This is a genomic window from Chitinivibrionales bacterium (genome assembly GCA_014728215.1).
Taxonomy (GTDB): Bacteria; Fibrobacterota; Chitinivibrionia; order Chitinivibrionales; family WJKA01; genus WJKA01.
In genome coordinates this window covers 1-41,870 of record WJLZ01000054.1, presented here as the reverse complement: position 1 = coordinate 41,870, position 41,870 = coordinate 1, and the positions used below count along the sequence as shown (strand labels likewise).

The following is a 41,870-nucleotide window of genomic DNA, read 5'->3' as shown; positions in this document are numbered from 1 at the left end:
GTATAACCAAAATCGGAAAAAAGGGAAAATTTATTGCCGATTCGTTTTACGCTCAGCTGAACATCCTGATACGCATTCAGCTTTGATACGGTTGTATCAATACGGTTCTCTCGTCCGTAGAGCGAGTTACCCCAGGAAAAATCAAGCTCGGCAGCAAAGGTACAGGACCATATAATTATTGGTAATACAATTTTTATGGTATAATTGGTCATGCTCGTATTATTCCGTTGGTATGTTCTGTTTTTCATTTCGAGTTTCCAATAACATGGACCGCACAGGCGATACAGGGATCAAAAGATCTCACGATCCTCGCCGGTTCGATCGGGTTGTCGGGATCGGCAACCGGAGTGCCGATAAGCGATTGCTCCATCGGACCGGCAATCCCGTTGTCGTCACGGGGAGCGCCGTTCCATGTTGTCGGCACAACGCACTGGTAATTATCGATTGTGCCGTTTTTAATTGCAATCCAGTGTCCCAGCGCACCACGGGGGGCTTCACCCAACCCCATGCCTTCACTCTCCTGTGGTATTTCATAGGTAGACCGGGCCATGGCACCGATTTGGATTTCATCCAGCCACTGATAAGCTTTTGTGCAAAGAATTTTACATTCCAGAGCCCGTGATGCATGCCTTCCCAGTGAGGAAAAAAGCGCATCAACTCCGAGTCCGGTCGATTGCAGCAATGAATCGATCTCGTTTTTAATGACCGGATTTCCTGAGGTGTAACCCACAACCATTCGGGCAAGGGGACCGACTTCCAGAGGTTTCCCACCGTATCGTGGGGATTTCATCCAGGAATAAGCGCCTTCCTTCTCCGGTTGCGGATCTGTAGCGCCCTTTGAAGGGTGTAAACCGGTTGACGATTTATACCGGGAGTGTTTAACATGCTCTGCAATCAGAGAGGCGTCAAAGGATTCCCCGGTTTCTCCGGCATAAATCCCTTGAGGAAACAAAAAGGACCCGTCTTGTTCATCAAATTCTCCATAGGTAAGAAAATCGGTAAATTTACCATAGGAAAAATAATCCGAATAGGCATTTGCCACCGCGAGGACATCGGGAATATAGGCGTTTTTAACAAAATCTTCTATTTCCGAAATAAGCGCTCGATACTCTTTAACCTGCTCTGTCGACGGGACCTGAGCAAGGCCGCCGGGGACAAAGGAAATGGCATGTGGTACCCGTCCGCCGAACATGGCAACCATTTTATGGGTTTTCATGCGGATTTCGAGTGCTTTGAGATAATGAGTAATTGCGGCGATATTGAGATCGAGATCCTGGATGTAAAACTCTTTACCCTCATACCGGGGCAAAAAGGGTGCAGCGGCCGTGATCGCATCTTTTCTGCCCTTCTTGGCCTCCAGCTCAGACTGGACCCATTGCTTCACATAATTGATTTTTTCATCATTGCCCGAGTATTTCAGTACGGCGGTGATATCGACATAGTCGGGCGCGGCAAGATGATAAAAGTGAAGGATATGCGACTGAAGATAGTTGGCGCAGAGGGCCAGATTACGCAGAAGTCTGCCGTTTGAATTGGTCGTGATTCCCAGCGCCGAATCGACGGCACGGGTGGAGACAATCCCGTGAGATATGGGGCAAACACCACAGATCCGCTGGGTAATCTGAATCGCATCCGCGGGATTTCTGCCCCGGAGGATCATTTCGAATCCACGAAACATGTCGCCCCGTACGTGGGCCGCAGCTACCTTGCCACCCTCAACTTCCAATTCTACTGAAAGGTGGCCCTCAATGCGGGTAATCGGATCTATTAATACTTTTTTCATAATCGGAGTTGGAGTAAAGTACTGGAGTAATGGGAAGAAACCATGCCCTCGCTTTCGGGCCTGCCCGGAACTCCACTATTCCATTACTTCATCACTTTTCTATCCTTTCTTGTGTTCATACAATCCCCGTTTCCCGGTGTCCGGGAATGCCGGTTCGGTACATCCAATACACCCGGAGCCCGATCCGGTGCAGGAATTGACACCGCCAAGCCATTTCCTTTTGGGGATATCGCAGTTTGTATCTATTCCAAGACAGCCAAGTTTATATAAACAGCCTTCATCGCCCCATTTTTCTGCAAATACTTCCTGCTTGTAGTATTGAAGGCGTTCGCAATTATCATGAACCGTGTCTTTGAAATAGAGCAGTGGACGGCCGTATTCATCCAGTCTGGGCCTTCGTTTCAGAACAACCTGTACCAGCGTACCAACCATCCAGTCGGGATGGGGAGGGCAGCCCGGAACATTGATGACGGTTTTTTGAGGAAGTATTTCTGCGACTGATTGCGCTCCGGTCGGATTTCCCCCGGTTGCGCGCAATTCGGCTGCAGGTATACCGCCATAGGTAGCGCAGGTTCCAACAGCTACCACCGCTCTGGCCCGGGACCCAAGCTCTTCTACCCATTCCCGTATTCCTTTATGATGACCGTCGATTTCACCAAGAGTACAGTAAAGATCGGACTTTGAAGGAATAGACCCTTCAACAACCAGAATATAGTCGTCGCGTTTATTCTCCACAGCCTGCCTGATAATATTAATAGCTGTATCACCTGTTGCAAAACTGATTGTCTGGTGAAAATTCAAACTGATATGGGCTGTAATGACACTGGCAATATCAGGGTCGATACTATTGAGAAGCGAAACAGAGCAGCCGGAGCAGGATTGTCCTTGAAGCCATATCACCGGTGTCTGCTTTCCCGCCTTATATAATGCCTTTTTACATCCTTGCAAAAGCACATTGGGGAAAGCAAGCGCAGCGCCAAAGCCTCCCATGAGATGAATAAATTCTCGACGTTTCAGGAATCTCCGTCCTTTCACAAACAGAAATCTGGGTTTATTTGTATTTGCTCATGCTATCACGATTGCATAAACAAGTCAAAAATATAATTATCTACACCAGCCAACCTCAATGCTAATTCGGCAGCTTTTGGAATAGCCTTGCGCACTGAGGGGGATAATGATAAAGAACATGTCGTTATATTTTTTACACTTACGGCAACTATGTCCAGTAGGGGAGTGAATCCTATCATCGTAAGCGTCGTAATGATTTCTTTTATGCCTGCCTGATGTAGTGAAATATCTGTACTGCCCGATGATATCGCATCTACCGATAGGTGCTGTACTGTTCCCGGAGAGGCGGAAGAAAGCATGGCATCGATAAGTATAACTCTTTTTTTGCCCTCGAACAAAGGAAGAAGGTCGAATCCGGCTGTTCCGCCATCTTCAATTTCAATATGATCGGGCAGCGGTGCCGATCTGTTCTTGATATAGTTAACAGCATGTACCCCCACACCATCATCCGATTGTAAAAGATTGCCGATTCCCAGGATAAGAATTTTCTCCATTCAGCTCCTTTCGAAGAACTGGCAGCTTTTCGCCTTTTCCTCCGCCAAATCCTCCAATAAATTAAAATAATATAACGGAATTCAAAAAAAAGGATTAAAATCCAGGTAGGCATTAAAGATTTATGTTAACATAAAAAAAAAAAGAGTTCAATTGTTAATGAAACCGAAAGAAATCACTCATATAGATGGTATATTATAATTTAACAAGCCAAAGATGCTATATTTATAAAAGGAGGCGTATATATGAGGAGAAATCAAACGATGAGTGCAACTATTTCATTTGTCGTGTTTTTCTGGGTCTTTTGTCCCGGCTTTGCACAAACAAGTGTCGTTGTCGATTATGCACCGAATGCAGGTGATCTCAAGCATTTCTGGAATGAGACCGGCATTTTATATACCGCACGATTTTATGAACCGAGATTGCGTCAACAACTCGATTTTATGGGTGCAATACCTCATGATAGATATTATGTCCGTCCGCTCTGGCTTTTAGACCTTGTTGAAGGTGATATCAACAGCGATAATCCATCTTATGATTTCACGAAACTGGATAGTGTCCTCAATCCTATTGTCCATAATGATTTGGGCGTTACGTTCCCCCTTATGGGCCCTAAAGACAATGTATGGAATTATGATATTTTCGCCACCGATGAAGGGGAGCGTACCAGGTATAAGCAGTTCATAACGGATGTTGCTTCCCATGTAATTGAAAAATACGGGGCTGAGGAAGTTCGGACCTGGATGTTTGAGACCAATAATGAGCCGGATGTTTCGGCTTTCGGCATGTCGACTATTGGTGCTGAAGATTTTTATGCCTATTACGATGCCTGTTCCGAAGGGTTGAAAGCCGCGGATACCGAATTGAAATTCGGGGGGGCCGCCATTGCGCGAGGTATCAGCTCTTTCAACCGGTTCAATATTTATGACCATTGCGCCAATGGAACGAATATTTTCACCGGGGAACAGGGGGTCCGACTCGATCATATTACCTATCATAAAAAAGAGTCTCCTACCGAACAGGTCAATCAGGAAATCGAATTTATCGATTGGATCCATACAAATTACCCTTCCCTTGTTGATATTCCAATTATTAATAATGAAGGAGATGCACAAGGGGGGTGGGCAAATTATTATGGGTGGCGTGCCAAACCGAACATGGCGTCCTTTACCGCGAATTCTGTTAATCAGCACATTGTCCGTATTATCGACAGTATGGGAGTTAATTACGGCGGACTTGCCCGTGATAATATTCATCTGGGCGAATTCGGTCAGCGGGTGCTTATGGTACCCTTCGGCAGCGCAACCCGATTCAGCCTGGTGAAACTTCCTTCATACACTATCCTTGTCGCCATGGCGTTGCTGGGAAAAAAACGTATTACGGTCACTGAGGCGCCACCGGTTACCGATAATATCGGTGTGATAGCAACCAGAACGGCGCAGGATGATATCGCGCTTCTTCTCTATCACGACAGCGTAAAAACTCCGGAACAGGGACCGGTCCATGAAATATCGGTGACGATCAACAATATTCCCTTTTCATCGGCCATGTATACCCATTACCGTATCGATGAGACCCACAGCAATCCGTACAACTATGTGGACCCCAATGACGGCGATAATATGGATGCGCAGCGTCTTGCGGATATGCGGCTTCATGATGAACTGGAATATCTTGAAGAGCCGGTTCAGGTGGATATCGGCGGCGGTACGTTTACGAAAAATATCGATTTGCCTTATAACACCGTCAGTCTTCTTGTAGTGACACAACAACCCGATTCACCACCCGCCGCGGTCGGTAACGTCAATGTCAAGCAGTACGGGGGGATGTATCAGACACGGGAGTTCCTTGTTGAGTGGGATGAAGTGCCGTCAAAGAATATCAAAACCTACGAAATTCTTTATTCCGCCACAGAGGATGGCCAGTATTCCCGGGTTAATGAACAGGATGTCGTTTCCGCGGCCTATCTCCATTCCGGACCGGCCACAAAGGGCTATTATCGGGTTCGGGCGGTCGATTACTGGGGACAAACCGGACCGGCGACAGCTGAAACTGGAGTTTTGTCAAATTGGCGAGTAAAATCCACACCAGAGATATATGCCGGTAATACAATATTTTATGATGGAAAATCTGTTCGGTTAGTTAGAAAACAAACTGTTCCCGTGCATATAAGTCTCTATAATGCTCAAGGAAAAAAAATGTTCTCGATTACGGATAATGATAAGGCACGTATGACAATCGGTACGGGCGGATTAACTCCAGGAATTTATACGCTGAAAATTTCCGGCGCCGAATTCAATTCTGTCGGTTCATACAAGGTTTTTGTTTACTGATTACCGGTCGAAAAGGTGGAGGGAAATATGGGAAATTTTACAATAATGAAAAAAAACCTTTGGGGCCTCATTTCTCCAGCAATTGCGCTATTTATTGTAAGTGCCGTCGGTGCTCTTTATGCACAGGTCCGGATTCAATGGGTTTATCCCGGTGTCCAGGATGTCCCCATGCAGGCGACGTCCCCTTGTACAGTTGAGTTTGATACCGAAATATCGGGGCTGACCGACAGTGATACCATGTATTACTATTTTATTTTCAGAATGATCGATCCCGACTGGAATGAAATTGTCAGTGAAGCTGTTGTTACCGAAATGCCCTATGAGACTACTTTCGTGAATCCCTATAGCGAACCGGTTGAAATCTGGTATGAACTCTACGGCAAGGTTAATGATGAGGGGAACCAAATTTTTCCGGTTGGAGAACCTAATCCCTCGGCCTGGTTTGTTACTCTCGCCCCCTCATCAAACAGCATCAAAAAGGGAACACTCCGATTCGGACATGCGATTCCTGCGAACAGCTCCCGGGCCGTCTTTACCCTCGATGGCCGAAAAGTAACATCGTCTCAATCGCTCCCGGGCAGGAATGCTTTCCCGGTTCCTGCATGCCTGCACATCATACGAAATAGAAATATCGGGGGATTAAAAAGACTGAGGTTTCAGGATAGGCCCTGAGTCTGTAGCCGAGACGTTCGTTCTCCAGCCCTCTTTGAAGCGCTTCCATGTCGGTTTTTGGCGAACAGCTCCTTGTATCGCTCTTTTCTGTTTGTACATGCTCGGTGCATTAAGTGTATTTTCAAATCTTTTGAAACAGAACATACACTAGCATATTATTATTACATGAGCAATATATTTCACCGGTGCCGTATACGTAGTCGGAGGCTGCTTGCTGTTTCTTTTCTTGCCGTGCTTTCTCTCTGCAGCAACGACCCTTCTTCGCCCCGGAACCGTGCTCCACAAATATTAACAAACACTATCGACTCGTTAATGCTCCCCGAAACATGCCGGGTCGGAATTGTTGTAACAGATACACTCCACATTTATGAACCGGACGGTGATTCACCAATTATTGAATATTTTACCATTTCTCCCTGTGTACGAATTACCGACAGTGTCATTCACGTTTCTCCAATCGAAAAAGATACCGGATTGCATCAGGTTGTATTTACCGTACGCGACAGTCGCGGTCTCAGTGACCTTGCCGAATGGACTTTTGCCGTTCTTGATACTAATCACCCTCCGGTCTTTCTTACCGATTCCGGCGACATGAAATCCTTTGTCTTTGTCGGTCGGCACTACCGGGATACACTTGCTGTTTATGACAAGGACCGGGATGACACGCTTAATCTCGACCTGGTGGTCATGCCCGACAGTTTTACGGCGGTGGATTCTTTTGTGAACTGGTTTCCCCATGAAAAAGATACCGGGTTCCATGAAATCTTTATGGTCGTTGCAGACCCCTCTGGTAAAAGCGACACTCTTCAATGGACTGTTACTGTACAGGATACCAACCACTGGGCGTATATTCTCTATGATTCTGTTTCCCTGCACGATTCGATCAGTGTCGGTTCCCTGTATTCGGATACCATCCGTGCCCGGGACAGCGACGGCGACAAACTCTACTACGCACTTGTTGATTCCGTTCCTTCGGTGCAGCTTGTTGATTCGGTATATTCATGGATGCCTTCAGTTGAAGACACGGGGACGCACAGGATAACCGTTACGGTTACCGACAGCGGGGCGCCGGCCGATACCCTTTCGTGGAACGTAACCGTGTGCGATACAAATCATCCCCCGGTAATACTGTCGCCTGTCGAGGGGCTCCCCGATACGGTTTACGCGGCTATGGAAATGCGTGATACAATTCGTGTTACTGATTCCGACGGTGATTCTTTAGCGTTCTTTTTTGGCGACAGTTCAGACGGAATGGTCCTTCTGGATTCGCTGTTTTCATGGATTCCCGATTCGGCCGATACCGGTATTCACTCTGTAACTGTTTCCGTTGCCGATCCTTTTGGTGGCGTGGATACGCTGTCGTGGTCTCTTTGCGTGAAGTTGTTCAATAATGCCCCTCGATTTATTACCTCTTCAGAGCAAATGACGGCACTGATTCATCATACGACGCTCTATGAGAGGCCTGTAACTGTTAATGATAGCGATAAGGATCTCTGTGAATTATTCTTTATCGACAGTGTGGCCGGGATGACCCTTACCGATTCACTGATCACCTGGGATCCATCGGACAGTGATACGGGGTCTCATTTTATTGTCCTGGGCCTATCAGACAGTCGTGGGGGGAGCGATACTCTGAGGTGGGAAATCTATGTTTACACCGGAACCGCTCTACATCCTTTACCCATAAAGACGATGGATGGCTTGGGGATCCCTCGAGTTTGCCGGAGGGGTATTTTGTCTTTTCAAATGTTGATGTTCCCGGTGTCTACAAGTCGCATTACCACCCCTATAAGCCCTGGCTGGTGGCGCATACCGACGATGCCAGGGCGAGTTGTCTCTGCATATCTGAAAACGGCAAGTGGATTCTCTATCTCGATGAATTGACCCAGACTCCCTGGTTGATTACCCACAACGGGTTGCATAAAACCGAAGTTCCAGTTGATAAATTAAATACCAATTACCCCAGGGTCGTGGGTTTTGTGAGGAATAGTCCTTATGGTGAAGAGATATTTTATCTTTACAATTCGCAGGTGATGAAGGCGATACGGGTATATTTTGAAGAAGATACCGTGTTTTTCGGCGCACACCGCACGCTGGTCGATTTCACCGGCTCATCGCCCCGCTGGGAATTGGCCGCCGCGTCATGGGCTAATTTCGGTGTTGCCGGGGATCAGGTTTTCGGAAGAATGGATAACTGGGTAACCGGCTCTCGCTGTGCCCGGTCGGAGTATATTACAATTCCTGATAACGGTATCGGCATGGCTACTGTTGATGATATCTATACTTGGAAAGATGACACATACCGCCGTGTTGACGGCTGCTCGCATACAATGAGCCATGACGGCTCCTTATGTGCATCAGTGCCTTCATTTATTACTGATATCAGTAAGTGCGTTCCTGTCGGACATGCCGGCGTTACATTAACCGAATTCCGGAGAGCAGGAGATCCACCGCTAAACTATTATAGCGAGCATTATAATCTCAATGCTGTCTCCAACAATTTTTCACCACCTCAGGTTCGCCCGGATATGGAAGCATGGGGCTGGTATTTCGGTAATAGCAACGACTATCTAATCGCGAAAAACGATAAAGAATCCCAATGGCAGGGAGTCTGGATTGTGCATTGGCAGAGCAATGAATGGATTCTGCTGACACCTCAGGATACCACGATTGATGCCCGTTCAACCGCCCTGTATTTCGGCCGGGTTCATTTCAGTGAAGACCCCCGTGATACAATCCCTTCCGATACAAGCGACAGTACATCAGATCGTTTTGATCCGGTATACAGTGTTGTCAGTCCCAATGGTGGTGAAGAATATGCTGTTGGAGAAATCTGTTCGGTAAAGGTCGGCTCCGAAAAACCGGGCAATGCCAATCTCAAGATTGCAATCGACGCCGGGAAATGTCAGTTTGCACTCCCGGGATTTACCAAATCAATTGATCCTCAAACCGATTCGATAGTTACCTTTACTGTTCCTGAATATTTTGTAAAGCATTACTACAATTCCCAGACGGGCAGTCTTGACACTCTCCACATTTCGGCGCTGTCCGATTCCTGTTTAATTATCATCGAGGATTATGATCCCGCATCGGGATACGGCGATTATTCCGATGGTTTTTTCCGTATTGTTGAATAAAGCGCAACGATCAGTCATGTTGTAAATCCTGTCCGGAGGATGGTTCCATCGATTTTACTATGGAGGGCCGATCATTTTTCAGCAGGTCAAGATAGAGCTTGACGGCTTTCTTTTTATCCCAGGCGGTGAATCGGAACATCGGATTTTTATCGGTTCGTTCCATGCTTGCGACAAGCTCTGGTTTGTTAAGATAGAGAATGATAGTTTCATCCCATATCATCGAATGCTTTGTGCCGAATTGCTTTTGCACCCTTGGATCACGATGCGTGAGTGCGATAAGCCATGCGGCGGGGGTGTTAATTTTATCGATTCTGTCATAGAGAGATTTATCAAAGGGGATAGGATTATCTCCAGATGGAGCGAAGGACCAGACTGGGATAGATGATTCGAAAACGAGTGTGGCAGCTTTTATATCGCGGAGGGTATTCCAGGCCGGATTTTTTGAGTCCGGAGCGTTTCCGAAGTATAATACCCGTGTAACATGTTTGAGGATATTCCTGTCTTTTTGTATAACTTCTGCAAGATTGGTAAGCGGGCCGAGACAAATATAGGTAACCGGCTGTTTTTCGTGATTGAGTGCACTTTCAATTATAGTCATAGCCCTCGGGGGCTTTTTCTTTGGCTGGTCGGGCGGAGGCCATTGAGTCCATCCCAGAGTATTTGATTTCTCACGCCAGGGTGGCGTATTGATCGGGCCGCCGATACCGGTTGGAATCGGCGTTATGTTCATATATCTGAAAATCCGTTGGACATTTTCATACCCGGCTTCAGGTGATGATGAACCATCTGAAGTAACCACCGCTTTTATCTGAATGTTTGGCGAACAGAAAAGCAATGCCAGCGCCCGGGCATCGTCAAGCCCCATATCAGTATCGAGAATAACCGTTGTTGGAGATTTCTGTGAAAATCCGGGAAAAATTATTATTGTACCAATGATTAGTATTTGAACTAATTTCTTGAGCATCGGTTTTGTGATTCCCCTGTTATGGTTTTAATTGGTAATTTCATGGTGGTCGAATTTTTAATGAAACTAAAAATAATGAGAAACCATACCGTGAGCAAAGGAAATGAATGTCACTTTTACATTTTATTTTGTAATCGGGACATTCCAAGGGCACCAAGGTATACCAGACCCGAAAGCTCGATAATGGTGGCGCCAACCGGAAGCTCGGGACTGTAACTGATAATAAGCCCCAAAACGATTAATATCATGCATAGCACTGATGACCAGAGCATCATTGATGACAACCGGTGAGTGAATCGCGAAACTGTGGCGGCAGGAAGAGTCAGGAGCGCAATAACAAGCACAATCCCAACGACCTGGACAAGAAGTACTGTGGTAAGAGCGGTGAGTATGTGAATAATCATGATATATAATCCTACCGGTATCCCCTTGGCAAGAGCGGCTTCTTCATTAAAACAAACCGCGAGAATACGGTTATAAAAGAGAACAACTGCGGCAATTATAATCAGGTCAAGAATTGCCATCAAAAGAACATCCTGCGATGAAACCATGAGAATGCTTCCGAAAAGATAGCTCATCAGATCCTGGCCGTAGCCGGGGGTTTTCATAATAAACGTAATACCGATCGCCATGCCGAGAGCCCAGATAATGCTCAAAATCGAATCGATCCGCTCTTTGCCGTAGACCGTGACCCATCCGATAATCAGCGCAGCAATCAATGCTGCAATTACGGCGCCGGTAAGCGGGGTAAGCCAGGAAATGTCATAGACTGTCTGAAAGAATCTGGCCACTCCCATGCCGCCGAGAATGCAGTGAGAAATCGCTCCTGCAATATAGGTAGAACGACGAACAACAATCAGGCTTCCAACGACCCCCGAAGATACCGAAGTGAGCAGGCCCGCGGCAAGGGCTAATTGAAGAAATGTATAACGCTGCAGATCCTGAAAAAAATCTATCATTCGGCCTCAGATTTCCTGTCGGTTAATTCCGCACCGTGCGGCAGAGTCTGGGTGCGAGAATGGTCGAATACATGGCAGTTCATGGCATGGTGCAATACCGCCATTGTTCCTCCATATGTCTTGGCAATGGTATCCGGATGCAATTCGTCGATAGGGTTTATTACTGCTGTCCGGTTTACACAGAGTACATGTGAAACCGTACTGATGACCGTGTTAACGTTATGAGAAACCGAGAGGATTGTCATTTTTTCTTTCAGTGATGAAAGCGTTGAATGAATCGCCTGTTCTCCTTCGATATCGATGTTAGCGGTGGGCTCATCGAGGATAAGAATTTTTGGTTCTCCGGACAGGGCCTGAGCGATCAGCGTTCGTTGCTGCTGTCCGCCGGAGAGTTCGGCAAAGGGCTTCAACTCCATGCCTTTCATGCCAACCTCTTCAAGCGCCTTTTCGGCGTGGCGTTTATCTTCTCGTGAATAGGGGCCTACCCAATGATTATGTACCCGACCCATAAGAACGATATCCATAACCGTGGCGGGAAATCGAGAGTCGTACTCCATGTGCTGCATGACATACCCTGTTTGTGCCCGTGCCTTTTGCGGTGATTTTCCAAACACCCTTATCGTTCCTCGCTCAGGTTTAATCAGTCCTAAAAGCAGCCGGAGAAGAGTCGTTTTGCCGCCGCCGTTCGGACCGACTATACCAACAAAGCTGTTGGCCTCAATGGTAAATGAAACATTATGAAGCACTTCATGGCGGCCGTAGGAGAAACAGACTTTGGTGAATTCGACAAGAGGAACGTTCATTATTTGTCAAATATTAATAAAATCAACAGATGCGATAAGGATTCGGAAAAAATAATTATTTTTTGGTAGTTAGATTTGAGTCTCCTCATATCTGCTTTCAATATACCTTATGGTAATGTAATTTCGGAGGGGACAATTCGAACGCAATGTCTTGAGCAAACAGCAGCGAAACAGGGTTCAATAAAATAAGGATTGGCATGAAATAGATCGGGAAAAATAACCATCGGTGCAAAAAACTGTATGGACTGCTGGGATAATCTTTCCTGATCTGCATTCCTGACCTCCTCTGCAATCACGTGAATACCAAAAATAATCTTGAGCGGCGCAAAGAATAATTTAGTATATTAAATTAAGGTGAATACTTAAATTTTTTCCTACCATTCAGCATAAAAAAGTAAAAGGGCTTCCACTTTGTTGCATATCTGCACATTCAGTGGCAATGCTATGTGTCTGTATTTCATAATTATATAAAAGGAGCGGGGATGCTTAAAAAGGCATTTTTTTCCAGCCTGTTTGTAGTGGCAATATCGTTTTCCGTTTTTGCCGTGAGTGGTATATGTGTGTCTACTTATCATGGGCCTCTGGGCTATGGGATCGACATGCACACCATTATCAATGACCGGTGGATCGATTCGACCTTTCTGGTGAATGTTGAAAACAGAAATGACGCCCGTTTTCCGCAGATCAATTCCTATGGTACCCATGTAGCATTTTTTAAGAATGAGAGTGACGGCTGGTATGTTTGCGTGATGCGGCTTGGAGGGGTGAATAAAACGATAAAAAAGTTGACAAAAGTTCCCACCGGTGATGTTGGTGACGGGCGGATATGGAGTATGATTCTGGAATGGCCCCGGGGAGAGCATGTGTATTATACGACGAGTAAGAGCAATGAAGAGCTTTACCGTGTGCATGTTCAAACCGGTGACGCCGAAAAAGTGGTCGAATTCAGCAGCTCGGGGAACCAGATACAATTGTCCGGCAATGTAAAACTCGCCAACACCAGTCTCTGTTCAGGGGACTGGAGTATTATTCAGCTTCCCGAACTCGGCGGCGGTGTGCAGAATGTTACCTGTGGTAATACGATATTTGAGAATGGGAGTGGTTGCGGGTTGGGAATATCGCCTTCGGGGGTTCACACCATTCACAATAATAACGGTTTTCACAGCAGGGTCGCTGTCGGTAAAATCGACACGGTGACCTGGACATGGCAGCAGGACCGAAGTGTCGGGGAGGACGGTAATATCGATCATATCATGTGGAACTCCTGGTCGGTGGATACGCTTCTGAAAAACCAGGTGTATGACGACAAGAATCATGTGTATCGTGACGGCATTTATCAGACAATCGGCGGCGGCAACCTGACAATCGGCGGCTGGTCGACAAATTCGGATTATTGGGCGCTTATGTATTGTGGTTGGTCTCCCCAGGGTAGAGATTTCGAGGATGGCTCCAATATTATCGCCATGAACTGGCAAAAGGAAAAAACATTGAACCTGACCAGGCATCCGTGCAAGTACGATACAATTAATAATCCGGAGGGCTATGCTGAGAAAGCCTGGAATGGTGATTTCTGGATCAGCGCGCCGGTTGAAGATATTGCGCCGGGATATATCGATGATTATAATAATCGTGATAGTTATGAAATCGACGGTACCGATATCGAGGTGGCTTCCCTCTTCGATCGTTTCGACCCTGCGAATGATCAGGCCGGCTTAAGAGGCGCGGTTGTCCAAAAATCCAACAGGGGACTCAAAATACAATTGCCGCAAAAGGGAAAATATCTGGTTGAAATATTTGATGCCCGGGGAAGGATGGAGAGGCGGATCCACTGTGAGAGCACTACAATTATTCCATTGAAATCCCTCAAACCGGGAGTGAAACTGGTTAATATTTCAAATGGTACTGCTGTTGTGTGGACTGAGTCGATCACCAGATATTAGAAGCCGTCTCACCAATGTTCCCCTCGGCTGATCAGACTGGACGAGCCCATCTGCTTTGTTGCTTAATCGTTGCATAGGCCCGGTATGCGCCTGTCTCGTGCCTCACTTATGGCCTTGTCGCGTACCGATATCCCGGGTTCGTATCTATAAGACGGCTTCCGGCATTCGCTATAAGCCGGTTTGGTGGAGGGCATTAAAACCCGGGCGAAGCTGTTGGAGATTTGCTTTTTTTAATTTACTCCTCAAAAAAACTGATAGGCAAATTCAGTCTTGGCGCGAGGAACCGTCGGTGCATATTCTGCTTAAAATGATTGCCAAAGTTAATTGGTTCGGATTTAAAATGCAATCATTACAAAAAAATGATAGTTAAATTTTGGAAATTTGATATATTATAGATTAGGCGTAGGGCAGAAAGAAAAAACTTATTATTAGATACAACGCAGCGTTGTGAAATGGGAGCAAAATATGTTTTTAGATGGTGTCTTAATGGCGGTTTATTCGCTTAAATCAGGGGTTGTACGAGGTTATTCAAAATTTTCATTCCAGGCATTATTAATTATATCGACGGTTATACTCGCCGGCTTTGTTCGGCCGATCCAGGCACAGGATCCCGACTCTGTTGTAGATACCTCCTGGTTTCAGGTGATTATCCGGGATTTTAACTCTGAAGACCATCCGGATTTTGAGACTTTTCAGGGAAGCGATGCCAGAACGGGGGCAGTCGCCACCAGTATCGATACTACTGATGACACCTCATCAATCGCCGGTGATGAACGGGGGCCCCGGTTATTGGCCTCCGCTGTTGGAACAAAATGGTCGGGAGAAGATAATTTCGAGCAATGGTATAACGATGTTTCGGGGGTAAACCGGAAATTTGCGATCGAACTGCCTTTTCTGGTTCATGCAAACGGCCTGGTCACCTATATCGATTCAAATTTTTTTCCTCTCAATAGCGGGGAGCCCTATGTTTCCCTGAATGATCCGGCGTTGGAGCCCTTTGATGATTACTATGATGGAAACAACTTTTCCTTTACCACCGAATTCCATGCTACGTTCACCTACCTGCAGGACAAGGACCAGGTTTTTTCTTTTACCGGTGATGATGATGTCTGGGTGTTTATCAACGACTCCCTGGTTATCGATTTGGGAGGTGTCCATCCTCCACGAAGTGCATCGGTGCGATTGAATGATTTGCCCGACGGTTTTCTGGAAGACGGGAAGACCTATACCTTCGATTTTTTTCATGCCGAGCGGCATACGGTTGAGTCGAATGTGAGAATTACCACCAGTATCAAGCTGAATATCCGAAAAAAGACCAAAATAGTCAAAGCGAAAATCCGTGATTTCAAAGAAAAAAATACGATCGATACTGCGGGGATGCATCCTGATTTTAATTATTACAGCTGCGGCCCGACTTACGGCATGGTCCAGAATACCATCTTTGAAGGAGTTCAGAATTCCCCGTTCCCCGGAGATCACCGGCAGGTTGTTCTCAAGAGCGGGGCCGGCTGTGCCACCACCACTTCCAATTTCGGACAGTGGTACAACGATGTTGCCGGTGTCAATCGGCCCTTTTATATCGATATCCAGTTCGATGAAATCGACGGTGAACCGGGGGTATATGGTATATCGTTTCCCCAGTTTTTCCCTATCGACAACGACTCCAACTGGACACCCGCCTATCCCGGGGGACCCGACCCCTACGGGCACCTTCAAACCGACCATCCCGATCACAACTACGGATTTACTACAGAAATTCACACCCAGGTTACTTACAACGAAGGTACCGGGCAGTTTTTTATCTTCAGAGGGGACGATGATGTCTGGGCTTTTGTTAACGACAGTCTGGTCATGGATCTGGGCGGGGTTCATTCGGCAATCTCCGACAGCATCCGGCTCGACAGCCTTCCCGACGGCTTTCTGGTGGACGGGGTCGTCTATCCCTTTGATTTCTACCATGCGGAGCGGTATATCCCCGATTCACGGGTCACAATTAAAACCAACTTTCAGCTGGATACCTATGTGTTTGAGGGTATTGAAACACTGGTCCAGTTTTCCAATTTTCAAGATTTCACCGACGCCGATACAATCGAGGCGTATGTAAAGGCAAGTAACACGTTCTATATTCAGGTATATGATGACTCCAAAACTAAAGGAGTCGATACCACCGAAATCGAACTCATCGGCCCCGATGGAGAACGGGAAACCGTTCAGCTTATTGAAGCCGGTACCGGTACCTACCGCGGCTCGATCGATTTCGGCGATCCCGGCGCGAGAGTGTCGAATAACGATGTTTTTGATGTGGGTATCGATGATGATATTTCATTCTCTTTCCTCGGTATCGGACAGGAAGACCAGGGACCGATTACCGGGACGGTAACCCTCACGGCCTTCGATTCGGAAATAGCTTTCGGCAACAGTAGCTCTTATTCGGACCTTGCTTCTTTATCAGAGTTCAGAAAACGCTCCGATTCGTTGTTTATCCAGATCACCGACGATTCAAAAACATCGGGGGAGGATGAAGTTACCATAGAATTGGCAGGTCCCGACGGCGAAAGCGAAACGGTAACCCTGACCGAATCATCGCCAACCGTCTACCGCGGCGTAATCGCCTTCGGCCAATCTACAGACCGGACAAGTGGAAATGATATTCTCAACGTCGCTGTAGGCGATGAATTATCATATACCTATAACGGCATTAACGAAGATCAGAAAACCGGATCGACCACTCTTGAAGGCCAGGCGGCAAAGGTCGAGTTTTTCAATACCGGAAATTACTCCAATGAAATTATCGGTGGGTCTTACGGACGGTATAACGACACCCTCTATATTCAGGTGACCGACGATTCCAAAACTCCCGATACCGATGAGATTACGATTACCATTGAAGGTCCGTCGGGTGAGCGGGAAACGATCACCCTTACCGAGACCGAACCGGGAATCTACCGGGGCTCCATTCCCTTTGCACCAACAGATTCGAGAACCGCAGACAACGACGCCCTGGAAATTGATATTGGTGAAACCTACACCTATACCTACAACGGAATCGGAGAACCCGATCCCACAACAAGCACCACCGTTCTTTCTGGTGCACTGGGACAGGTCTACTATGCCAATACCGATGATTACAGTGATCAGGCAAAATTGACCGATTTCTATAAAACCGGCGATCTACTCTATATCCGGGTGTATGACGACGATAAGACCGCCGGTATCGATACCGTCACGATAAAACTCATGACGATGGGCAGTGAAGAGGAAGTAGTTACATTGATAGAAACATCGGCCGGGGTGTATGACGGTTCGATTGCATGGGGAAACGCTTCCGACAAGGTTGCCCATAACGGAGGATACGATATTACGATTGACGAGCAGTTTCAATACAAATATGACCCGATCGGGGAGCCGGCCGGTGATATTGAATTCGGCCGGCTGAAAGGGGTGGAAACTCCGGTAATGCGTGGACTTCAGAGGGGAATGATCATGAAATTTCAGGCTCTTACCACAGCCGGGGGGTCATTTTTTACCCTTCCCGAAAAGGGCATTCTGACCTTGTATTCTCTTGATGGCAGGGTAATCACCAGAAACCTGTTGCAGAAAAACAGTATATTTGCCGTACCTTCGGAAATTGCTGGCAAGATGGTGCTCTATACCTGGCAAACAAAGTCGATAGTAAAACAAGGGAGGATGCTGGTTGTAAAGTGACGTATCCTTTCAAACGGTAATAATAAAACCCTGTTATTCCATAGTGGCGTCTTTCGCCGGAGAGCGAAAGAGGGCAAGGGTAATAAGAAATACGATCAGGGAAACGGCGACGCCGAATACCGAAGTGTCGATTATCTCCATGAAGGTAAGGACATTCTCCGGCAACGGCAATTCAACTCCCTTACCGTTGAGCATCAGAATCCCCTTATACGCCAGCGCTGCGATAGTCGCCGTTATCATGGTGACCTTGATATGTCTGGAGTACCGGATCGAACGATTTTTAGTCAAAGCGCCCACGCAGACCGGGACGATTATTGCCGGGGCCCAAACATGATAGGTAAAAAGCAGCAGTTGAATAATATCGGACCACAGCATGGCAATAATGATTGCTGAAACGCCAAGGCAGATCGTGCAGAAACGGGCGGTTTTCAGAAGTGAACGCTTTTGGGTATCTTTCCATTTTAATTGATGTTCGAAGAGGTCTTTCACGAATATTGCCGTCGAAGAATTCAGAGCCGAATCGGCTGAAGACATGACTGCCATGAGAAGGGCGCCGATGATCAGGCCTGCAACCGCAGGGTTGTTCAGTTGTCTGATAACCATGGGAAGCGCCTGCTGGGGTTCGATATCGGGAAAGTGGAGACGGGCATAGAGAGCGATGACAAAAAGAATAACCGGAAAGGTAAGGGCAAGGAAAAAGCCGACGCCTGCAATGCCGATCCGCGTCTCCTTGATATTCTTCCCGACACAGTATCGCGTTGCATAGCCGGGAGCGAATGTTTCTCCCAGTAGGAAAGCAAGAAAGGTCGTTATCAGGAATACCCATCCCTTGCCGCCGTGGGGATAAAAGAATTTCATACTTACTTCCTCATTCATGGTTACATTTAATTCGATAATGTCGGGAAAGCAGAAGAAGAGAGTGATAACGAATCCAATAAAGAGTATGACAAATTGATAGACATCGGTATGGATAACGGCTTTGAGGCCCCCGGCGGTACTATACACGACAACCATCATGCCCCCGATAAGGATTGCCGACTTAAGGACCATCGTTGCATTGGCGAAATCGGGGAGTATGGCGGCGAGTACACTGCCGAAGGCGGCCATTTGGGCGGCCACAATAAATACCGAGAACAGAAGAGAGAGAATCATCACCAGGAAGCGGGGGCCTTCACCAAATCGCTTACCGAAAAAACCGGCGACCGTATAGAGTTTGGCTTCCCGAAACTGCGGTGCAACAACAAGGCCGGAGAATATAAAATGGAGATACCATCCCATTGAAACCAGGACCATAAGGATTCCCCATTCATAGGTCCTGGCGATCGCTCCAATCGATGCTCCTCCACCGATAACCGTTGCTCCCATGGTGCAAAACAGAAAAAACCAGGGAACAGTCCGTCCGGCAACAAGGAAATCATCAGTCGTATCAATTTCCCGGTGTTTTGAAACACCTTTGAAAAAGATAAAGAGCATATAGGCGGCAACAATGACCCATATTATCATTGTTTCAGTCATGCTGTCTTCCCCTTTTCGTAATTGATTAAAATTTTCGGCTCCTTTGGAGAATATTATCAGGCGGCATTGAGTCTGATGGGCGACTATCCGACTGCATTTTATCCGATCTGCTCAATATTCCAGTGATTCGCAAAATTTTTAAACGCACCGGTAAAATCGAGCACTGCCATTTGTGCGGGAGTTCCACGAAGACTGTCTATTTTGCTGCAGTCAACGTACCACGATGGAACATCTCCCCATAGCTCCGAAACCCATTGTTTGAACTGATCGCTGCCGTACCATCGGGAATTGTAGTCTTGATATGTTTTAATTATTCCGGTTTCCAGAGTTTCTTTTGTGGAATCCGGATCCCGGTACAGAGTGAATCCGGTTTCCAGTTTTTTATGATCCTTATCGAATACATCAACAACAATTGTATCGCTTGTGTCAAAAGCTCTTTTGTAGTAATGAGAAATCAAATGATAGTCCCGGCTGGAATATGTATCGGGCTTCAGCCAGACCGGCTGCCCGCAAACATCGAGGGTAGATTCGTAATTTCCCAGACCGAAATCTTTGAGCGCCTCCTTTTTATAGCCACTGATTATCGCCATTCCCTTTTTCTTTTCAACATATCGCCGCATGGTTTCAAAAAGGAGTTGTGCACCCTCGGGACCCTGCATTACCCCGACCGAGTTGCAGACACTTACCGCAACAGGAGTGTTTTCACCTTCATAGGAAGGAACTTCAAATGCTGATCCTACATCATAGGACAACGATTTTGGAATAAGATGGGACAGCCCCTGTTTTGCTGCTTTCTGCCGGGCGAGGATAATCATTTCTTCGGAAAAGTCGATACCGCCGATATGAACGATGCTTCCGCCGTTACGCAGATTTCCGGTAGAATGGGCGCTGTCTTTGTTGCCCGATTTAGCAAGAATGGATTTTCTCCCCAGTGTTATATGCAACCGCCCCGAACCACAGCCAAAATCATAGATATGTGCATGACGACCATGGTCACGGGTGAGTGTCACCAGAAGACGATCCAGTAGGTCTTCTTCGAATTCCTCATAAGCAGTGACATCGGGATGACCATTGACAATTTGCGTTTCATAAGTCTTGGCACATGAATTCCATGTACCCATATCGCGTGAATAAAGTTCGTTCAATTCAACCATTTTTCTTCGATCCTTTCGAATGTACGGGTGTTGATTGGGGAACCGGATCCTTTTTTATCACCGGGGACAGCCGGGCTATATTGGGCGGTGAATGGTGTACATCGTGTCTATCTCTGAATTTTGACGAATTCATTGGCTTGATATGCTTGGTTACATACCGGGTGTTCATAAGACGAAGGAGGGCGGAGTAGTTCAATTTGAAAGACAAATGGGAGCCGACACCGATGTCCGCGTCGTTCTCTCCGTCAAAATGAACAACAGTTATGTCGCTACTTGCTCCGACAATCCGACATGATGGATTGGTCGGGATTAATCCTCTGACATCGGTATCAAGTTCACCGACCGTTATAAGGGCCCGTCGGCCACGCTGTCCCGGTGAAATTTCATGTTCATTTGGATGGGGTTCAAAAGGAGCGACATCGGCAATTTCACCCAGCGGCTGCATGCTCTTGTGTTTTATTTCGGCAATCTCCGCCTCCAAGGTGAATACATCATCACGCAAGCCACTCAACGTACCCCGATTGATAAGATCGGTCCCTAAAAAAACCGATTCTCCGATACGCCAGTGATTAATCTTGGAAGGAATATCCTGCATGTTCAGAAGTGCCAGTGTTGCACTGGTTCCGGCTGATATAAAGGGCAATTGCCGTTTGAATTTCAGCTCTAAAAGCTCATGGTAGAGCACAAGCTGCATGAGCTGGTCGAGTGACGGCACCGTTCCGGACAGACAGCCGAGGTTGGAACCGATACCGATTACTTCAATGTGATCGAGGGTAAAGACTCGTTTATAGAATTTGATAAGGCTTCCGGGCAGTATTCCTTCCCGAAGGTCTCCCAATTCGATCATTATAATAATTCGGTGCTTGGTATTATGGGCCCGAGCCTCCTTATTTATCGCTTCGATTATTTCAGTTTCGCTATTGAGGCTTACATGGCAGAGATGAGCGACATCTTTAACAATCGATGGGTGAGGGACACGAAGATACCACCGTTCACAATCGGGATGAACGCTTTTCAGCTCCTTCAGGTTGTAAAGGCGTGTGTCTCCGGCGGAATGAATGCCGAGATTTTTCAGCTCCTCAAGAATTGAAGAGTCGCCACACAAAACTTTTGTAACAAGGGTCCAGACGCTCCCACGGCGGGCCATCATATTGTCGATATATTTGATGTTATGATAGAGCGCTTCAAGATTGATCGTGATTCTATTCATGGCGGAACCTCATATCGGCATATTTTGATATAAATCCCAATCGTTCATAGAGCCTTTTCGCCGGATTATCATATTCCACGTGAAGTTTGATATCTCCAGGACACATCTCGGCAGCATGCCGTATAAGCCGGCTTCCGAGTCCTTTTGACCGATACTCCTTTGCGACGGCAAAGAAAAGAAGAAGATTGGGGGGGACATATCCCGACATACCGGTATGAAGCATCACCAGAACGCCGGCAAGCTCTTCCTCGTGCTGGAGGCAGAGAATAAATCCTCCCTTTTCAGGCGGGGGTGAGACAGCGTATCGAATACCATTTTCAATATCCTCCGGGGGATCATGGTAAGGATGCATATGCTCATGAAGAAAATCGGTAAGTTTTTGAATGGTTATCCACGATGGAAACTGTCGTTCTCTATTATAGGTATGAATAGTAAAAGCATCAGGATGTTTCATTATAAAATTCCTTTTATTCAGCTAATGATTTTATGTCTCCGGCGACAGGAACTCCCTGCCGGATTCCGGAAAGCTATCCTGTATTTCCAAATATGAAATAATTCGGCTATATTTTGGATAAATTGTATTTCCGAGAAAACCATACTATAGAAGCTTATTTGAGACATGGACAATTCTAAGGGATTTGTTAAAAGCAGAGCCAACCGGTGCTGCAAGGGGTCCTGTGAATAAATTTAGTTAGAGTAAGTGTTATGGAAGTAATTATACAATAATATGTAATAAAATGTAACCATTCAATGGTACATAATATTACAAATAGCGTGTAGGAAAATAAATAATTAAGCAGGAGCTTGTCCAGTATAATGGGATATGGGCGTTTTGTTTTACTTTAGATTTTTTCGAATTAAACAAATAGTTCAGGTTCAGCTTAACAAAAAGGGGGGTGTTTCAATTACTTTTTTCTTAAGATGCAAGGTTTTATTCCTTTCCTGCTCCCTGTGCCAACAACACCGGTCGCAGTATTCGATCGGACCACGCACTCCCCTTAGTGCCCCCCTTTCCGTTTCCTTTTACTGAGCAAAAACAGGTCTTTGATTTCCGTATGATTGCGTGCAGAGAGCCATCGTTTCTCAAAGTCCGGATGCTGGATAACCTGGGCGATTGCCGCAAGTGCGCGGAGGTGGAGATTACGTGTGTCTTTGGTGCCTATCAGGATGAACACCGCTTTCACCGATTGGTTGTCGGGTGAAAAACGAATACCGCTTTTCGATCGGGCAAGGAAAACCGAGAAGACCGACTCTCCTTTTACAATTATATGCGGAATTGCCGCAAAATTGCTGATAGCCGTGCTACTCTCCGATTCCCGTTCTTTGAGGAGCGCTTCAATTTCCGGCTTCTTTAGAAAGGGTAATGAATTGTGCACCATGGTCGAAATTTTCTCAAAAAATTCATTCAGCTCCATGGGCGCTTCACTGTCAAGAAAGGATGATGACTCGATAGCTTCATCGAATTCATCTTTGATTATATGATCACGATCGCTGATTATATCACGCAGTTCATCGGACAGGTGCTTTGTACCAAGTTTTTTGTTGGTGATGCGTTCGATAAGGTGTATAAATGCCGGGGAGATTGTTTCCGACTGCCTTCGGCGGATGAAAAAGAGGATTACGCCTGCGAATACAAACAGCAGGCTGAACAGAATCGGCTCGATTCCCATATTGACGATGAGCAGGGTAAAAACAATAATGCCGAAAACCTGCACCCAGGGATAGAGTGGTGCTCTGAATGTGGGGAGATAATTTGAAACTTTGCTCTCGCGCATAACGATAACCGAGAGATGGGCAAAGATATTCGACAGCAGTACCACTGTCGATGCCGCTTTAACCAGGATGTCGAGTTTCAACAGCACAGAAAGGGCAATCAGTATGCCGGTTGCCGTAATCGCCGCCCACGGAGTACCTTTCTTTCTACCGGTTCTCAGGAGGAGCTTTGGAAGCATGCGGTCTCTGGCCAGTGCGACCGGATAGCGGGATGCCGTGAGAATTCCGCCGTTTGCAGTGGTAATAAAGGCAAGCAGTGCAGCGATAGTAATTGCCGCATACATCGGCATGCCGCCGACCGCCGATCCCGCAGTGGCTACTGGATTAAGCGATTTTTCCAGCGTCTCGCCGGGAACCACACCAACAACTATCATGGTGACCAGTGAATAGACAATGGTTACAGCGATCGTTGAGCCGATCAGCCCTGCAGGAACATTCTTTGATGGATTCCTGATTTCACCGGCAATACTCGCTGTGGTAAGCACGCCGCCGAATGATACAAACACGAATCCTGCAGTTGAAATGAGCGCACTGAATCCACGGGATAAAAATGGTTCATATCGGGTCATGACTATATCCTGTAAACCGGTAACGGAAAACAGAGCCAGTATCGCGAACAGGGCGATAACAAGCACTATCTGGAAACGGACGGCCTCCTTTACACCTGCAAGGTTCAGGATGGTGAAAAAAACTGTCAGGGCAAGTGCCGAAAGAGTGAAATTAATGCCAAAGGAAAGATAAATAAGTTCGGCAAGACCGATTATTGCAAAAGCGCTTTTAAGCGACAAGGCGAGCCAACTGAGCAGGCCGGAAACGGTTCCGAAAAGCGGACCGAATGTTCGGGAAACATAGAAATAATCGCCGCCCCCCTTCGGCATTGCGGTGATGAGTTCCGACAGGCTCAAAACGGTTGTCAGTGCAACGCAGCCGGCGATAAAATAGGAGAGGAATACCACCGGTCCGGCATTGGCATAGGCAAGTCCTGGAAGAACGAAAAGACCGGAGCTTATCATCGCACCGGAAGATATACAGAATATACTCAGCAGGCCGATCGATTTATGCATTACTCAGCAACTCCGGGATAAAGCTTTGGGAATTCCATACTAATGCAGCATTCCTCAATATACTATTCTTATACGCGGAATTTCCGGAAGCGACACATTTATAGAAAGAATATCCGGACCTATGGCGATGCATATGCCCGGCAACTGTGCTATTTGTTTATAATCCATTGAGCTGCATGAAGCAGATTTTCGAAACATTGTGCACCCGAGGGCAGCTGCTCCAGATGCTTTTGGCCGTGGCCGGTCAATACATAAATGCCCGTTGCCCCGCATGCCGCTCCGAATTCGACATCGTGCGGATGATCGCCGACAGTATAGGAATGAGCAATATCAAGATCGAATTCACTCATCGCTTTATTGATAAAATAGGGTTTCGGTTTCATGCATTCGCAGTTGTCACGCCGTGCATGTGAACATGTGTAGAGCTGCTCTATGGTAACGCCCTCATGTTGCAATTGTGTCAACAATGCCGTGTTAACCGTGTCGACCGATTCTTTTGTGATTTTACCAAGCGAAACCCCCGACTGGTTGGTCACGATAAAGAGAAGAAATTTTTCCTGAAGTATTTTGAGAGCCCGGATAGCAAAGGGAAAAAAAGCAACATCATCTTTATCACTGAGATGACCTCTGTCTTCGATAATAGTGCCGTCACGGTCGAGAAAAACAGCCCGGTTGATTCGCTTCTGTTTCATTTGCAGCCTGTTCTTTAGCTGTTTTGGAATTCGGGAACGCCTTCAAGGGTAAATACAATAATTCTCTCACCGGTGGTTGTACTGATATCTGTATGCATGGTTTTTGCTTTAAGTCCCAGTACATCACTGATAATAGCTTCGAGCAATACGCGGGCTTTTTCCAGCAACTCCTGCCTGACTTCCTTAATAAGTTTTCTTCCTGCAATAGAGTTGTCGGCCTTTGCCAGCTGTTTTTCGGCGGGTGTGAGTACTCCACGCAAGCGAACAAAAACAATATCTTCGAATATGAATACCTTGGCGTCTTCGGGCCCCCGTCCCATGTACTCTCTCTCAAATTTGATAATTGCATGGGAGATCGCAGCCTCAGCTTCACCGCGCGTTTTTTTATTCATCTTCATACATACAATTCTTGTTTATGCATCGGGCCAGAGATGAAAGGATTCCATGATTTTTTGCACGAATCCTTTCAGATGATGATGGTCGTCATCTTCCTTCAACCGTTCCACCAGGTCGGTGCAGTAATTTCCACTCCGAAATCGGTTGTCACTCATGATTCTGGCAAGATAGGGGACGGTTGTCTTGACATTTTCTATTGAAAATTCTTCGAGTGCCCGTTTCATTCGCTTGATCGCGATATCCCGGTTCTGTGCATGAACGATGAGTTTTGCCAGTAAAGAATCATAATAATGGGGAACTTCATAGCCGCTGTAGATATGGGTGTCCAGACGGATCCCCGGGCCACCCGGCAGCCCCAGTCCCCGGATTTTTCCCGGTGAGGGCATGAAATCATGTTGAGGGTCTTCAGCATTGATACGGCATTCGATTGCGTGTCCTTTAATTTTGATGTCGCTCTGTTTGAATCCGAGAGGTTCACCTGCTGCAATACATATCTGCGATTTTATCAGATCGATATCTGTGATAGCTTCGGTTACCGGATGTTCCACCTGTATCCGGGTATTCATTTCGATGAAATGAAAATTCTTATCTTCACCAAGAAGAAACTCTACGGTCCCGGCGCCCTGGTAATTGACAGCATGGGCGGCTTTTATCGCTGCCCGTCCCATACGGGACCTCAATTTGGGATCGAGTTGTGGTGATGGCGCTTCTTCAATGAGCTTCTGATGACGCCGTTGAACCGAGCACTCTCTTTCACCAAGGTGAACGACATTACCATGGTTGTCGGCGAGTATCTGGAATTCGATATGGCGTGCATTGCGAATGAATTGTTCCAGGTAGATGTCGCCGGAACCGAATGCCGCTAGGGCTTCTGTCTGAGAAGAACTGAATGCCGCAGTCAGATCCTGTTCACGATGAACAATTCTCATTCCCTTTCCGCCACCGCCGGCTGAAGGCTTTACAAGAATCGGATAATCGATTTTTTTTGCAATCCGCACAGCTTCTTCCGCACTTTGCACCGGCTCTTTTGAGCCCTCGGCAATGGGAACATGCGCTCTTCTCATCGTGTCCCGGGCAATTGCCTTATCGCCCATCTCTCTGAGCGCGTTGGCCGAGGGACCGATAAATACAAGACCTGATGTTCTGCAAAGTCTGGCAAATTCGGCATTTTCCGAAAGAAATCCATATCCGGGATGGATGGCTTCTGCATGTGATTCGAGGGCCCTGAGGACAATGTCATGATACCGGAGGTAGGATTCGGAACTCATCGCTTTGCCGATACAATATGACTCATCAGCCAGGCGGACATGGAGGCTCTTCTTATCTATCTCCGAATAGACCGCAACGGTCTGTATACCCATTTCCTTGCAGGCACGAATGATCCGGACAGCGATCTCACCACGATTAGCTATAAGAATTTTTTTGAACACGCGATTATTCCTTATCAAACAAAACTTCTACAAAAAAAGCCGATAGATCTGTCTTTCGACCTTATTCTACCGGCTTAGTTTGCATGTCCCTGGTTCCGCTGTGCAGAACCCCGAATATGCACCCCTATCGAAAGATTTAAAATACCATTTTGGGACCGGCGATGCAACCGACATCGACATTATATACGACCGGTTACCATTCTTGAAGCACCACACTTGAATCGGGTACAACTCTTATGTCGAGGTTGATATCAAGACTGGTGGTGTTTTCCGTTACCATAGAGACACCGAGCAGGTCGAGACGGTGTGTGCCTGCTGGAAGCCCGGCAAGATTGAAATTGCCTTCCCTGCTCACTGCTGCCTGAAAAGGTGAGCCCATAATGAGCACATGCCAGGTAACCGAGTCGCTGCTTGCGGTTTGCCCTTCCATTCCCAGAATGTCTCCGGGGGGTTCAAGCGTGCCGTGCAAGGTATCGACTGTCCCCGGTGCGATTGTGATAGATTTAAGAAAAAGCATGTTTTCGCCGGCCGGTTTGGTGCAAAGCAGGTTGTAATTTCCGTCTGAGATCGATTCGAATCGAAAGGAATCATTCGATGCGGCAGCAATTCGTCCGGTTATCGATGCAGCACTGTCGGTTACCGGGTTATGAGTGACCGGATACAATTCGAGTTGTGTCCCTGAAGGCGCGGAACCCTCGAGCGATCCATTGCAAGCAATAACGGTCACGCCGTTCTGTGTATCCGATGAATTACCGGCCAGTTCTGAAACCGAACATGAAAGCAGCATAGTGCACAGGAGGAGTGCTATCCACAGGTGGCAACGGTGCATGGTACTCATAGGGATGGATCCTTGTGTGATATGGTTTTAGAGAACGGAAAGAGCTGCATATTGAGTTGATAGACCTGATCCGCCTGATTATCGTCTGCCGCGATTTCCACGATTTTCTGTCGGGTTTCCTTGAGCAACTCGCATATCCGGGAATATCCATTTTTCGATATGCCAAGCGTCATTGTGGTGATATCCCGCGCCGATTTGTCATATCGATCGAGCGCCTCTTGTGCAAGCCGCATGGTCTCACGCTGATAATTTGCAATCGGCAATGCTTTTTCGTGAGGACCGCTGGTAATGGCCTTGTCGGAGATACGATATCTCCCCTTTTCATCTTTCTGAATCAATCCTGATTTTTCGAGAAGCTGCACCGATTTTTTTGTTTCGGCTACAGTTATCCGGGGCGAAAGCTGCCGTGCCAAGTCGGTAAAGTCCTGAAACTCCGGATACAGATCGATCAATGAGCGAATAACGCTATGATACCAGGTTGAATAATAATCGTATTGATCGCCGGAAAGAGTTTTGATATTATGCGCAATACGAATCGAGGACATCTCCCGGAACCAGTGATTGCGATCGTCAAGCGACTTCGCCTGATTATACCGTACCAGTATTTCAAAAAAGCGTTTCTCCACAGGCGTATGTTTCAGGATATCCGACAATTTTTCCGCTGTTTTTGCATTCAAATTCCTGCTTTCCTGCAGGATGTAGGTCAGCCATGCATTTGAATTTATACCCATTTTCATGGCAAACCATCGATTCGAAGCCGGGAGACCATTCTGTTTGCGATCTGCGATTACATCCGCAAGATACGAACGATAATCAGAATATTCGAGAAGACGCTTCATGGAGTAAGATGCTTCCTGTTCGATATAAAAACGAATGCGGCAGGTATCCTGCGCCTGCCGCATACATAACTATCGGCAGACACGTATCTGTTGCGCAAAGTGAAACCGGTCGCCTCTAATACGAATAAGAAAAATACCCTGTGACAGAGATGGTACGGCGATGCTGTGCATGCCTGCATCAATAATACGCTCGGGCATCGCTGTTTTGATACGTTTGCCGTCGGGCGAATAGACATCTATGGTGATCTTCTGTCGAAGCGGGTTGTTCAGGATCAAGACATTATCCCGGACTGAAATGGCCGGTATTACCGCGTTTGTGTAAGGATCGCCTGATGGATAGGCTGATGATTCGACATGTGTTTTTGCCAGTTGCTCGGCAATTGCCCGGCTTTCCACTATCAGTGCCGAGTCGATCACGATATCTCTGCTGTAAAGGATCATATCGATGGTCATCTGTTCCTGAAGCGGGAAGGGGATATCGCCGAAGCCGATACGGTTGCCGTTAACAGCCACAAGATATGCGTGGGCGTTCAAGATTTCAGTCGGGATATCCGAAATGAGAAACCTCCCATCGGTATCGGTAACTGCGATATATTCACTTATTTGATTTGTTACTCTGCTTTCTGCACCTTGTGTCGTACAGTGAACATCCATGCCGATCGTATCGCAGGTATAAAGCGTTTTCGGTTGAGATTCGATTTGAATCGCAACGGCGACGGTGCATCCCGCAAGCGGATAAATCAGCTCATCGGTGGTAGTATCTTGAATGAAACCGGGAGATCCATTGTTTTGAGTTATGTAACAACTACCGCTGATTTCTGAAGATGGAAACGAAGGTTCCGGAGGGGCCACCGAAAATGTGGCGATCGTTGTCGTCGCGGTTTTTACGAAATAATTGCCGAACTCTGCAACGCCCAGATCGAAAACCGGACCGTATTCAGTGAAAGCCTGGCCGCATACCGGCTCATTTGCCGGAGATCGAATTTCTTCATAGTTAACAGTAATCATGATAATTGGCGGATAGCTCTCCGCCACGTTCTTGGAAACGATTTGCGCGCTGTACTCGGGAACGCATGTTGTGGGGTGAACGCCGAGAATATAAGAAAGAATCAACGAGTCACCTGCTTCAGGCTGAGCGGGGTAGAGTTCCACACGCGGATATCCGGTGGAATCGCCCGCATGCACCAGTGTGCTGAGAAGAGCGACTACTAAAATTGCAATACCTTTTTTCACTCGCATAAAATACCTCCTTCGGATACAGAATTTCAATACTATTTCACCAAATTTGTGAGCGCTCTATGTTAAATGTACGCACAAAAACGGTAAATTTAAAGAATTTTATGGTTTTGAGGTCGAAAATGCGATCACACTTGTGAGCGAGCGTGAAAGAGGCGGAAAAAGATAAAAGGACTGCGTACCTGCATAAAAGGCTGTTCCGGCCAGTATACGCTGCACATCGCCCGCAATCTGATATCATCCAATGAAGCGGCGATTAATATTTCATAATCGCCATGATCGAGAATCCATTCATGCTTCTACGGACTTTTGTTGGCGAGATCTCCCGATCGTGCATGCTGTCATCATTGTATTTTATCTCCTCGCAACAATCATTTTTCAAGGAGTTCACTGTGCAACACCGGTTTGTCATTTCACTTCTTACCGCCGATGAAATAGGTATTGTCAAAAAGATCTCATCGGCGCTGTATGAAAACGGCGGTAATATCGACGGCATGAGTCAGACTGTCGTTCACGATTATTTCACCGTTGTACTCACTGCCGCTTTTGACAAGCCCATAACCGACAAAGAAATCAGAGCAGCGATAGAGGCGGAATTCGGCTCCGAAGACATATCGGTTGTGGTCAAACCTTATAGAGCTGAACCCAGGGTCATGAAGTCCAATGCTGACGGCCGGTATGTTCTCACCTTGTTCGGCAAGGAATCCCCCGGGATTCTCCGGACACTGACCACCTACCTGGCTGAGAAGAATATCAATATCGAAGATTACACCTTCGAGATTAAAGGAGAGAGCGTGACCCATATCGGAGAAATATCGCTTCCCGACAAGCTCGATATCCAGCATATCCAGCAGGATCTTGCTGTGCTGCTTCAACCTATGGACCTCCGGGTAAGTCTGCAGCACGAGAATCTGTTTCGTGCCACCAACGAAGTCTGCTCGGTACGGCAGCTTCTGAGGGGAGGCGCACATGTTTAGGAAGAATGACATTCTGGATACGGTCAGAATGTTTCAACAGGAGAATCTGGATGTCCGCACGGTGACTATGGGGATCAATATCAACGATTGCAGACGGACCGGCAGCGGTGATACTGCTGCTAATATTATAAAAAAGATTAAAGCAAAGGCCGGAAGTCTGGTTCGCATGTGCAATCGGCTCTCCACTAAGTACGGGGTCCCTATAATCAACAAACGGCTGGCGGTTTCGCCGGTCAGTTTTCTGCTCGAAGGCTGCTCGTTGCCTGATGCGCTTACTATTGCCCGCGCACTTGATACCGCTGCCGCCGAGGTGGATGTCGATCTGATCGGCGGCTATTCAGCTCTGGTGCATAACGGGATGACAAAGGGTGAAGAGCTTCTGATCCGCTCGCTTCCCGAAGTGTTGTCATCAACGCAGCGCCTGTGCTCATCGATAAATGTAGGCACCACCCGCTCGGGCATCAATATGAATGCGGTCAAGCTCGTGGGAGAAAAAATTATCCGGATCGCCGGGGCGACCGAATCGACAAACGGTTTCGGGTGTGCAAAGTTTGTTGTCTATGTCAACATCCCCGAAAACAATCCATTCATGGCCGGTGCCTATCTGGGCGCGGGGGAGCCTGAGTGCGTTATCAATGTGGGGGTGTCTGGTCCCGGTGTTGTCAAGCGCGCTGTCGAGCGTTTGGTTTCCGCCAATCCCCGGTGCACGCTCGATGATATTGCCGAAGAAGTCAAGCAGACTGCGTTTCGGGTGACCCGGACCGGCGAATTGATCGGCAGCGAAGTTGCCGAGATGCTCGGGGTGAAATTTGGTGTTCTGGACCTTTCGCTTGCGCCGACCCCCAAGGTGGGGGATTCGGTCGGGGAGATCTATCAGGCCATGGGGATCAGCCGGATCGGCGCGCCGGGAACGACTGCTGCGGTTGCCATGCTCAACGATGCCGTTAAAAAAGGCGGTCTGTTCGCTTCCCGGTCGGTAGGAGGACTCTCGGGCGCATTCATTCCGCTCATGGAAGACCATGCTTTGGCTAAAGCTGCCGGTGACGGCGATTTGAGTATCGAAAAGCTCGAAGCCATGAGTGCGGTCTGCTCGGTGGGGCTGGATATGGTCTGCATTCCGGGCGATACCCCTGTTCATGCGATCTGCGGTCTTATTATGGATGAAGCTGCTATCGGTGTGTATAACGGCAAGACGACCGCGGTGCGGATTATTCCGGTTCCGGGAAAAAAGGCGGGCGAAATGGTGGATTTCGGCGGTCTGTTCGGGGCATCGAAAATTATTGCGGTCCATTGCCCGGAGGGAAGCAAAGAGTTCATTGCCCATGGCGGGCATGTGCCTGCACCGGTGACCAGTTTTCGGAATTGAATATAATAATTAATCTCAAAGTCCGGAGCCCTCTCATGAAATTACCGGCGACTGCGCAGTAGTAAGCCTCTCTATTATAATCCCATCTACCTCAATCGGCTTCCGGGTTGAAGGCAAGCTTCTGGTATTGAGCATATAATTAAGAATGGTATGCGCCATGGCGCGCATATTGAAATTATAGCTCGATAACCCATTTCTTAATGCCAGCGAGGAATCATCAAAGCCCAGAACACTGATATCATAGGGGACATCGATTTTTTTTGATTTCAAATACGACAAAGCTGCAAGCGCAATATTGTCATTTGCACATACCCAGGCAGTAATCTTCCGGTCTTTCAGTGCTTCATCATAAAGTCTTTCGCACTGATTCTCCAGCTCTTTCTGGGTCAGAATTCGCCACGGGAGCAGAAAAAAAAGAGTGTCCTCAACAGGACCCCGGAAATAGGAGAGGAGCCGGGGTTTTATGCTTTCGTATGCAGTATGCAAAGGAGTAAGGTCGCATTTACGCTGGACGTGCTCATGATAGAAATCATGGACAACGGGTGGATTATCAAATGCAAAAAGCTTGACATTATCATGCATACCTGCCGAAAAATAAATTTCAGAAAGACCTGTATACCTGTTTTTTGACCAGAGGGAGCGATGAAACGGCGAAATATAGCAGATCTTTTTATGGCCGTGCTCAAGGAGATATCGTGCAACATCACGTGCCGGCTTTGGTGAAACGGCAGCAGAGAAAAAACGGACATTGTGACGGTAGAGGTATGCAGGAAGTTTCCATCCACCGGCAACATCAAGGATCGCCAGAGGCTTGTTATAGTGGACAACCTGACTCAGGATTTTTTCTCTTTTCTCGATATCATCGGGAGAAACTCCAATTAGAATATATCCCATTATCGAATCATTATCCTCAAGAAGACTCCCGTCCAGATGATTAAATACCTTCATTGCATCGTCTTCAAGATTATAGGTGAAAATATCCAGGCCGATCTTTGATGTGGTGCATTCCAGTTCCAGAATCCGGAAATATTCTTCATTGAGAAATTCGAGGCTTAAGCGCCCGGTTCGGTCTGATATGACAATAAAGACAATCCTTGCATTCCCGGATCCTTTCCGGAATGTTCGCACTGCATAGTTTCTGCCCCTGGGTTCGATTATGTTTTCATTACATAGTGAATCAAGCGCCTTTTTCAGTGTCCGGTAAGAAATGTTATATCGTGACTGAAGCTCTTTGAATGAGGGCAACGGGAGTCCGGCTGCATATACATTATTTAATATGTCACTACGCAATGCTTCGCACACCCGCTGCCAGGTCTGGGACAGAGGCCTTTTTCTTTTTACCGGCTCCGGATCTAAAAGCAAAGAGGTGTCGATCTGATTCACTAAAACCTTGAAATTCCTGCCGTTAATTCCATCAACAACATTAAAATCCTTTAAGTACTGTAAAGCTTTCCAGATACTGTAGGTAGATATACCCGATGCACGCGATAAGTTTTTGATACCAGGCAAGTTGCAGCCTTCAGGATATAAGCCGGAATTGATTTTTGCACATACATATTCGGCCGCCTCTCTTACCGCCTGAGATATTTTTTGCTCCATTTTCTGCACTTCTCCTGATAGTAAGGAAGATTACCCGAGACCATTCTGACCTTTTGCTGATAATAACAAAATAATCAAAAATAAGCATTAGTACAAAGAAATCTTTCTGATATATTAACAGTAGATGTGGAGTCGGCAAAAATTATTAATCGGAGGTAGTCAGGCAAAAGGGAGTTCAGCCGCAAAATATTTGCCGATTTTGCCGCTTTTTTTCATTAATAGGAGGAGCGTATGTTCAGCTTTAAAAAGCTTTCCAAATCATGCATTATGGCGGGGCTTTTTTTCTATGGAGCCTGGGCACAAATCGGTCAGGATGCGCTTATTGCGCGTGAGGATGTCGGCGGCAATTTTTCCGATTTCAATCACGGTTCCACTGTAGCGGAAACGAAAAACGGCGTTTTAGTTATTGCATGGTATGGTGGGAGAAGTGAAGGTTCGAGTTCGACCCGGATATGGGTATCATGCAAAGAAAACTCGTCGGGAAACTGGAGCGACGGCGTTGCGGTGGATGTCAATGGTGAGGATGGATCATCGTGCTGGAATCCGGTTTTGTTTCAGCCGGAAAAAGATGGTGCGCCGTTGCTTTTGTATTACAAATACGGTGGAAATCCCAACACCTGGAAAGGTGTGGTTAGAACGTCAACCGACGACGGCCTTACCTGGTCGGACCGAACGTTGCTCCCGGATTGCAGCAATCCTTATCCGCTCTGTAATCAGTACGGCAATTTTGGCGGCCCTGCAAAGGACAAGCCGCTTGAACTGCCCGATGGTTCATTACTGCTGGGGGGGAGTACTGAAGAAAATGCGTTTGTCGGCTGGTCTGTTCACGTTGAAAAAACGTCGAATTATATCGATGATCTGGTGTTTGTACAGGAAATCGACAATAATGTTCCTCCGGAAAAGATCGGCACCGATGACTGGGTTGACTGGGGATGTATTCAACCGTTCTTTTTGCCTCATGATGGTAACTGTCAGACGATTCAGATAATAGCCCGGACTGTCAAGCGTGGGGCCAATACATCGTTTTCTTACGATGGCGGGCAGACCTGGACCCCGATGATGGATTCTGCACTAATCCTCAGTCCGAATAACGAAGATCCGCGGGATTTTCCGTCAAATCAGGGCTTTGACGGCGTCAGATTACCAAACGGTCACTTTTTCACTATCTACAGCGATCATGGAAGGCGTGAAATTGCCGGAGCGATCAGCGGTGACGGTTTGCATTGGGAAGAGGTTATTGAAATCGAACTGGTCGACTGGAATCGTGATTCCCGATACTGCGATTATCCATCGGTGATTGCCGGGTCGGATAATATGCTTCATTGCTCCTACGGATTTGAGAAAAACGGAAAGATCATTTACTCGAAAATCGATTGGCAGCAATTCGATTACAGCGCTGTTGCTGTAGGGAAAAGACCCATTTCAGCGGCGCCGGCAGGAAAATCAGGATTTACAGATAAAGACAAGAGTTGGTTTTCGGCAGCCGGGCGGCAGGACATCTTTTCTTATTTGCAAAAAAATGATTTTCTCCTGTACTCACTCGACGGTCAATGTATCAATAGTGCCGGGTTGGAAAACGGTATCTTTTCACGACGATATCTTCCGCGGGGACTCTATCTGGCGAAAAAGAAAGGAGAAGCATCCGTAAATACCCTGGTAAAGATTACCATTCAATGAACAGAAATCTACTATCAACAAAAAGGAGAAAGCCATGTCAATAAGATGTTTACTGTTTCATGCAGCAGCAACGGCTCTATTGTATTCGTTTTTCGCTTATTCAATTCCCTCGATCCCGGAAAACCAGCATGCATCGGTAACTGTCGCCGAAGAAGTGCCCGGCACTATCAGCGAAAGCCATTCGTCCACTCTGGTTGAAGCAAACGACGGCTCTCTTGTCGTTGCCTGGTATCAGGCAAGCGGTGGTGAAACGGGCGCAAAAATTTACCTCAACCGTAAAACCGCAAGCGGCTGGGGTAACAGGGTCAAGGTCGGTGATGACGGCAACACAAATCGGAATCCCGTTCTTTTCCAGCCCTCAAACGGCCCGATGCTGCTTTATTACCATGTTGGTGATGATATCAGTTCATGGAGAGGGTACGTGAAAACCTCAAGCGACAATGGTATCACCTGGTCATCGAGCAAGCAGCTTCCCTCGGGTTATCTGGGCCCGATCAAGAACAAACCGGTTGAGCTCCCTGACGGCACGCTTCTTATGGGGTCAAGCACCGAGAGCGGCCATACCTGGAAAGTGCACATGGAAAAAGCGCCGGAAGGCCAGTATGACGGCGGCACCGGATGGAGTAAAACCGGAGACCTGAGCGTGGAAGGGAATAATACGGAATGGGGCTGTATTCAGCCGACCATTTTGAACCATGGCAACGGGAAATACCAGATTCTCTGCCGGGGTGGGGCGTCATCGCCGGCATATCCCTTTTCCGCTTTCAGCGAAAACAGCGGCAACACCTGGTCGAGTCTGTCGGTAATTCCCGATTCTCCCGACGCGATCTATTCCCCGACTCGCGGGGGCACCGGCTTTGACGGCGTCACACTTGAAAACGGCAAACATGTACTGATCGCCAACAGCCACAGCAGCAGAAGGGCGGGGATCAGCCTCTATGCCAGTGACAATGGCTTGAACTGGACCAAAATGGTGGAATTCATGACGCCTGATGATTTCCCGCCCAATGGCCTGGAACGGATTAATCCGGGAAGTTATTCGGCAGTGATACAGACCTCCGACGGCATGATCCATACCACTTTTACTGCCTTGGAGCGCGCTAAGATACTCCATTTTGTCGTGGATCCCTCAGTGCTTGGTATTGGCGACGCGACCGTTTTACACCGAAATAAAGAGGAACGGCTCGATCGAGCGCATTTTTCCGGATTCAGCAGTGAAAAGATTGAAATCTATTCACTTGACGGCAGAAATATTAACAAATCCCTGAATACTGCAAAGCAATCGCTTTCCGGGGGCGTTTATTTGTTAAAGGTCGCATCGAAAAATGGGCATTCAGTTCATAACAAAATGATTATCCAGTAAAGGTAAACAGTATTACATACACTATTCAATATTTACCAAAAAGGAGGAAAAACATGAAACGCTTGATTTTAGCAGCGAAAGCGTCGGCGGCATGCACATTATTATTCTTTTGTTCGATTTATGCCATTCGAGATGATATCCCGACAGGAGACAGTGGCCCTGCTGTTGATCGCGGTTGCATAGTATCATCATCAAATATTCCCGATACCGATCGGTATTCACATCCGTCAAATATAACTTTCACTTCAACTGACCGTCTCCTGATTGCTTATGTAAACAGCTCTCTTGGCGAAGGGGAGGGGTCAGGAATTGCGTATAATTATAAAGATCCCGGCGGCAACTGGAATCCTGATATGCTGGTAGTTGACGGCAACACCGGCGGCCCGGGATTCGATCCAGTGCCGTACCAGGTAACAACGGGGGATAAGCCGTTGCTCTGCTACTATCACATTGGCGATCCTTCAAACTGGACAGGATATATTAAAGTGTCTACCAATAATGGTGAAAGCTGGGGAACCCGCCACCGTTTACCTGCCGACAGCTACTTTAATTCCGGAAATTATGACGGCTATCATGTGGGGCCGCACCAGAACCATCCCCTTGAGATTGTTGTCGATAATCATCCTTATGAAAAAGGCGCTTTGCTTGCGGCCGGCTCACGAGAAAATTCGAGTGGATGGGATTCTCATATCGCAGTTATTCCTCCGAATAATTATACCGGCAATGAAACTAATGGTGATGCCTGGGATGTTATTCATCTGGGAACCGGCTGTTCGGGAGAAGGCCCGATTGGCGGTGCGTTTCTGGTACATTCACCCGATATGATGGATTTACAGATTGTAGCCCGGGGCGGATCGCGACATAGTCCCTGTTATAAGCGTTCGGATGACGGCGGGGTGACCTGGAGCAATAGCTGGACAAATATTAGCGATGTTGGCGGTTCAGGTGTCGGCGGCATATCACTGGATTGGGACAATCCGGGGTCAAGCCTCAACGGATGGCATATTATTGCTGCTGCTGATTGCGGAGTTAATAGAAATTGCATTTTTGTCTCGGCTTCAAATGATCGGGGAGCAACCTGGAACAGAGTCGCCAATCTCAGCAATTCAAATCCTAAAGGCTGGTCTGATCCGTCATTCCGAAGAGGGCCTGATGGCAATATTCATTTGACATTCTCTTCACGGGACGGTGCTGCCAATATAAAATATTATGTTATTGATCCCTATAAATTGTGCAATGTTGATGCCAATGCAACGAATATCGGGACTGTTTTCCAACGCGGGATGGATAATATGACGATCACCCTAACCGGAACCATGATAACCGGCCGGCTCAACCGGCCTGCACCGATTAGAGTGTCGCTGTATGATATTGCCGGGAAATGTCTGTTTCAGAAAGAAATCACTGTGTTGTCGGATGGCAGGTTTACCGCTGCTGTTCCGGAAATAGCTAATATCAAGGGGTGTTGCATGGCGAAACTGTCAATTGACGGTGAAGAGTGCATAACGAAAATTATTAATCTGTAACCGTTTTTCGATTTTCGATTTATTTTTCTAATCTCCCCGGCCGCTCCTGGCGCGACCGGGGAGATTTTGTTTCTACTGCCCTTTCGGGAGTTCTCTTTAAGAAGAACTACAGGGCAACCCAGGCTTTTTCGAGTTTTTCAAGCATGATATCGGTATCGAGAACAGCATATCTGAGTGTAAGAAAGTTGCGTGGGCCCGACCCGGATTTATGTTCCAAGGAGTTTCATTCTATACTTGACCATCCGTATGATAAGGTCCTTCGGCAATGGTGATTCAACCGGGAATTGAACGGAGCCTTTTCTTTTTTATAGTCTTTCAGGTCATAAGCGAAACGCTCCATGACGGTTGGGTGAGGGTAGAACCCAACGTGAATCCTGTATCCAGCCATCATAATCTGTTCTTCTCGTTTCCCTCCTTCTTTGGAGGTCGTCATGTTTGTTTCCGTTCATTTCCCAGGCATTGAAGCGACTGCTCCATCCGCATTCAATTCCTTGTTGATAGTGAAGAAGAACAGTGCCGGGAAATGGTTTTTCTCTTAAGAAAAGGGGCTATCTATTGCAAGACTTCCTCCAAGGGCGACCTTTTCCCCAGAAAAAGCCCTCCTTACAGTCGGGCTACAGCATTCGGTACGCGATACGGGCTATTTATGCTATATCCCCTTCAGGAAAACAGGAATGGGTTGGGGGCTAAACCCGCGCCGGCGGATAGTCCGGAGTTGTCCAATGCACCGGGCTTTGCGAAATAGATGGTGCCTTCTGCTCGCTACTAAAAGCAGATATCCAAATGTTTTTGATTGATATGGAAATTTTAGACCAAAATTTTAATACAGGTAAAGATATTTGACAGTTTTGAGCGTTTTTTGGAAATTATCAGCCTTTCGCAAGGATCGGCATAGAGCACGATAATGGTGTACGATAATGGTGTAAACATGCATTCAGTATACAGGCAAGAAGCGCTTATCACCCACCAAGCAGCCTACGCATGCCGGCATTGCCGGCATGAATATAATAAGCATTTTCCACGAAGGATCTAAAGGGGATGGAGATCCCCTTTGCATATGCTATTGATTTAATTATTCCATGATACTCAGCCGCACCGCCGTTTATTTACGGATACCAGTGTGGTATCGATTCAAGCCATGCAACAAATCATCGATAATTGTTAGCCGCCTGGGATAGCTGCTATATATATTGTTAATAGGCGATTTATAACCGAAAATCATTCATGAAAAATACCGGGGGGTACCGCAATGTCCGGAAAAATATCATCGATTCTTATGCTTATTCTGATAATCGGGCTGCATTTCACTGCATTGAGCGACCGACCTCGTATCCTTGTCGAGACCGACCTCGGTGGTGATGCCGACGATCAGGCATCGCTGGTACGGTTTCTTCTGTATACAAACGAGATCGACCTTGAAGGAATCATTCTCAGCCGCTCCAACAGTCAATTTCAGTCCGATGGGGCTGCCGATAACCCCTCGGGTGCGACAATGACAATGGAAATGGCGCATGACTATATCGGCGCCTATGGTGATGTGCTGGCCAACCTTCGCGTGCATGACCCGTCGTATCCCTCGGTAAACGACCTGAAAGCGCTCACTGTTTCCGGACACGATAACAACGGTTCGGCGGGCAAAGACCTTATTGTCAACGTGCTGAAACAAAGCGATTCCAGTCCGCTGTGGTACACTAACTGGGGTGCCAATGACGGCAGTGTCAGCAGTCTGAAAAAAGCGCTCGATGCCATACAGAACGGCGATGAACCCGAGTTATCGTACAACGATGCCATGGCCGGATTATACTATGTCGAGGTTTACAAACAGAACCATATCGGGAATACGCATCGAAGTAACTGCGCATTCTATATGGATACATTCTGGCCCGACATGGATGGCGGCAGGTGGTATCACCGGTTTAACGATATTGTGGGCATAGAAAGCTGGCTTCACAGCAATGCCGGAAATACACTCTGCGATAACTACTATACCACCGACAAAGAAGGCGATACGCCGACATTTCTGCACCTGTTCGCCAATGGGATCAATGTTCCGGGCAAACCATTCTGGGGAAGTTGGGCCGGACGGTATGGATGGAACAGTGATTATGACATGTGGTGGTGCGATCAGCGGGATGCATGGGACGGCACGACAAATCGCGACAATACCATGCGACGGTTCGAGGCCGCTATCGAAAATGATTTCAAAGCACGGGCAAAGTGGTGTGATCATTCCTCTTATGATTCGGGAAATCATCACCCGGTGCCGGCTGTCAACGATGAAACCGGTTTAGAACCGCTTTTCCTTCCCGTTACCGGCGGGGGAGTGGTTGAGCTCGATGCATCGGCGTCGACCGACCCGGATGGCGATGACCTGTCGTATCGATGGATCCATTACCCGGAAATCAGCTCGGGAGGAACGCCAACGATATCAGATACTACGGCTTCTGTTGTAATCATTACCGCACCGGACAGTTTCGGCGATGGGGATACAATCCATGTATACTGCGAGATTACCGATAATGGATCGATTTCTTTGACAAGGTATAAAAGAGTCGTGTTGTATTATGGTGAGTCGACGCCGGTTGCGAATGCTCACTTATTCGGAAAACAATTACAGCAGGTGCATGTGTCTATGCGGAACGGAAGAATGTATTTCGATACCCCGGTTGAGGGAGAGCTTTCTCTTTTCGATTGTCGGGGTGTGCTGTGGAAGAATATCCGGTGCGGGAATATATGTACTGCAGTTGACCTGTCGATGGTTTCCGGGAGAACTGCAGTGATTCGTTTCACCGACAGGACCGGCAAGGTGAGTCAGTATAAATTAATCGTTCCTTGAAGCAGATATATGCGGTTCTTCGGGGCGGACCGCAGACAATGCCCCTTATCGAATTCGATCCATAAACGATGATACCGAACCACATAAAAAAACAATCAGCGATTTTTGACGATTTTTCTTTAAGTAGGTATTTATTTTATCATGGTTGTATGTGCAACAGAAAACTCTAAGGAGACGGTATGTACGGTCTCATTTTCGATGTCGATGGTGTCATTGCCGACACCGAAGCGGTCAATGCCGCAGCATCAATTAGAGTGTTTGCCGACCTGTTCGGCATTCATGATGTAAAACGGGAGGATTTCGAAGCCGGTCTGGGCCGCGGGGCCGAAGAGTATATGAAAGCCGCGGGACGGGTTCATGGGCTGGATTTGACTGATGAACAGGTTGCCCGATCCACACAAGTCCGTCAGGAAAATTTCCTCGCCATGCTCAAAGAAAAGCCACTTCCCCCGTTTCCCGGGGTGGTGGAGCTTATGAGTGCCGCATTGGATAGCGATAATTTCAAAGTAGCCATTGCAACCAG

General features: G+C 47.2%; 30 protein-coding genes. 12 read left to right on the top strand and 18 right to left on the bottom strand.

From position 1 onward, the window contains the following. Positions 1 to 244: 244 nt before the first annotated feature. The 3 genes from GF401_03785 to GF401_03775 all read right to left on the bottom strand — a co-directional run bounded on the left by GF401_03785 (position 245) and on the right by GF401_03775 (position 3,345). Complete coding sequence (locus tag GF401_03785) at positions 245 to 1,783, bottom strand: nickel-dependent hydrogenase large subunit (GenBank protein ID MBD3344166.1); 1,539 nt, start codon at positions 1,781 to 1,783, stop codon at positions 245 to 247. Positions 1,784 to 1,882: 99 nt separating this feature from the next. Then, positions 1,883 to 2,818 (bottom strand): hydrogenase small subunit, encoded by a 936-nt coding sequence (locus GF401_03780; GenBank protein ID MBD3344165.1) that lies wholly within the window; start codon positions 2,816 to 2,818, stop codon positions 1,883 to 1,885. Positions 2,819 to 2,856: 38 nt separating this feature from the next. Next, a complete protein-coding gene (locus GF401_03775; GenBank protein ID MBD3344164.1) occupies positions 2,857 to 3,345 on the bottom strand; it encodes a hydrogenase maturation protease in 489 nt (162 codons plus the stop codon). Positions 3,346 to 3,588: 243 nt separating this feature from the next. On the opposite strand from GF401_03775, the gene GF401_03770 reads away from it, so the two are divergent. The 3 genes from GF401_03770 to GF401_03760 all read left to right on the top strand — a co-directional run bounded on the left by GF401_03770 (position 3,589) and on the right by GF401_03760 (position 8,232). Continuing rightward, the gene (locus GF401_03770) at positions 3,589 to 5,676 is read left to right on the top strand and encodes a hypothetical protein (protein MBD3344163.1); all 2,088 of its coding nucleotides are present in this window, start codon (positions 3,589 to 3,591) and stop codon (positions 5,674 to 5,676) included. Between the two features lie 45 nt (positions 5,677 to 5,721). Further along, entirely contained in the window at positions 5,722 to 6,348 is a 627-nt protein-coding gene (locus GF401_03765; protein MBD3344162.1) for a hypothetical protein, read from the top strand. 165 nt (positions 6,349 to 6,513) lie between these two features. Continuing rightward, on the top strand, positions 6,514 to 8,232 hold the full coding sequence (locus GF401_03760) for a hypothetical protein (GenBank protein MBD3344161.1): 1,719 nt from the start codon (positions 6,514 to 6,516) through the stop codon (positions 8,230 to 8,232). A gap of 1,263 nt (positions 8,233 to 9,495) precedes the next feature. Here GF401_03760 and GF401_03755 read toward each other — a convergent pair. From GF401_03755 to GF401_03745, 3 genes are all read right to left on the bottom strand, one after another. Continuing rightward, the gene (locus GF401_03755) at positions 9,496 to 10,449 is read right to left on the bottom strand and encodes a hypothetical protein (GenBank protein ID MBD3344160.1); all 954 of its coding nucleotides are present in this window, start codon (positions 10,447 to 10,449) and stop codon (positions 9,496 to 9,498) included. Positions 10,450 to 10,565: 116 nt separating this feature from the next. After that, entirely contained in the window at positions 10,566 to 11,408 is an 843-nt protein-coding gene (locus GF401_03750) for an iron chelate uptake ABC transporter family permease subunit (GenBank protein ID MBD3344159.1), read from the bottom strand. Beyond that, a complete protein-coding gene (locus GF401_03745; GenBank protein MBD3344158.1) occupies positions 11,405 to 12,211 on the bottom strand; it encodes an ATP-binding cassette domain-containing protein in 807 nt (268 codons plus the stop codon). The genes GF401_03750 and GF401_03745 overlap by 4 nt, the downstream gene beginning before the upstream one ends. A 482-nt stretch (positions 12,212 to 12,693) precedes the next feature. Here GF401_03745 and GF401_03740 point away from each other — a divergent pair, with 482 nt between their 5' ends. Together GF401_03740 and GF401_03735 are read left to right on the top strand one after the other, a co-directional pair. Then, the gene (locus GF401_03740; GenBank protein MBD3344157.1) at positions 12,694 to 14,151 is read left to right on the top strand and encodes a hypothetical protein; all 1,458 of its coding nucleotides are present in this window, start codon (positions 12,694 to 12,696) and stop codon (positions 14,149 to 14,151) included. A gap of 465 nt (positions 14,152 to 14,616) precedes the next feature. Beyond that, on the top strand, positions 14,617 to 17,856 hold the full coding sequence (locus tag GF401_03735; protein MBD3344156.1) for a fibro-slime domain-containing protein: 3,240 nt from the start codon (positions 14,617 to 14,619) through the stop codon (positions 17,854 to 17,856). Positions 17,857 to 17,889: 33 nt separating this feature from the next. Here GF401_03735 and GF401_03730 read toward each other — a convergent pair whose 3' ends face one another. The 11 genes from GF401_03730 to GF401_03680 form a co-directional block, all read right to left on the bottom strand. Further along, the gene (locus GF401_03730; protein ID MBD3344155.1) at positions 17,890 to 19,371 is read right to left on the bottom strand and encodes a hypothetical protein; all 1,482 of its coding nucleotides are present in this window, start codon (positions 19,369 to 19,371) and stop codon (positions 17,890 to 17,892) included. Positions 19,372 to 19,469: 98 nt separating this feature from the next. Further along, complete coding sequence (locus GF401_03725; GenBank protein ID MBD3344154.1) at positions 19,470 to 20,525, bottom strand: methyltransferase domain-containing protein; 1,056 nt, start codon at positions 20,523 to 20,525, stop codon at positions 19,470 to 19,472. After that, positions 20,518 to 21,735, bottom strand: coding sequence for an alanine/ornithine racemase family PLP-dependent enzyme (locus GF401_03720; GenBank protein ID MBD3344153.1), 1,218 nt, complete (start codon positions 21,733 to 21,735; stop codon positions 20,518 to 20,520). Before GF401_03720 ends, GF401_03725 begins: the two co-directional genes overlap by 8 nt. Next, the gene (locus GF401_03715; protein ID MBD3344152.1) at positions 21,728 to 22,189 is read right to left on the bottom strand and encodes a GNAT family N-acetyltransferase; all 462 of its coding nucleotides are present in this window, start codon (positions 22,187 to 22,189) and stop codon (positions 21,728 to 21,730) included. Before GF401_03715 ends, GF401_03720 begins: the two co-directional genes overlap by 8 nt. 544 nt (positions 22,190 to 22,733) lie before the next feature. Further along, complete coding sequence (locus GF401_03710) at positions 22,734 to 24,572, bottom strand: amino acid permease (protein MBD3344151.1); 1,839 nt, start codon at positions 24,570 to 24,572, stop codon at positions 22,734 to 22,736. Between the two features lie 149 nt (positions 24,573 to 24,721). Next, positions 24,722 to 25,264 (bottom strand): HAD-IIIA family hydrolase, encoded by a 543-nt coding sequence (locus GF401_03705; protein ID MBD3344150.1) that lies wholly within the window; start codon positions 25,262 to 25,264, stop codon positions 24,722 to 24,724. A 14-nt stretch (positions 25,265 to 25,278) separates the two neighbouring features. Further along, complete coding sequence (locus GF401_03700; protein ID MBD3344149.1) at positions 25,279 to 25,656, bottom strand: DUF2294 family protein; 378 nt, start codon at positions 25,654 to 25,656, stop codon at positions 25,279 to 25,281. 21 nt (positions 25,657 to 25,677) lie between these two features. Next, positions 25,678 to 27,090, bottom strand: a complete 1,413-nt coding sequence (gene accC, locus GF401_03695; GenBank protein ID MBD3344148.1) for an acetyl-CoA carboxylase biotin carboxylase subunit — start codon at positions 27,088 to 27,090, stop codon at positions 25,678 to 25,680. A 193-nt stretch (positions 27,091 to 27,283) separates the two neighbouring features. Further along, a complete protein-coding gene (locus GF401_03690; GenBank protein MBD3344147.1) occupies positions 27,284 to 27,928 on the bottom strand; it encodes a hypothetical protein in 645 nt (214 codons plus the stop codon). After that, positions 27,925 to 28,830, bottom strand: a complete 906-nt coding sequence (locus GF401_03685) for a TIGR02147 family protein (GenBank protein ID MBD3344146.1) — start codon at positions 28,828 to 28,830, stop codon at positions 27,925 to 27,927. The genes GF401_03690 and GF401_03685 overlap by 4 nt, the downstream gene beginning before the upstream one ends. A gap of 6 nt (positions 28,831 to 28,836) precedes the next feature. Beyond that, positions 28,837 to 30,006 carry a hypothetical protein gene (locus tag GF401_03680; protein ID MBD3344145.1) on the bottom strand — a complete coding sequence of 390 codons (1,170 nt, stop codon included), beginning with the start codon at positions 30,004 to 30,006 and terminating at the stop codon, positions 28,837 to 28,839. A gap of 272 nt (positions 30,007 to 30,278) precedes the next feature. Here GF401_03680 and GF401_03675 point away from each other — a divergent pair, with 272 nt between their 5' ends. Together GF401_03675 and GF401_03670 are read left to right on the top strand one after the other, a co-directional pair. Next, positions 30,279 to 30,980 (top strand): ACT domain-containing protein, encoded by a 702-nt coding sequence (locus GF401_03675; GenBank protein ID MBD3344144.1) that lies wholly within the window; start codon positions 30,279 to 30,281, stop codon positions 30,978 to 30,980. Then, a complete protein-coding gene (locus GF401_03670) occupies positions 30,973 to 32,346 on the top strand; it encodes a DUF711 family protein (protein MBD3344143.1) in 1,374 nt (457 codons plus the stop codon). The genes GF401_03675 and GF401_03670 overlap by 8 nt, the downstream gene beginning before the upstream one ends. A 33-nt stretch (positions 32,347 to 32,379) precedes the next feature. On the opposite strand, the gene GF401_03665 is transcribed toward GF401_03670, so the two are convergent. Then, entirely contained in the window at positions 32,380 to 33,945 is a 1,566-nt protein-coding gene (locus tag GF401_03665) for a GntR family transcriptional regulator (protein ID MBD3344142.1), read from the bottom strand. A gap of 231 nt (positions 33,946 to 34,176) precedes the next feature. Here GF401_03665 and GF401_03660 point away from each other — a divergent pair, with 231 nt between their 5' ends. The 5 genes from GF401_03660 to GF401_03640 form a co-directional block, all read left to right on the top strand. Next, positions 34,177 to 35,622: a hypothetical protein gene (locus tag GF401_03660; protein ID MBD3344141.1), complete on the top strand. Its 1,446-nt coding sequence runs from the start codon at positions 34,177 to 34,179 to the stop codon at positions 35,620 to 35,622. Positions 35,623 to 35,656: 34 nt separating this feature from the next. Further along, complete coding sequence (locus tag GF401_03655; protein MBD3344140.1) at positions 35,657 to 36,985, top strand: T9SS type A sorting domain-containing protein; 1,329 nt, start codon at positions 35,657 to 35,659, stop codon at positions 36,983 to 36,985. Between the two features lie 53 nt (positions 36,986 to 37,038). Beyond that, positions 37,039 to 38,511, top strand: a complete 1,473-nt coding sequence (locus tag GF401_03650) for a hypothetical protein (protein ID MBD3344139.1) — start codon at positions 37,039 to 37,041, stop codon at positions 38,509 to 38,511. Between the two features lie 1,249 nt (positions 38,512 to 39,760). Further along, positions 39,761 to 41,347, top strand: a complete 1,587-nt coding sequence (locus GF401_03645; protein ID MBD3344138.1) for a DUF1593 domain-containing protein — start codon at positions 39,761 to 39,763, stop codon at positions 41,345 to 41,347. Positions 41,348 to 41,526: 179 nt separating this feature from the next. Continuing rightward, positions 41,527 to 41,870: HAD hydrolase-like protein (locus GF401_03640; GenBank protein ID MBD3344137.1), on the top strand; the 344-nt coding region annotated here is incomplete at its 3' end.

Bases quoted from the DNA above. Each gene is read 5' to 3' on its own strand.
- GF401_03785 (MBD3344166.1), bottom strand. From the start codon at position 1,783: ATGAAAAAAGTATTAATAGATCCGATTACCCGCATTGAGGGCCACCTT.
- GF401_03775 (MBD3344164.1), bottom strand. From the start codon at position 3,345: ATGGAGAAAATTCTTATCCTGGGAATCGGCAATCTTTTACAATCGGAT.
- GF401_03770 (MBD3344163.1), top strand. From the start codon at position 3,589: ATGAGGAGAAATCAAACGATGAGTGCAACTATTTCATTTGTCGTGTTT.
- GF401_03765 (MBD3344162.1), top strand. From the start codon at position 5,722: ATGAAAAAAAACCTTTGGGGCCTCATTTCTCCAGCAATTGCGCTATTT.
- GF401_03760 (MBD3344161.1), top strand. From the start codon at position 6,514: ATGAGCAATATATTTCACCGGTGCCGTATACGTAGTCGGAGGCTGCTT.
- GF401_03755 (MBD3344160.1), bottom strand. From the start codon at position 10,449: ATGCTCAAGAAATTAGTTCAAATACTAATCATTGGTACAATAATAATT.
- GF401_03750 (MBD3344159.1), bottom strand. From the start codon at position 11,408: ATGATAGATTTTTTTCAGGATCTGCAGCGTTATACATTTCTTCAATTA.
- GF401_03745 (MBD3344158.1), bottom strand. From the start codon at position 12,211: ATGAACGTTCCTCTTGTCGAATTCACCAAAGTCTGTTTCTCCTACGGC.
- GF401_03740 (MBD3344157.1), top strand. From the start codon at position 12,694: ATGCTTAAAAAGGCATTTTTTTCCAGCCTGTTTGTAGTGGCAATATCG.
- GF401_03735 (MBD3344156.1), top strand. From the start codon at position 14,617: ATGTTTTTAGATGGTGTCTTAATGGCGGTTTATTCGCTTAAATCAGGG.
- GF401_03730 (MBD3344155.1), bottom strand. From the start codon at position 19,371: ATGACTGAAACAATGATAATATGGGTCATTGTTGCCGCCTATATGCTC.
- GF401_03725 (MBD3344154.1), bottom strand. From the start codon at position 20,525: ATGGTTGAATTGAACGAACTTTATTCACGCGATATGGGTACATGGAAT.
- GF401_03720 (MBD3344153.1), bottom strand. From the start codon at position 21,735: ATGAATAGAATCACGATCAATCTTGAAGCGCTCTATCATAACATCAAA.
- GF401_03715 (MBD3344152.1), bottom strand. From the start codon at position 22,189: ATGAAACATCCTGATGCTTTTACTATTCATACCTATAATAGAGAACGA.
- GF401_03710 (MBD3344151.1), bottom strand. From the start codon at position 24,572: ATGCATAAATCGATCGGCCTGCTGAGTATATTCTGTATATCTTCCGGT.
- GF401_03705 (MBD3344150.1), bottom strand. From the start codon at position 25,264: ATGAAACAGAAGCGAATCAACCGGGCTGTTTTTCTCGACCGTGACGGC.
- GF401_03700 (MBD3344149.1), bottom strand. From the start codon at position 25,656: ATGAATAAAAAAACGCGCGGTGAAGCTGAGGCTGCGATCTCCCATGCA.
- GF401_03690 (MBD3344147.1), bottom strand. From the start codon at position 27,928: ATGAGTACCATGCACCGTTGCCACCTGTGGATAGCACTCCTCCTGTGC.
- GF401_03685 (MBD3344146.1), bottom strand. From the start codon at position 28,830: ATGCGGCAGGCGCAGGATACCTGCCGCATTCGTTTTTATATCGAACAG.
- GF401_03680 (MBD3344145.1), bottom strand. From the start codon at position 30,006: ATGCGAGTGAAAAAAGGTATTGCAATTTTAGTAGTCGCTCTTCTCAGC.
- GF401_03675 (MBD3344144.1), top strand. From the start codon at position 30,279: ATGATCGAGAATCCATTCATGCTTCTACGGACTTTTGTTGGCGAGATC.
- GF401_03670 (MBD3344143.1), top strand. From the start codon at position 30,973: ATGTTTAGGAAGAATGACATTCTGGATACGGTCAGAATGTTTCAACAG.
- GF401_03665 (MBD3344142.1), bottom strand. From the start codon at position 33,945: ATGGAGCAAAAAATATCTCAGGCGGTAAGAGAGGCGGCCGAATATGTA.
- GF401_03660 (MBD3344141.1), top strand. From the start codon at position 34,177: ATGTTCAGCTTTAAAAAGCTTTCCAAATCATGCATTATGGCGGGGCTT.
- GF401_03655 (MBD3344140.1), top strand. From the start codon at position 35,657: ATGTCAATAAGATGTTTACTGTTTCATGCAGCAGCAACGGCTCTATTG.
- GF401_03650 (MBD3344139.1), top strand. From the start codon at position 37,039: ATGAAACGCTTGATTTTAGCAGCGAAAGCGTCGGCGGCATGCACATTA.
- GF401_03645 (MBD3344138.1), top strand. From the start codon at position 39,761: ATGTCCGGAAAAATATCATCGATTCTTATGCTTATTCTGATAATCGGG.